This window comes from Citrobacter sp. R-1.5.2, from assembly GCF_035064245.1.
Lineage (GTDB): Bacteria > Pseudomonadota > Gammaproteobacteria > Enterobacterales > Enterobacteriaceae > Citrobacter.
Genome location: NZ_JASEYC010000021.1, coordinates 1 through 57,002, shown reverse-complemented (window position 1 = coordinate 57,002; position 57,002 = coordinate 1). Strand labels below are relative to the sequence as shown.

Below are 57,002 nucleotides of genomic sequence, written 5' to 3'. Positions count from 1 at the left end.
GTGCTGAATTCAGTGCACAGACAGTAGGGGACTTCTCCTTTAATCAGAATGGCAAAGGGTTACGTGAGGATCAGATTCTATTTTTTTGCCTCGAAAACGGATAAACCCAGGTTTTGGCGCTTTAACCGAAAAATCAGCAGAACGGTAAATGATAGGCTGTCATGGATAACCATTTTGAGGCAAAAATGAACGTTTCAACTGACAGCAGCAACATATCGATAGCAGAACTCAAAGAAGAATTTATACCCGGTCTTCTGCTTAATGCTGGGGCAATAAGCCATTACGGCGACTCGGCTTTATCTTCGAAGGCTATGGATAAGTATTCAAATCTTCTGGAGAAAGACGCAGTTACCGCTTTATCAGGAGCCTTGAACCGTATCGTAAGTGCCTTAGCGGAGGCAGATCCACGTTCTATCAGTAGCAATCCATCCTGGTTTTCCCGCTTTACGGGCAAACACCTTGAAAAGCGCGTTCGTTACCAACACGCACGTGAGAAGGTGGAAAATCTTATTAATGAGGGGAACGGATATCTGACACATGTGAATGAGACGCTACTGGCTTTAGAAGAGCTGCTTGAAACATATGTGTCAGAAATCAAACGCCTTAAAATTTTTATCCAGGCAGGCCATGAGTTCCTTAGGGATTCTACCGAAGAAAAAAATAGTGACGATCTAAGCCTTGTCTTCGATAAACCGAGGGAAAGATTTGCCAGACGTTTAGCTAACCTGGCAACACTGCTTGCGTCTCATGAAATGGCCGCCATGCAGATGGAAATCACTCGCGGGACTTGTATAGATATTGCTGACCGCTTTAACGAAACTATAAAAGTCCTGGTTCCAGTATGGCGGCAACACACACTTTCGCTGTTATCAGTAAATAACACTGACCCTACGATTGTTAGAAAAGCTAATCAGGCCCACGAGGCTCTTCTAAAAAGCCTGCGACAAAATTTAGAGGGATTCCAAAAATGATTAATAATTTGACCACCAAAACTGAGGTTGTTGCTTTTACTTTGACTTCCGCTGAACTGGAAAAGTTCGGGCTGAATGAGCAAGATGAACAAGAGATTAAAGCCGTCGCGGAATGCATTAATGCCGATGATCCAGGAACAGTTTATCGTTTTGGCCGGGCAATGGGGGAAAACACTGCTAATTATGCGGATAGCCTGCTTGAGCAAATTCGCAATAAAGATTTAGACGAAGCCGGGAGCAAATTAACTGAAATTATCAACCTTGCAAGAAATGTAAACATCTCGAACTTAACTGAAAGTCGTTCAAATCTGCCAGTTATTGGCCCTTTGTTGGATAAAATCCGCACCCGTGGGAAGAATTTCGCCGCACAGTTTGAATCAACTCGTGAACAAATCGATGCTCTGGTTTCAGAGGTTTCAGTTACACAGAATAGCCTCGGTTCTAATAATATTTCGCTCCAGCAAATGTTTGATGAAGTCGTTAAAGAACACCACTTAACAGGTGTACATATTGCTGCCGGTAAATTAAGGCTGGGAGAATTACAATTAAAAGCAGAAAATCTCAGAGCTAATGTTGGTAACAATCCTGCTAAGTTCCAGGAAGTATCTGATCTGGATACGCTAATTGCTAATTTAGAAAAACGTATTGGCGATTTAGTTGTTTCTCAGCAGTCTGCTATGCAAGTATTGCCAATGGTACGGATTATACAGGCAAATAACCAAAGTCTTATCGACAAGTTTCATAGCGTCAAAGAGGTTACTGTCCCTAATTTCAAGCGTCAGTTTCTGTTAGCCATTTCTCTAAATGGACAGCGTAACGCTGTAAATCTTGCCAATGATATCGATAATGCCAACAATGAGTTACTCCGTAGTAATGCAAAATTACTGCATCGCAATGCAGTAGAAACTATGAAAGCAAACCAACGGCTGGTTATTGATATAAGCACCCTTAAAGAGGTGCAGGATACGCTTATCCAGACGGTTGGCGATGTTGTTAAAATCCAGAGAGAAGGGGCTATTAAGCTCAGGGAAACAGAAAAACAGGTTCTTGCCATGCGTGAGAATTTGCGCACCCGACTGACACAAAAAGGGGTAGATCATGGTGCGTAACCTTAAGAGTAGTGACGATTTTTCCCGTGAACTGTCATTTCTTTTTCACCGGTCTATAAAGATTAGAAATTCAGGTTTCGCGATATTTGGTGCGGGCCTGCTGATAATGATTTTTGGTCTTTGCTTGTGGTTGCTGTCATTACACCTCTCACCTTCAGTTCTGGACTTTGATATTGATGTGCCCTTGTCATTCTTCAATTCATCTGAAGGTGAAGATAAGTTAGTGGTTTCGGATTTTGGCGATGCATTTGGAGGCTTCCTAACTACATATTCTAAGTTGCTATTAGGGATTATGGGGCTATTAGTAGTTTCTTCAACTGCCTTTAAAATTTTAAAGGGGGAGGAAATAGGTGAGATATTCCCGATGCTTCTAATTGCTGGCGCTTTTCTTATCGGCTTGTCAGTTTTTACATCTGCTTTAGGTTCGGAAGAGACTGATGCCACTTCAGCTTCGACTGTAAAGGTTATCAAGAAATATGTAAAACATGAAAAATACGATAAACTTGTCGCATATTTAAATGATAGTAATTGGCCCTCAGGCGAAGAGGTATCTGTAAACTATTTAAAGGCGCAACTACATATAAAACTCGGCAAGCCAGATGTGAAGTTAACACAGAATGTTGTTAGGGCGTATATGTCTGGTGTATTACAGTCAAATATTCCCGTGAAAGTTCGTTATGCATTGGAAAAGACAGCTTTAGATAAATCCGTCTCACCACTTGCGATTCGTTATGAGCAAAAACGTATGTCTAAATCACATACCTTTTCAAAAGCGTCGGTTAATTGTCTTAAAGTAGGTAGTCCCGTCGCATTCGTTGGCGTTTTGTTCGCTCTTCTTGGTATAAAAATCAGGCGGCGAGTCAGATTCTTAGAATCAAATTGAATGAAAGCCCGGTACGCTGGGCTTTTTTATTCAGTAACTTTTATCAAATATGTAGTAATTTACCGGAATCTGCTTCTCCAGCTTGTTAGCTGAAAAGCTTACTCAAGTATAATAATCTACTTCTGATTATGTTTTTTATGGTTTTATTTTTACACAACTTATTAAGGATACATGATGTGTAACTTTACTCCTGTTCAAATTATTGCTGATTATATACTGAGGTTTCTTAAAAATAATACTGATGCCAAGCTTTATGAGGCAATGCAGCGTCTTGAAAAGAAAATTGGTCAGTTTGTCGCTGATGGGGTTGATGAACATCAATTACGCTCTTCATTAAGCAAAGTCTGTCGATCTCGTTCCAGGGCGGCTCTTAAAGAGGAGTGTGAACAACTCATTCCATAAAAAGAACATCATACGGGAAAGTTACTTTAACGGTGAATGGCTCGCTTCTGGCGGTTTAAGTTGACGGCCATTCCTACCATAGCCATCATAAAGTATGATTAGCATTCGAGTGTGGCACTACTAATTTTAATGGGCTACGCATTCAGTCTCCACCTCTCTAACTATAAAGGTTCTTTTCATGTCCAATAGCTTCGATAAGCCGCAAACGCTCCCGGTACATAATTCTGATGCCGAACCCTTTTTTCCGAAAAACCTTGGTCCATTTATCGAGCAGGTATCCGGAAGGGATCTGGCAATGCTCACAGAATCAGAGAAGGAAAAACTTGCGCACCTGATCAGAACTGGGCGTAAATATGGAGTTTCTGTCGCTATCGTTCCTGATACAGATTCTGCTGAGCTTCATGAATTACTGTCTAATGCCGATTCCATTGAAAGGCAGTTTTCCATCTATGAACGCATCCAGACGAAGATTGCGTTCACGCGGTGTCAGGAAGCATAAACAAAGTGAGAAATACAACTACGTGGTATGACGTAGAACATATTGAAATCACCACAGGCGAGCGAGGCGGCAGGATATGGGTGCTGAAGCTCTCCTGTGGCCATACAGTATTTCGCCGAATACCTCCTATACGTCTTCATAACCTCACAGCTTTTTCTCTGCGGGAGCCCCCAGAAAAATGTCGGTGCTCTCTTTGCAATTCAAGTCCATAATAAAGCCTTTTTAAAGGCCACAAACTGCATATCACTGGATAAATCATCCTCTACAGCGTTCATTCTTAAACGCAAAATTTATATTTCATTCATTCTATTTTAAAAGCGTTATAAAAGACGGAATCCTATTTAGTCTGTTTGATGCTTAAATCATCTTCAGTGCCTTTTATCTTTTACCCAGCGACTTTAACATTAACCTGAGCAGAAAACTTGTTTTCAAACTAAGTTCGAAAACTTTCTGCTCAGGTTATTAGCCGGGTAAGCCACTTTGTTATATTTGTTTCATGTTAACAGAGGAGGCGATATGCAAATTGAAAAGGTGATGTCATTACTTGAAGTGCTTTCAAGCTGGCTTGAAGATAACATCAATATGGATTCTGAAATTATCTTTGATAATGACGAAGATAATACCAACTCAGAAATTCTGTATCCTGCTGTAGAAAAGGCTAATGCCGTTTTGCGCAAAATGGCATCTTTATCTTCAGATTCTGTTCATGCAATTCGACAGCGCTTGCAGCTTGCCGTAGAAGGCAAAGCTGAATTGTCCCTCAAGGATGTGGGAGAGCTTCTGCTGGCAACAAAGTATCTGATGTTGTCCACTGAAGAGGGAGAGTAAGCCTGTGACCACTCTCGTATTTGAAATGGCAGATATCAATAAACTGATCGAAGAAATTCGCACCGCAAAAACGTTTTCGGTCACCCCAGATCAGATCTATGACCCGGCATGCTATCCGGGGGGAGCCCTCCTTAACGCTGAGGGACAGACTGAAGAAGAGGCGCGTAAAGCTGGTAGGGTTTTCTTTCCCTCATCCTCAAAAATTGCCAGCACACATCTGGTGCCAAAAGTGCTTCTCGCGCACAGTCATGGTGTATACCTGATCACTAATGCTGAGCTTGAGGGCTCTCCCGCATCCCGCGATACTGTGGCTTACGCCCAGGGGATGAATCCAAAACTGGATGAGGACTGGGATTACGCTTGTGATGCCGCTTTGGGTGGGTCTGATTGTAGCTATACCATTCCCGTTGAGTGGCTGGAGTTAGCGGTAGAGCAGGGTTTTCAGGAGTTTCGACTTCGAATGAGTGAAACCAATATCAAACTTGTCAGCAAATAGTATGTCCTTGCTGTATCCAGTCAAACATTGTCCGCCAGTCGAGCTGCTGGCGGATTGTTTTATATAAGGCCGGGAAGGTATGTCAGGTTTAAGCAGTTCCGCCCAGAAGCTTACAAGGGCGCAGATTTACGTGTTAAGACGGATGGCATCCGGCACGATCTATGATATCTCTGGCAATTTCAGACGGGCCAGAGAACGGCGTACGTTTATGGGGAATCCTGATGATGTGACGTGCAGGAGCTCTCCGGTCCTGTTCCGGCTGGGCCTCGTGGAGTTATGCCAGCCAGTAAGGCATCTGGAGCCAGGTTTATACTATCGGCTCAAGTTGAGCTCCTCAGGGCATGAAGCTCTTAAGGCGAACGCACACCTCTAACATTTGAGATAGTTCGTTCGCAGCCAGGAAAGTAACTTTCATCTCAAGTGTGACCCTTACTACCTCATTTATGAGTAAAACCCCCCTCTGATATGTCGAAAATGCTCATTTATACGAAAATAGTTTCTCTTCAGGTGTGATGTAATTACTGAGAATTCTCCCTGAATGGAAGGCAACCGATGAAAATGTTTTTTACCCCTTATGTTCGTATCGTTTTCTATTTTTGCGCATTGATTTTTATTGTTTACAGTTTCAGTGATTTTTTCCAGGGCGTCCCTGACAGCACCTTCTTCAGTGCGGTCATCACGCTACTTGTTATCGGAACCATTGTTGCCCGGCATCTGGATCGCAAAAAATCTCTCAAATATACTTCACAGATTTAAGTTTCCACTCAGGCCACTCTCGGGTGGCTTTTATAATTTAATAAGGACCGGTTCATGCATAACCACGAAATTCAGACCATTGCTATATTTAGTGCCCAGTATAAAAACATCGAAGATGCTGAAAATGCAGGTGCTTTATATTCAGTAGATATTGAATATCCGATGACACTAAATGATTTATCGCGGCTTTGCGACTCTATTGCCGAAGCAGTAGGTGTGCCTGGCGGCGTCAAATACCAGTTCGTGTCCCAGCCGGAAGCGCATGAAACCAGCTTCTGATAACCAGTAACCAAACTGCCTAAAAGCAGGTGCAAAGCCATGAAACAAACAAAGTCTTCTATGTCACGTATTGTGCAGCTGTACGACGGGAGCCGATACGGAAACTGCGAGCAGGCTGATAACGAAGGAGAGCTTTTTACGGTGGTGTTGAATAAGCCTTCGCAGATCGATGACATCCGTAAAATCGTAGACACAACCGCCGAAGTACTTGGCAAAGCTTTGCCAGTACTCCTCTTTTAAAGCTTACATCCGTGAAGGATAATTACGGTCTTACTACTTTCAGTTTTTCATTCCAGTGCCGTCCATTTTAATTTATCGATTTTAAGCGGTCGGCGCTATTTCATTGTTTCTTTTCCGACTGTAATTCCTTATATATAGGAATATTTCAAAGAATTTATCTCAGGTTATTTGTGGCGTGGTGCCAGTTGTTATAATGATTCCACATAATCTGGAGAGTCAATCATGATCACATCTCTAATGAATTTCCGCGATTTAACCGGAGAGGCAGTCATCCAGGCGCGGCAATGCGTTATTAATGCTGAGATCGAAGCGGCCCGGGAAAAGGTAATTCATGCTCGTTCGTTATTCAAAGCGGGTATACATAATGTTGTAAACGGTAGTTCTGGCATTAAGGCTGCGGCAGCACATTTTCTGGTGATAAAACGTTTACAGACTGACACTCGGTATCTGGACGCGGTTATCACTGATAACCTTTGCATGTTTTCTCCTGAGGGTTATCTGTATCTGTTTATGCAACAACGTTATTTCCTATAAAACAATGGGTTAGGTAAGTATCTTTCCATTAAAAACATTAAAAAGGTGACTTGATGAAACCATTTGGACTTGCCGGAAAACCCCGGCCCGAACCTTGCGGCTGCTGCTGGTATACCCGTGAGGACTGCCCTTACGTCAGCGCAAAACAGATCTATCGCCGCAGGCAGCGCAAGGCAGAACGCCAGCGTCAGCGCAGCACCATTGTGATGGCCGTTTCTGAATTTCGCTGACCTCTTCTGGAAATATCATTTTTTCTCCAGAAGAATTTTAAAATAAAGGGAAATCTTTTCACGGGTATCTGATGTTTATTGTTTATGGTAAATTGCGCCACATTAATTGTTTGTGGCGCAGTTCGTGATGGCTTAAGGATATAATATGAAAATCAGCCAGCTGGAATCCGGGATGCAGGTTTGGTCTGTAACCCGTACCAAAATGGGAAATACCACCATTTCAACGGTCATTGTCCACCCCGTTGTCATTATTGAAATTCATGATAACCATGTGATTGCTCGCTGGAACGGCAATGCACCACGTCGGTTTGGAGAAACGGCTATCAGGGGCTGGAAGAAGGAGAAGCCACTGCTTGTCCGTGAGCCTTTCGGAAATGTTCGTCTGGCCACCCGGGCTGAAAAAACCGCTATGCAGGAAAAAGAGTAATACCCCCTTTTAGCACCCACAATTTCACCGTCCATCTGCCTTTAACCTTGCCTGTTATTAACGGAATCCTTTCTGACTGGGCGGATCCCACGCATAACCTGAACTGTTGGCTAACCGTCTTACAGCCAAATTCCCTCCTTTATCTGGCAGGAGTGCGTCCGTGAGCTCTGTATGATCTACGTGTTTGTTAAGTAGAGCACATAACAGGAGTGGGGTATGACTGAATTAAATAAAAGCCCGTCCGGTTTTTCCGGAGCTGATGTCAGTAAAGAACAGGCTGCCATAAGGGCACTTGTAGAAAGAGTAGTGACCAACTATCGCAGCCGGACAGCACCTGATCGGGTTCAAAAGGCTTCGGTAGCGTTTAATGGGGGATTAATCCTGACCCTGATGCTGGCCTTGACGCTATTGGGCTACCTTGTGGCGGAATTGCTCAGGGGGTATGTTGCGGATAGTTCACCCTATGTGCCCGGTCTAAGTTATTCGCAATTTTCGATGCTTATGGTCGTTGAGCTGTGTCTATGCTTTCTTGCATGGTTTTTGGTTGTCACAGGGGACTATCCCCGGCCGTGGATATTTCAGGTAGTCCCGATGGAGCAGTACTGGTTCTTTGACGAAGTGGATGACGACGATCTTGCCCGGCTTTCCTGTAACCCTTACATCAAGCGCTGGCTACTTGATGAAATGTCCGGTATTCATCGACTGACCTACACGAGGCTGCATGATCGACTGGAGCGCATCTGTAATATTGCATCCCATCTCGAATACAGCCGTATTCAGGCACATAAGATTTCCCTAATCAACGGAAGCAGTGCCTCCTGATCCTACCATTGCATCCGGAAATTAAACGGGCAGGAACTGCACTGTATGTTCCGACCCAGCAGCTGCCCGTTACCCTTTTCTTTAGTATAAAATGACTTTCGCCGACAACCGGAAGTGAATCATGTCAAATAAATGAAAAATCAGTAATTTATGTAGGCGGGGTGTTTGGCTGATCAGGGCAGGGTGGTATAATAACGCTGGTGCTGGAGGCTTTTGCCCCAGCCAGCGGTAACACTGTTTGACTGTGGTAAAAGCAGAAAGCCCCGAGTAATTTTTCAATTAACCCGAGGCCCCTGTATGCTAGTCACATTCAGAGTAGCCTCTTGCCTGCTTAAATGCAAGGAGAAGAAGGCCATGAAAATGCCGAACCAACCCATTGTTTTGTGCATATTAATAGTTTGTTTAACGCTGTTGATATTCACCTGGCTCACACGAAACTCGCTTTGCGAGTTGCGGATGAAAGACGGAACAAGGGAGGTATCTGCTATCCTGGCCTACGAATCCGGTAAGTAGCTGACAAAGAGGGGGGCAACCCCCTCTTTTCGGGGTGTGGATTAGTATGCCATCGGCACCTTTTGAAAGGGTTTCTCCAGTCGGGGAAACCCTTTTTTCCTCCCGTCTTGTGGCATATAGCCTTTTGTATAAATCAAGAACCAGACCCAAAGAGTCCCACTTCACGCAAACCGTTCAAAAGCCTTAGCGTAATCCAGTCGGGAAAAATTTCACCGGTGCTCGTCCGGGCACGTACCGGAAACAATGGACTTCTCACTGGTCGGTAGCTCATAGAACGTAGCCATTGCGGTCAGTCCTTATTCTGTACCCAGTAGAGTTTTATGGCCGTCTGGCAAATCGTTCAAACATTGTCATTTCTGTTCTCGCTGCATCCGGTCAAATGATACGGTGAATTCAGCTCATGGGCATTCGCATCGCAGTCTACGAAGGCACCAGAAGTTTGAGGATGTTACGCAAAGAACAGTTATCAGGTTTGCTGGTGGGCGTAATGCCTACCTCTACTTTACTTCATAGGGATTCTTCTGCGGGGAAGCAAGAATTGACTCAACGTTGTCCGGTCGTACCAGATTTGTCGCGGAAAGCGCCTTTTTGTGAGGGGGGCCGCAGCGCTAAACCTTTTCCTGGAACGACATGAAGGACAGCAGAGCGTCCGCCCTGGAGGACAGCTCAATACAGTCTCCACGCTGCGGTTCTATCTCTTCGTCAATGGTTTCATTGTACCAAATACGCAGCCGCCATCCCTTCGCAGGGAAAGCGCTCTGCATCGCCAGGACCATCCCCTCCGGCGACAGCAGTTCTCGACAGAGGTAGCAGGCCCCGATCCGGGTTGAATCCCGCAGCCACATTACGGGATACTCTTTAACCAGTTGGTCATACACGCATTCTGCCATATGAAAGTAATTTTCGTCAGCCCTGCAAAAATCACACATTCGATTTCCTTAAATGGTGTTCATCGAGATAATTCAGAAAGTTGATTCGCCAAACTACGGGGCATTTCTTTAATGGCGGAGCTTTACATCACTATTTCTGTCATTTTCAAATCCGCCGGATACAGCAATAATTGCACCGAACAGCGGTTTGAACTGCAATGCATCCGTAGGGTATGCGACAATAATAAGGCTCTTCCCGTACTCTTAAAAATGGAAGAGTTTAAAACCCATACTGCTGGGATGAGCGAAGCACGGTACATTATGCCAGCGTATAAGGGCCGTCATAACTTGTTTTTTTCTAGAACACGGCGAAGTTTTCTTACCTGGGAAGCTGTGGAAAGCGTACCGGTTCGGGGATGGCATGCGCTTGCCTTTTCACCTGGTTTGAGTACATAGGCTAATGCCAGCTCGTTCAGAGCCGCCTCAGCTTTCAACAGGGCCTCAATGGCCGTGTTCAGGTATACAGTTCGGCTCTCATGGTTCATCAGGATTTTCCTCACAAGGGTAAAAATGACAGGCGATACCTGCCGTTTACCCTTTGTCTCCGTTAAGAATGGCATCACGGCAGGCTTCCCAGATTACCTGGGCATTAGCATCACACTCCACGAACCCGCCGCACTGATCGTATATCACCTGGTATACCTCAGGGGGAATCTTCCCAGGCGCAACCGGAGTTGAGCGTTTGCCTTTATGAATCTCATCTGCGGTATCACAGACAGCGTCGAGATGCCGCGACATCCACTCAGATAATTTCAGACCCTCTCGATTTGCCTGTTTTACATAGCGAACCTTTCTGGAAACCGTAGATCGCATCTGAATCTGTGTCACAGCTGGCACATCTTCTTTCATGGCATTCTGTAATGCAGCTTTGGGCTTTTTCATGTTCATGGTTGCTTTAAATTATTCTGGAGTTCGTCTGATATAAATGCTGACGTGATCTGTCAGCGTCGCTTAAATAGTTTATCGCCTTCCGCCAGTTCGCCGTTGAGCTGTTCAATCACGCTCCAGATGAGCCGATCATCCGGCGTTGAGCCTGCACACTCTTTCACGACCGCCACGGGTCTAAATTCTTCAGGGTCTGCCTGCCCGGAGGTGAAGAGCCTGCTCTCAATCCAGTGGGCCCCCTCTGTGCAGCAGTGGCAACTGGTTTCAGGTGGTTCATCCAGACCGTCCACTCCACAGGCTGAGCAGGTGAACAGTTTGCGAGACCCACCAGCCAGTGGCGTATCGCAAGCTGCTGGAAGTGCGCCAGCATTGCGCCAGTACAGCACATGATTTGAATCGTAGCAGTGTCCATGAAGCAGAAGCGAAACGCCGCAACTGCGAGTTTCAATGGCTTTGCCTGTGCCAAGGTATTGCCCGATCTCGTCCCATACGTCCACTAAGGTGTCAGGCAGCGGACGCGTAACAGGGAACTTAGCGCAGTCGTCCGGGGTGCCTTTAATGCAGCAGAGGGCCGAATACGCAAGCTCCTGCATTTCGTAGGAGTACTGACCACATACCACGCGTTCCAGTTTGTCGATTAGTTGTTCTTTATTCATCATACTCAGCCTTATTAAACAAATTCATTACGCCACTGGCACCATCTGGCCGGAGCAGACTGCGGCCCGGTAGTAGAGCCGCAGGGGGTGTCGCTGGACTAACAGGTGCTCAGTGAGTCCCGCACTTCCTCATGACTGGTCATTTTCAGAAGAAGCTTTCCAGGGCAGCGTGGTTCCGCCTGTGAACGGGTGACGTCTTCGTTGATTGCCTGGATATGAGCAGATTCAACGGTCCGACGCTGTACGACATGGTTGCTCAGGTTGAATTCGCACTGGAGCCTTCTGGCATCAGAATCCGCGTTCATTGCAATACGTTCATCAAAGCGGCGGTTCATTCGCAGAGCCTCTTCGTGAGCTGCATCAACAAGGGTGCGTCTGGTGACATAGTCGTTACCAGCAAAAAACGATAGCTGAGCGTGTTCCGAAGAGTAGTCGGAGCTTCCCTTACAACGGGCAATCGCGGCTTCAGAGTGCAGGATTAATGAACTCAACCGTGAACAGACGTCATTGATGGTGCCGGTTTTCAGACAGTCGTGGATAAGTGTCCAGGCGGAAATGCTCAGCGGGCGGCTGGTGATCACATAGGGATTGTAATGATCAACCGTTACGATAGTACGCAGTGAATGAAGCGATTCGGACTGCGTACGTAAGTCACGGCGAACAGTACATGCCACCGAGGCAACATCTTTACATTCTTTGTCGGACATCGAGTCCAGTACGCGGATCTCCACCTCTGCCGCCTTTGAGGCGATATGCGCACTAATCTCACCCTTAAGACGTTTGTAGTCAGCCTTGAAGCTTCCCACGCTGTCAATATCGATCCAGTAACCACAGCTGTAACCAGCATTACCAAACTCGTCATCTTTCTCATAGTTCGGACAGCCGTCATTGCTCCAGCCAGCTTTTTCCAGCAGCTCGTCAATAGCGACCAGCTCAGCCATTGGTGCATGTTCGATAATGAAATAATGGACACGGCCCCAGGCATATGCGCGTGAACGGCCATCAACAGAAGTATCAGAAGTCGTCTGACGGGAAAGTTTCATGAGGTACTCCAGTTCTGCCCGGTACCGCCGGGGCGGTGGTGCGAAAGCCGCACCATGAATGACACTATGATCCTCCTAACTTCTATTGTCAATACAATTGAAGTGGCGTTGTATTTATTCATTATTTGGACCCGGCTCGTACGGAACGACCGTCGGGACTTGCCAATTATTCTGCGGTGAGCAGGGGGAAGGGAACATCCCACCGCTTGTTTCAAGATGTACAGCCAAGGAGGGCGCAGAATGCCTGACAGAATCATCGTGCAGCGGTAGCGAAAGACCTGACAAACGGGAAAAGTATCCTTTTATTCCAAAGCCAACCTCAGCTTTTAATGTCGCCAGTACGTTTCTTAAACATGCCAAATCGGTCTCTTATACGGCCGGATGGGCCCGATGAAAACGATAAAATGAGAAACAGAACCCGACACATCGCTGCTCTCTGGGAAAGCCGGTCAGCAGATGGAGCGCCAGGAACTAAATCCGCTGGTTTTAATAATGATTGAGGAGAACAAGATGAAAGATAACAAGACACGTCCTGTAGACTCGTATGCTCATGCTGATTTCATGGAGTCCGTCTTCAGCAACCTCAGGGCTTTCTGTGATGCGGAATGCCAGCGGCTAACTGCCGGTTATCCCCCAACTGTCAAACCAGAACAGCAAAGCACTGACGGCCAGCTGTCGGCGGCATAAATCATTACCTGCCAGTTCGTTCAAATTTCCGCTTCCTTAAGCCCGGGCCAAAAGCCCGGCTCAATCCAAAAACTGAACGTACCGGTTTACCTCTATATCTCCTCAATCCCCTGCGACTTACAAGAGACCCGCACCGGTTTAGCCATTCCTGTCCTGCCACTCTCTCATCACTGGCCCAGACAACCGGAAAAGTAACTTTTCTCTCCGACTCACCTTCTGAACCAGCTATTTTGCTTAAACGTAAAAACGGCCCACTGTTGTGAAGATTTAAAACGGACGGATCGAGTAGTATTGTCTCAGGAATTTTTTTTAAGAAAAGTTACTTTTTCTTCTGTGCAACCTATTAGAAAAAATGTCGAACCTGGTATTGTTGTGTTGTAGCGCAGTTAAACAACCAACCAAAAGAGAGAACAAAAATGTCCGCAATCGAAACTGAAGTAAAAAACAACAGCAACGAAATCAGCCTTCGTGGTTACCTGGAACGCACTGGTAACGGTGCCCGTAAAGGTAACGGCCTTATCATTGACCCTTCGGTTGTTGTAGAGCAGGAAGGCTTTAACACCCGCACGGCCGGTATGGGCGAGCTCTACTATTCAATGCCTCACGTTGTGGAACACCTGAACAGCCTGGCCGATGCCTACATGGAAGACCCGTTCAGCGTGACGCCTATCGTTGTTCAGATGGTTAATGGCGTACCTGTACTGCGTCAGGGGGCTTGCCGTATCCGTTCCATCGCTATTGCAAACCGCCAGCTGGAAGCAGAAGGGCGTGAACGCATTACTCGTATTCGCTGCGAAGAGTTTCGCGGTAGCGCTTCAAAAGCAGAACTCTTCACCCTGACCGGCAACTCCAACCTGGCGCTGTCTGTCGTAGCTGAAGCGCTTTCAATTAAGCGTCTTGTTGAAGATAAAGAAGAGCCTAAGACCTTTGCGGAACTGGCAAAAAAACGTGGTAAATCAGAGCAGCATCTTCGCCAGATGGTTCGCGTACTGGACCTGCCTTCTGAACTACAGACCATGCTTGTGAGCGATCAGGTGAGCATGTACGTTGCGCTGGACGAGTATATGTACAGCGGTGAGGATGCGGTAGATAACATCAACAAGGCGATCTCCATCTATGGTAAAGCGACGAAAAACACGCTGAAATTCGTCAAAGCTGCCAAGGTAGAAGAGCGCATGGCAGATCCGCAGACTCCGGAAAACTCCGGTGATGAGCAACCGGCAGGTAATGCTACCGTTAACACCCCGGTACCGGATCAACTGAATGATGAAAGCAATACAGAGACGCTGGTTACGCCACCGGTACAGGAACCAGCTCCGGCTCCAAAGGACAGCGCTCCTAAACAGAACCCGGCAGGTAAAGCACCATCCATGTCCAGCGTTCTGAACAAAAAGACCGTGACCGTCATTGCCGACACCGCGATCCCGATTTTTGAACGTATTGCTGAAGAAGCCAAGCTTAAAGAAGGTGAATCTGTCAGCACTGATACTTACACGCTTGTTCTGACCAATGATGAAATGAACGATATCATCAATGCTCATGCTGACCTGAAAGAGTACCTGCGTAAGCATGCTGAGAAGATGAATAAGGGACAGGCATGATTTTCTGACCGACCCCTCCATCCGGACGGGTCGGTAACTTTTTCAGGACAAGGGGAAACAGGGCAATGAAGAAGGCTTTTATCAACGTAGACAAGACTAACCCACTGCCAGTCCTGACGGATTCGGTGACCCGGGTAAGTATTCAGTGCACGGCAAATGAAGTGGCACACTGAATTTGGCCACCTGAACAGAGGTGATATGCTCACCTCAGAACAACACAGGTGCTCCAATGAAAAAAAGAAATTTCAGCGCAGAGTTTAAACGCGAATCCGCTCAACTGGTTGTTGACCAGAACTACACGGTGGCAGATGCCGCCAAAGCTATGGATGTTGGCCTTTCCACAATGACAAGATGGGTCAAACAACTGCGTGATGAGCGTCAGGGCAAAACACCAAAAGCCTCTCCGATAACACCAGAACAAATCGAAATACGTGAGCTGAGGAAAAAGCTACAACGCATTGAAATGGAGAATGAAATATTAAAAAAGGCTACCGCGCTCTTGATGTCAGACTCCCTGAACAGTTCTCGATAATCGGGAAACTCAGAGCGCATTATCCTGTGGTCACACTCTGCCATGTGTTCGGGGTTCATCGCAGCAGCTACAGATACTGGAAAAACCGTCCTGAAAAACCAGACGGCAGACGGGCTGTATTACGCAGTCAGGTACTTGAGCTACATGGCATCAGCCACGGTTCGGCCGGAGCAAGAAGCATCGCCACAATGGCAACCCGGAGAGGCTACCAGATGGGACGCTGGCTTGCTGGCAGGCTCATGAAAGAGCTGGGGCTGGTCAGCTGTCAGCAGCCGACTCACCGGTATAAACGTGGTGGTCATGAACATGTTGCTATCCCTAACTACCTTGAACGGCAGTTCGCCGTGACCGAGCCAAATCAGGTGTGGTGCGGTGATGTGACCTATATCTGGACGGGTAAGCGCTGGGCGTACCTCGCCGTTGTTCTCGACCTGTTCGCAAGAAAACCAGTGGGCTGGGCCATGTCGTTCTCGCCGGACAGCAGGCTCACCATGAAAGCGCTGGAAATGGCATGGGAAACCCGTGGTAAGCCCGGCGGGGTGATGTTCCACAGCGATCAGGGCAGTCATTATACGAGCAGGCAGTTCCGGCAGTTATTGTGGCGATACCAGATCAGGCAGAGTATGAGCCGGCGCGGAAATTGCTGGGATAACAGCCCAATGGAACGCTTCTTCAGAAGTCTGAAGAACGAATGGATACCGGTGGTGGGTTACGTAAGCTTCAGCGAGGCAGCTCACGCCATAACGGATTATATCGTTGGATATTACAGCGCACTAAGACCGCACGAATATAACGGTGGGTTACCCCCAAACGAATCGGAAAATCGATACTGGAAAAACTCTAACTCGGTGGCCAGTTTTTGTTGACCACTTCAAAAAGATGAAAACGGGGCAGGGATCGAAGTGAACATCCTCGACCTGATTCAGGATCATGATACGGATGAAGTGAAAGTGCAGTTTGGGAGCTCGCCTGTTCAGGCTCTGGCGATGCTCCGCCGGGTTATGACAGCACTGGAAAAGCAGGCAAATGCAGAACTGCAACAGAATTCCTGCTCGCGTATGCAGTAAACGGTAAAAGCAGAATGTTCCCTACTGGATAAACCCGGTGGACCTCACGGAGAGCAAGTCACCGAATGGTTCACTGTTAAGTGATATACATCCGGATTTATAAGGTTTTGCAGCATCCGAATAGGCAATAAATAGAATTATTTTGATTTATCTCAGCAAGGAAATGGAAAGCTACCAGATTTTAGGATAGCGAAATGCCTGTATCGCTACTCTGCTGAATTAGAAATGATTTTAAACGCAATGCATAATGATAGAATAGCAATGCCTTTAATTATTTGTCACGTCTGAATTATATGTAGACTTACGGAGAGGATATGGTAATTACTTATTCATTATCGGAAACGTTTAATATGTTTTTACGCGAGATTATTGCATCTGGACTTGCAGTTTTTTGCGCATGGTGCGTTTTGTGTCTTTTCTCTGATCAGGAACGAGGTAAAGAGGTTCCTGTTTCTATGAAAAAAATAACTTCAAAGTCAGCTTTCTCCTACTTTATCAGTTCTCAAATTGCCGCTTTTATTATCTCCTTGTTGGGTTCAATCTTAAGCACGAAATGGGACAACATCGTCTGGAATGATGAAATAAGACAGTTTTATCTGCATGTAGGATTTGGGCTGGTAGCTTGTGTATTCTGTCTGCTTGTAATCTTGCATGAGAAATTTATCAAAAGAAATTTAAATGTTTATTCTGGTTATTGTGGTTCACTGGCAGTTAGTCTCACAGGAATCTTTGTACTTTGTGCGTTATATCTGACATTTTCATTACCATTTCATTATGAAGAACGTCTACTTAATGATGCATCCTTGGTGGCTTCGGATGGCGTTGAAAATTCAGTCGTTTTTGCAGACGGTCGTTACTGGGTTTTTGAACTGGGCTTACCATATTTCAAACAGTCATTGCTCAAAGAGGTAAGAAGGGGCAGGTACCAGCTAATCTGCACTACAGAAAAAAAACCAACATGCTGGTCTGGCAAAAAACTTCCCGAAAAACCAACCTCTTTGAAAGCTAGTTCATAAAGATTTAAACTGCTCGCTTAAATCCACACTGGTCCAATTTTGAAAATTTATTGTGTTTTTAAAAGAAATTACAGTGTGGGTTATTAGCCAGTAGGTCGGAGTTTTATATAATACCCAAAAACACAGGAGGTATTATGAAAACCAATCTGGCCTATGCATCTAATTGCTCCGATTCTGTCTACTCCTATATTTATCAGGCACTGCAACAACGCTCTGGTGCCGAGAATGAAAGCCTTTATCAGCAGGCCATTTCCAGCTGCTGCACAGATAAACAAAAAAAGAAACTGGCCGGGTATTATGCCGGTCCATGGCAGCTGCTATTCAACGCGTGGTGTAACAATCGCGTCCCTAACACAGCGGTGCTGGCCCTTTTACTCCAGCAGTGCTTATCTCATTTCCAGTGCGAAGAAGTGATCGCAGCCTGGCAGTAACCCTATCAAGCCCCTTCGTATAGCGGAGGGGCAGGAGATATCTCATGTACAGAAACGACAGAAACGTGGATTCCTTCAACCTGGTTAATGCTCTTCAGCCGGTCTTTCGTAACACCGGCTGTGGGATGTTTGAATATGATCGTAAAAAGCAGAATGAAACCGCTGATTCAATCTTACGAGCGTTGGCGTTAAATGCCGATTTCGCGAGGGCCTTAAAACAGTACGTCCGGATTAATTCTGTACGACGGGTTGTTCAGTTCGATGACGGCTCGGTTCGCTATGGTATTCATGCCGAATTTGAAGGGCATAATAAAATTAATTCCTTCCGTATTTTTAAAGATGAAGATACAGACGCATTTGACTCCTATTTTTATTCGGTTTGCGATAATAAAGCTGAGCTGGTGGATTTTAAAATGGACTCTCTCGATATTCAATTGCAGGCAGTTTTTGAAAAGGTGACAGGTATTTTTCTGTCACATTAAATATTCAAATTTTCAATCCTCGGGCTGATAGACAAAAAACGCACTTTAGAATATAGATGAGATGAATATGAAAAACGTAAATATTTTGGATACCGATATTGCGGCCATTAATGCTCTTTCTGGCGTAGAACTGACTGACTTTCTCACTGCCGGGTATCAGGTAAACTGGTTAGGAGAAAGGGAGGTTTCGCTGGTGGGCTTTCCGTGTTTAGCAAGCAACAAGCAGCCGGTAGAAGTTGGTCCCGGCATTTTCATTAATCGCGTGTACAGCAGAGACAGCCAGTCTCTGAGCGGGAAATTGCGCTATGACCTGTCTAATGGTCTGGCAACGAGTGCATTTTCATTTTTCTCCCAGTCAGGCTGGTATGGGGGATTCCGTGTCGTATCTTTCCGTGACAACGGGCCAGCTGCGTTAATCAACATTGGTATTGTCCATGAGAATGTTTTGAATGCATTTTGTGCTGACTTCCCCCGGGCCAATGTGAGCGTAACCCGTTTTCATTGTGGCATGACGCTTGAGCAGATCCGAATGTTCATTTCAGACACTGCTTACGATATGCCGCTTTATAACAACGAGTCTGACTTTCGCAGGCTCGCCAGTTAGCATGGAGGCTGACTTCAGTGCTTACGCCTAAAAGCCGGTGAGCGAGGTGGCGGAACCGGTTGGCTTCGCCCAGTCTTACTTACTTCTCTCAAGGTACTGCGCTGCAAGCGTACGTAAAAAAAGTAAGTAGCTAAATGGCGTGAGCGATTAGTTCTATACGGGAAGAAGTCATAGTATTCTGAAATGATAGTTATCTCATACGGCTTTGTTGAATAAATCGAACTTTTGCTGAGTTGAAGGATCAGATCACGTATCTTCCCGACAACGCAGACCGTTCCGTGGCAAAGCAAAAGTTCAAAATCACCAACTGGCCCACCTACAATAAAGCCCTCATCAACCGTGGCTCCATAACTTTCTGGCTGGATGATGAAGCTATTCAGGCCTGGTATGAGTCAGCAACACCTTCTTCACGAGGCAGACCTCAGCGCTATTCTGACCTTGCCATCACGACTGTGCTGGTCATTAAACGCGTGTTCAGGCTGACCCTGCGCGCTGCGCAGGGCTTTATTGATTCCATTTTTTCTCTGATGAACGTTCCGCTACGCTGCCCGGATTACAGCTGTGTCAGCAGGCGGGCAAAGTCGGTTAATGTCAGTTTCAAAACGCCCACCCGGGGTGAAATCGCGCATCTGGTGATTGATTCCACCGGGCTGAAGGTCTTCGGTGAAGGCGAGTGGAAAGTCAAAAAGCATGGCCAGGAACGCCGCCGTATCTGGCGTAAGCTGCATCTCGCCGTTGACAGTAAAACACATGAAATCATCTGTGCAGACCTGTCGCTGAACAATGTGACGGACTCAGAAGCCTTCCCGGGTCTTATCCGGCAGACTCACAGAAAAATCAGGGCAGCATCGGCAGACGGCGCTTACGACACCCGGCTCTGTCACGATGAACTGCGGCGTAAGAAAATCAGCGCGCTTATCCCGCCCCGAAAAGGCGCGGGTTACTGGCCCGGTGAATATGCAGACCGTAACCGTGCAGTGGCTAATCAGCGAATGACCGGGAGTAATGCGCGGTGGAAATGGACAACAGATTACAACCGTCGCTCGATAGCGGAAACGGCGATGTACCGGGTAAAACAGCTGTTCGGGGGTTCACTGACGCTGCGTGACTACGATGGTCAGGTTGCGGAGGCTATGGCCCTGGTACGAGCGCTGAACAAAATGACGAAAGCAGGTATGCCTGAAAGCGTGCGTATTGCCTGAAAACACAACCCGCTACGGGGGAGACTTACCCGAAATCTGATTTATTCAACAAAGCCATCTCATACGAACGATAGTAATGGAGTTTCTTAATGGGCGTTGATATCTGCTGGCGATTTCAAAGGGAAGAAAAGCCTGGTAAATGGATTAATTTATCAAGCAATTATAAAGGGGACCGATCATATCTCCACTTTGCCTGGCTCGGATTTGATGTAGATCGTGAAAGGGCGAGCACATCAGCAGTTTTTATCCACGCATTACGCGGATTACCTGATGATATACCGTCCGAAGATGATGATTTATTCGGTGAACATTCATACTCATGGCTGACTTCGGAAGAAATTTTGTCAGCCATACCACCCGATAACGCCGGAGAGGTGATCCAGGAATTTGTCGAAGAAGTAAAGCGTCTCCACGTGGAGAACGGCAGCGTCCGTTTCGTCTTTGGATTTGAAGGGTAACCCGTAAGAAAGTAGCTATCTTACCCGGCTAGGTCTCCAATCTCTCAGATGCTCAAAGAGGGCCGGGCATGGTGCCCACACATCCCCTACCATTCCGATTTGATATTCGTCTAATACACCCTTTAAAGAAAACAAGCAGACGGCAATGAGACGTCGGATTAGCGTCAGCAAATATGAGACGTCAGTAGTCGATGTTTGTCCTGCGGAACGTGAATCTGTTTACAAGGGGTAAAGCCGTACCATCCATGAGGGCTCAGAGAGCCGGGGTCTCCTCCAGATCACTGGAAGTTATTGACTCTGGCAGGCCTATCCCTATGACTTTTTCCCGGATGGCAAATTAAGAGCGAACAGGGCCAAATTAGTACTCTTTTCTAAACGGAAATACTGAATCACCCTGATATAACTGGTCTCTCACAAGACAGGAGATCATCAATGGAACGTGTAATATTTTCAGTAATCTTTTTTATGATGCTGGGCGTACCTTTTTACCTTCTTTATAAAATTGCCCGGGACATTTTTGGTACCGCCGGTGCTGGTGAGCCTGCACAATTGCCTCAGGGCAAGCAAAGACGCTCAGGAGGCGCTGGTTCGGGTTCGATCTGGCAAGGACACCATCTACAGGGGAGCAGCCATTTGAACCCCCTCGGAGGTGATTGTAATGGTGAAAATAGCATAGCTGGTGGTTGTGATGGTGGCGGTGGAGGAGGTGACGGAGGTGGTGGTGGTGACTGATAGCCTGCAACTTTAACTATCAGGATGAAACCCATGTCCAGCAACCGGAAAAAGAATTCATTTCAACCGAAAAGCCCTGCCTTAAAGTGAAGCGTATTAAACGTGAAGGATGCTGAATTAGAGGGTATCGGTTTTATACTGAAGCGTAACTGGAAGAAGGATCTGAAATTAACTATTACGGAAAAGTAACTTTCTGACTCACCACGTACGCCCCTCGGTTATGCCATACAGTTTGATACGAAAACAGATCAGTAAGTAGATTGCTATACGCCGGAGAGAAGTCTATTTTTCATGCACCGAACCTGTTTGGCCTGCAATGGAAGCAGGTATAATAATCACATACAAAGGAGGGCATTATGAATACATTTTTATACGTGCTTTTGGCCTGGATTGTTGTGCTTTTTATCGCCAACAAACTGCTCGCAAGACGTAAGCCCAATACGGTTAAAATCCTGGTACAGCGCAACGGGAAAGCCGCAGAGGTTGATGCTGTAGTGGTTCAGGGTTCAAAGAGAGCTAACAACAGTTCTGTTGCGGACAGCGACGCGGTAGATAGTTATTTTGAAATGAATCCTTACTCCCGCGAAAACCAGGCGAATGGTTGGGCTATGCTGGCCAGAGACGATGACCAGCTTAAATAATCAGTTGAGTGTGATGTGTAAAGCAGCTTAAAACTCTAAATGGACGAACAGGGGAGGTGACAAAGATGACAACCAATACAACAACGACCACCTACCGCTCAGAAGAAATCGTGCCGTTCAGACGGCCCAAAGGGGATCTGGATAGTCGGTATATGCCTCAGGTGTATGCAATGGTGCGGAACTGGGCAAGTAACCCTGCTCAATATGGTGAGGGTGTACTGGCCTCCTACCGCCAACCGGCAGTAAACCTTGCCTACCAGGTAAAAGGAACTCGTGTTGTTTTAATTCTGGTACCAGTAGAGTGCGAGCCACCTGGAGTGATAATGACGGAAACAGTCCTGTGGCCGTCACTATCACTTGTAGAAGTCTTGCAGACCTTGCAGGAGGCCTGGCAAAATATTCCGGCGTTAAACCCCTGACGACTTCTGTCAATATCACCGGCTAGTGATTTACCTCTCTGCTGGTGGTCAGCCCGCCTAAGTTCAAATTATCTCTTTCTAAATTAGCCCGGATAAAAATCGGTCCCTCTAAAATAGCCTGCCCTGAGTAGGCTACGTCATACAAAGCGTTGGCCAGTCACCAGCTGGCTGGTGGCCATAATGCTCCACAGGATAAACCGTATCAGAACTACGCAAAGAAAAAGCCCCAACAATTTACCGATGGGGCCTTTTGCAGACATTTTACAGCCTTACCAATGATAGAGCGCTAAGGCTTCTGCTTAGTGAACAGACTTGCCCACAGATAATGGATAAAGTTGAGCAGAATGTATGTTACTCGTTGCTCGAATTTCATCGGGGCTTTGTACTTTGTCGTTATGTTATGAATATGAGTAAGGTCCGTATAGAGCCCTGGCGACTTCCTTGTTGACTTCAACACCGAACAGATGTGCTGAACAGACTCCGGTGTGAACAACCGTAGCCCTCGTCGTTGTTTGACTTTATGGATAAAATCGTCCATCCCCATACATAACCATTCCGGCTTGATGCCATCAAACTTACAACGTCCGTTTATGATGACGACATTGATACATTCCAGTTCTCTAGCCTTAAGAGCAGACTGAATAGCCCTGATGTGCCCCTGGTTTTGCTTAAACGGGTTCTGCAACTTGAGGGTTCGGGACTGAGTCCATTTCCGCCAGTGGCTTTCCTCCAGAGTACCGTAGAGCTTGCCTACGTAGTTTTTCTGCTCTATGACGTATATACCATGTGGGGCTACGAGAATGTGATCAACCTGCGTAGTGCTATGAGCCGACAACTGAAAGGTGAGATCACTAAGTAGCCCCTGAGCTTCTTCAGGAAGCCCAGATTCAATTGCCTTTGCAGTCCGCCGTTCCGCTATGGCAGAGGTCATAAATCCCAACAGACACAGCAACACGACGAAAATAAGGATAATGAAAGCTACCCCCGTAATGCTCCACAGCAGATTGAAAGCATCCATGTTACCTCACAGAGGGGTAGCTGGTGGCATTAACAGATTCTACTAAGCGGGTAGTGGTACCGGTAAGGCTCTCAATATTTGAAGACAGGCTCATCAGCATGCCGAGTGCAGAACGGAGATTACGATGAGGCTCATTGTAGTTTTTGAACGTGTCAGTGGAGTACATTTTTGAAAGACGTGTACGGATCTCTACTGACGTAAGATCTCCATCCACCAGGCCGTACTTAACTGCCTGAGGTGTTGGCCATACACGGCCTGAATAGAGAGAAACAGCATCGGCATCATGACGCGAGAGAAGCTTTTTACCCCGTCCAAGTTCAACATCAGTTATAAATTTTTCATGCATCGTGTTCAGGATCTCCTTCTGCATGAACTCCCTCGTTGAATCGGACAATGGGTGGAAGGGGTCAAGAGCATCTTTGAACTCACCGGCCGTAAGGGGCTCATTCTTGACGCCTACTGTGCTCATGATCTCTGACAGATTCCAGTGGTCCATACGCACACCGATAGAACCGATCAGGGCATTACTGTCGGCATAAATTGCATCAGCGGGCGATACCGCGTAATAGCATGCGGATGCGCATATGCCTTTCACACTAACGATGATTGGTTTATATGAGTCTGCGATATCAGAGAAAAAACGACCGGTACCGCTGGAGAGTACTTCGAGGGAGTTTTGCTTCGACCGTGCTTCATCGCCACGTTCTGTGCTCCCGGTTTTGTTACTCTTGTCAGCGGCTACAGATGAAAGAGAGCCACCGGCATCTGATACGCGTTCAATCTGTGGCTGGTGGTTTTTAAGCGCGTTTATCTGGCGGTAAATAATGATGGCGTCAGAGGGACCACCACCACCTGACTCTGCCTCGATAATAACTGCTTTGGCATGGGGATTATTGTAAGCTTTGGCAAGAGCTGTTGCGATCACTGTTCCATCGCCCGTTTCCGAGCCGGTACCCATCTCGCCAGAAATCCGTATTACAGCTATATGGTCTTTCTTCCCTTCAGCGTCCTGCCATTGTTCGTAAAGATTGTAGAAAGAAAACCCTACAGCGGTCATGGCAATTAGCGACATAGCAACTTTTGCCGTGGTATGAATGCGAAACATCTTATAAAAACGGTCAGCGTTATCATTGAGCGATTCTTTGATATTTGTAGGGGACTTCCTTTTTTTACTGCTTAACATCTGACCACCTTTACATGAGTTTTTGAAAGTTAGACCACAAGCGATTCAATGCAATTCCCAGTATCAATAAAGCGACTGGTGGGAAAAGTTGAGCGATATTGTTAAATAGTGACATATTTGGCATGACCAGGTAGACCATCGTTAAAGCACTGATCACCCAAAATGCTCGAAACCAAATACGATAAAACTGAACTGTAACCTTACCAAATACGTACCTCTTCAATTTCCACTGGTACATTCCATCTGCTAGCATGGCAAATAGATAGGGCAGAAAAACGATTAGCCACCCCAGGATTAAGTTCCACCGGAAAATGGACTGATAAAGTAAGAGGGGTATGTTTTTGGCCATAGTGTAATTAATAGAGGTAAATTTTTCAGCAACAATGTTAATACCTCTGGCTGGTTTTTTGGTGTCAGGGATCAGAATAGTATTCAGATAGTCAATTAACTTATAGTCATGTACCAACCAATTTAAAGTCGCTTCACTATTTGCAATGACAGACTTCCAACGGTCATTTGATATGATGGACCGGCTTGCATTAACCTCCTGAGTAATCTGATATTTGAGCTCCTCAGTATTCTGGAAAGCCAAGCTGTAACCAAAATAAATGACCATGCCAAAAAAAAGCATTGTTCTGAGCACTGCTGCCCTGCTTGTATTATCCGCAGCCATTGCTTTCCCTCCATTCACGAAAAAGAGCTAGCCTCTGATCGTGATTGCAATAGTTGTTACGCCACATCGTCGGGATACCCAGGAGCCAGTGGTACTGTTTAGGTATGATTTGGTCGATGAGGCTTAACTCCGCCAGTTCTTTATGCTCTGCGCTTTTCCACTCGATCTGTCCCACATCAGGAACAAATACAGCGGTCCTTGCTTTTGCGGCCTGGCGGGAAAATTCTATAAAGTTGATGCCCCACGGCGTCCAGTATCTGTACTGCTCGTTTAGGCCGATGTTAAACACCGGCAGAGAAAGAGTTGAGTCGGCAAAAGCCGAAATCACATTTTTGCAGACTCTTGGACTATCTATTTTTTCCTGTTCGGTTTTGAGATGAGTCAGCAGTGCACGGTCAATAATGCTGTTAAAGGTGTTTGTATAAAGGCCATTAGGGTCAGGAAGCTGATCTATGGCAGTAATGATTTTAAATTTTAACCGAGAAAGAAAGGGAGAGTCCTCAATAGTAACTATATGACTATGTGTTGTTTCTGGATGAATCTGGGGTTTGATGCGCTGTACTTGTTTAAAAGAGACACTACCTGGCAAATTAATGAATGCGCCCACCGTGCGTGTTAAATCGACGAAATAAGGCAAAAGATAACAACCAAGCATACGGGCATTCTTTTTTACAAGATCACACCGTACGTCATTGTTATCGAAAGAAATACGGAAACTAACGAATTTACGTTCAGGACCTTCGCTGGTGGTCAGTGATTGAATCCATTCATGGCATGATCCTTGTGGTACCGACCAGTAGCTGGTTTCACGGTCCCCAAAGGGATCAGTCGTGATCAACTCTCCCTTTAAAAGGAAAAGCTCAGACAGGGTATTTGCCATGGAGAATAGGGAATCGATATCGTTGCTCTGACAAAATTTTCCCAAATGATGAAACGCGTTTTTTTCTATCATAGTTAGCCGATCTCGAACTTCCTGAGAATCTGCGTACTTTAAACCCAAAGACTGAAAGCGCCTTTTTACGAGCGAGCGACATTTGCTGACTTTTAGTGCAGAGCTTAAAATTTGCTGGCGCGTCAGGACAATTTTTTCATCCATCAATGCAACTTCCTTAGAAATTTATTAAGATTTTTGATATCGAGATTTTGACGCAAAGTAACTTTTCCGGCCTTCTTGAAAAGCATTTCCGACAGAGTTGTGTTTGGCTTCATTTGTTTCTCAGCAACAGCAATAGGGATTTGGCCTACAACCTTCCTGCCATCTTGAAGCCTGGCAACTATGTGAAACATAGGGACCTGACCCAAGAGATCCTTTGGAATACTCTCTTCTAAAGTTGTCTGCTTTCTTTCTGAGATTGAACCTGAGAAGTTATTATGCGGCAAAGATGTTTCTGAACCGGTCGTATAAGTGACCATATTTGTGCTTATCGCACTCTTACCAAAGTTCTCTACAACAAGCGTCTGAGTAGGAGTATCGTTGACTCGCAAGCTTATATAATTGTTGCAGAGCCCCGTAATTCGATTGGCAGTTTCAACACTTGCCGCAGCAATAAAGTCGGAGATGGTTTGGGTGCAAATAAACAGTGCAATTTTCGCTGCACGACCCTGCGCCAGAAGGTTAATCATAGGGTTGTTAATGGCTGAGTGTGCCTCATCAACAAAAATACTTATCCTGGAATTAGCTGACATATCACCATCTTGAGCGTTGTAGCGACTACCGGCACAGGAGGTCAGATCTGACATTATTAATTGAGAAATAGCAGCTGCTGTATCGGGGTTTGAAAGGCCATCAAGCGAAATGTATAGCACCCCGCCAGTGCTGAACATCCCTTCGCTTGTTACAATTTCTCTTGATGATACTGAGTTCGGGTTAGGAGATAAAAGCTCATTTAAAGGTTTTTCAATGAGCATATCGAAAACAGGCATAATACCTGCGGTCATTTTAGCCATATGCTCTGGGTCGGACATTGAGTAATCAATAAGCTGGGAAACAGTATCTAACCAGTCTATTTGTTCGGACCCCTCGTAATTCATGAAATGAGCCGTAAACCATTCAGCGAGACGCTTGAAACGTACCGGCAAGGTATCGTTAGCGACGTACTTAACTTTTTCGGTCCAGACATCGTAACCATAATATCTCGCGTAACATGACTCCATTACCTTGACTGTAAGATTCACAATAGACATGTGGCTTTTCATGTTCTTGTGAATCAGATAAATAGAAGGCTTTTTCTCTATGTAAGAAAGCCCGGAAATCACATTGGAAACGAGAGCCTTGGCATACTGAACGAATGGGTTAACCTCACCGGGAACTGTCACCAAGCTCAAAAGACGAGATGTTAGGTCAGAAACATTAGTATAGGTGTTGCAGACATCAATACAGACCGAAGATGCTGGCTGGCCAGGATGAAATTTATAGAAAGGAAGACCGAGGGTCTTAGCCTCTTCCATTAGAGATTCTCGCCACTCTGCATCGTTCTTTGGATCTATGACAACAACAACATGACCAAGATGAAGCATGCTAATGCTTAGTAAACGCTGTAGCACCGTTTTCCCGGTACCCACGTTTCCGGTTATCAGAGTATGACCAAACCAATTGTCTTCAGTTACAAATATGGGTTCCCTACGTTCCACAGCAAAAATTGCATTGCTGCCGCCCATCTTACGAGCCATTGCGTCAAAATGTCTCTTAATTGGGTTGAAGACGAATGGCAACTCGATCTCACGTTTATCACTGGAGAGGTTAGCTATTTGATATGCCCGATCCGCATGTTCCGGACCCCACTCAAACCCATCACAAAAATAGGACTTTCGCTCGGGTATATCCTTATTTTTATTTTGATAATCCTGAACCAGTTGACGATACTTTCGCTCATTGGAGAAAAAGTTACTTTTGTTAATTACACGCAGTGAATCAAGACTAACGAACATGAAATGTCGCTTGAATACACGCCAATGAGCCATCAAAAATGGCGCTGCTGTTTTGCAACGATAAAGGCACAGCAAAAAAAGCAATATTGAGGTGAACAGAACTATTGGGGCGATGTCCAGTCCGTCTGAAGAAAGTCCCATATAAAGCATAGAAACCGAACAAATCAAAAGTATTGAGGCACTACGATACTCAAGAATAGGCCGATAAAAATTCTCTTGTGCATGGAGGTTAGTCCTCTTCGAATCTGACATTATAGGTTCCCAGCCTCTTTCAGGTTATTGATAATTCGTTCAATGTCCACTTTCGCCCGGTCTGATGCGGCCAGCAAAGTAGGCATGTTAAATGCATGGCATTTTGTATTGATCACAGCACCAGAATTAACGAGGTACTGAGGAAGCTTATTGAAAAGATCTTGAGCCTCTAACTGCGACCCAAATTTTTCCACGCAAGATTGGGTCAGATAGAGAGTATTAGGAGTACTTACCATAAATCTGTTTTTGCGCTTTCTTTTAAACGCCACCTCCATTTTGGACAGAATTTGATGCAGTACTAACGCAATTTCTACAAATTCAAGCTCTGTAACGTCACCTTCGCTTATAAGCGAGAATTCACCATTTTGGTCTGATTCAGTAGATGCAAAGACTTTACTGTTCAGATTGTGACCAGAAACAGGTGATGCTGGTTTTTGTACTTCTGCTTTGTCCGATGATTTATTCCGGTTGCGCTTGGGATTTTGTTTTTCTACCGGTGCTGTTGGGGCGAACAGTCTGGCCAGTGCTGGCGAAAGATGATGCCCCTTAGCGTCTGTGGGCGCATGCTCTCCATTTGATTCTTCAAGTACAGGAGGTAAGGCGGGCTCTTCACTTGCCATCACACTGGTTGCGGCTGCTTCGGTCTGGGAATACACAACTTCAGCTGGTGGTGGGCAGTTACCCTCAGTATCTGGTTCTGAGTTTTCTTGTCCTACAGAAACATCCATAGAGCGTTCATTCGTACCCTGGGGATCAGCGTTCTGTTCTCGGTTAAGTTCTGGTAATTCTGACGGCTCGGAGAGAAGCTTTTCATTATGGACCGAAGAGCTTGTTGCACAACTACCGACTTCTGGCCGAGAAACACTAAGCTGTGAGAAATCGGTATAATCAATGATCTCATGCTCTTCATCTTCTTTCTCAAAAAGATGTTGATAATGTTCATATTCCACAGCCTCAGTTTTCAGCGGACCAGTCGCGGATGCACTATCGGTTCCATGATATTCCACGTCGCCAGAATGTTCTTCGACTGCATTTACACGTGGGGGAGGCAGCTCAAGCGTTTGCTTTGGACGTGGGGCAGAGTTTTCAACAGAAGACTCATCATTAATCACTAATGCCTGATACATAGAAGTATTGAAAAGTGACTTTAAAGTTGTTGGCCTTCTTGGCTCATGATAGGTGAGCTGGAACCCGGCGCAGTTATCGCCGAGCTGGACTAAACGCAGATCGTCAATGTCCCTTACTATCCACATTCCATCGAGAGAGCCTTCTCTGAATGTCAGTTGGAAATAGGGCTCTTCACTGAATGCTTTTTCATCTAATCCCGGCAGCAATGCCATAGTGGTATCTATGTTGAGGTAGGGGACAGCATCAACACACACTATATAGTCATTGGAAAGTGGAGCGCTTAAAAGGAGTTCATGAAGTTGGTTGACCAGGACATGGGATTCCGTGTCCTTTGCCGATTCATCTTCACTTTCTTCTATATCAGGAATGACAGGATCAGCTGCTTCCTCACCCTCAGATTTAACTATCTGCGTGTCATTATCAATTTCATTATCACTTTCGGCTTTCTTCTCAAAATCGTCGGATGAGCCTTCATTTTTCTTAGAATGTATATCAACATCAATAGAGGCAGAGGAGCGGCCTAAATCATTAACCTTAAGAACAGCCGTCTCAACAGTATCAGTAATTTTAGTTATAACGTCCCGACCGGGCACTGGTCTTCTGTATTCAGTAACTGTTTTTTGCTCGTCAATGTAAATAAAGTCTTTATTGGCATTAACGCTAAAAAGACCCGGCACTGAGTCAGGGATTTTATAGGAATCAAAGATTAAACCAATCCACCTTAGCTTAAGAAGGTTATAGAATTCTAGTTTCCCTATCCCATTTCTAAAGATGTTTGATATTTCGTTTTCCGAATAGATACCCGGAATGAAGTAGTGAACGACACGCTCATCATCATAGGGCTCGACGTAACCACGTTGAACTAGGGATTCTACCAATACGGTCTTACCAGCCTCTCCCTGAGGGAAGTTATATTTATGTAATTCGAAATCATTGAGAACAAAATCAAGGAATGCGTTCTCGTTAAGGTATACCTCACCATTTACGATAATGATGTGCATAGGCTTAGCATTGTAATTGTTGATATTGATACTGGTAAAGTTGTGCTTGATGGTACTAATGGCCCTTGCTGCTGCATCATTAGAACGCAGACCCATGATAGGGTCACGTAAAACATTAAGGTCTGTACCAGTAGAATAGAAATCAGCGGTCCTCACGCATTTAGACAAAAAGTCATTCCCATCAGTATAAACGTTTAGGGCGGTGATCATTTTTGAATAAACACGTTCTTTATTTACCCGATCCAAAAATGCAAGACATACCGGGTTTAGGATTCGCTCAAGGAAAACGCTGGACCAGATATTATGTTGATTATGAATACGCTTTCGCCAGTGGATTTCGTATTCAACCACGTCATTTTCACGTGCCCAGTCAAGAAGACTTTGTGAGCTTGGCGTCCAAATGATCGGACTAGCTAAATTCAGGCTTACAATGTCGAGATCGTAAACCTTTCCGGCATCATGGACTAAACCACAGATAAACGCAGCATAGAGATATACTTTTCTACGGACTACTTCTTCATCTTGATATCCGATTGGTCTCAGTTCTGAGTGATGCGCATTTTTTAAAGAGAGTATGGCCACTTCCAGGCTGTGAGAAAGTAACCCACCAATACCATTATGATGATGATTTTCGGAAGCTGGCAAAAGATGTATCCAGCGAACATATTCAACCAAGGGCTTTAAAACTAAATTAGTAAATGTATATGCATCGTCCCTGATGTCGCTATCGCTGATAGCTAACATCATTGAAATTGAGTGCAGCTTTTCCCGATACAGAGACAGGATTGACTGTTCATTAAATGTCTGTATGCCCGTCGGACGAGTTGGATACTCGATGAATTTCAGGACTTCTGGATTTGGATGATCAGGAACAGTGTACTTCTGATCTCCTAGAATCTGCGCAAAAGGAGAGAGGCTTGATATATCCTCAATCATTACAGAGGTTGCATCATTCTCCTGAGATGAGAATATCCCCAAAATCCGTTTAATACATAAATACAGCGCCCTGAAATTCATCATCATACCTTATCGACGTTTGCCTGACAGTTCGGCTGCAATGTATGCCTGCACACTTTTATATTGCATTACTTTGGTGATGAACTCTGCTGGACTGTATGGCCCATCCTTACGGCGAGAAACATTCAGAGTCTTTTTCACATTCTCAACATATAAATTAATACTCTTTATAATGTTGTGAGACATAACCGGATAGTCGCTTACAGCCAGTAAACCCAATGAGTTGTACTCATACATTGTGTTCATGAGCTGGTTCATCTCGAAGATGTACTTGTAAAACCTCATGGTGTTGTGGTTATTGAAGTTGAGTTGTACTGGTTCAAAACTGAAAGGTACAAACTGAGTTGATGACATGAATGAGTCATTCTTGTCGAACTCAATTGACTTAATATAAGCAACAAGATTTTCTTTCATCTTATTGTTTTCTTCATGCAGCTCGTTGAACCAATCCTGAATAGCCTGAACAAGGTCAGGATGTTTAACTGCATCAACCGTTTTAAAGAGAGAGGAAATAGCGATACTCACATCATCAAAACCTCTGATGACTGCTCCATTTCTGGCAGTTAAAAACCGGTTAAAGTCTGGGGTGCCGGGGTTAATAATAACTTTGGCCATACCCTGGTGCTCTGGTCTACGTTGAGTAGAAGTTTGAGCGTTTACGCCTTGCTTTTTATTTGAACCTTTTACCATTACATCTTTTGGTTCAATGTTAATACGCTCATTGTCCGTGATAATTGCGTCGTTCATTGTGCCACCTTAGTTTTTGAGTATTGACGGATTTTTCGTCCAAGTTCGATATATGCTGAATGATAGAGCTCAAGCATTTCTCTGTAAGGCTCCAGCAATGCTTCCGTTTCAGAAATCATTTCGTATTCCCAGCTGGCATGGTTTACAAAACAGTTCTTAGAATATTTTCCACTTTTCATTGGTTGCACCCGTTTTGACATGTGGCTAGGCGCTCTTGTTTTATAAGGGCTGAACTGATGCCAAGTGATCGTTACTTTTCTGGCATTACCAATTAGCTCAACTTTTGGTGCGTAAGAACCCAGGTACTCCCTCTTTGGAACTTTGCTATGTCGGGTAAGGTTAATCTCTTGGTGGTTTCGTTCCTTCCACTTGATCCAGTATTTTGTAATGAGATCTTCAGCCTCAACACGCAAACCTTCAATCTGAGCACGTAAATTTTTACGTGTTAGCTCTATAGAACTTATAAGATTTGAATTACTCATGACGCCTCCTGATGTGAAATTACTATACCGGAGGAAATTTCCGTTTTTTTTCACGAACAGAAGATTTTTGAATGCTCTTTGATGAGGGAATTGAACAGATGTAATGCACTCGCTGTTTCCCCCATTCGGGAGGGGCCTTCAGAAACAGTAACAGCGAGTTTAGCCTCACTTCCATCGCTACCCCCTAAAGTTACTTTTGACAGAATGACCATTGTGGATTATTGCTTTTGATAATGTGCATTGCTCTATTAAAGTTATACATATATCTAGTGCCACTTTTCCAAAAAAAATGACCCTATGGAACTTTGTCCATAGTGACACTTTTATAAAAAGTGACCCTATGACGACATTACATAGGGTCACTTTTCAAACATAAGTGACCCTATGTGAGGCATTCATAGGGTCACTTTTCTTTGTTTAGTGATCCTATGTAAGCATGAGGTTGATGAAAAGTAAAAATGTCAGTTTATGACGGTCAGTGAAAGACGTCGTTATTCTAATCCAACGTTGGGAGGGGCTGGATTTAGGTTTTTTTTTAATCGCTTCACATTTCGTTAGCATGCGCAGGAATTTTTGATAAAATTCTGGTTAGTTTGGTTAAAAAGTGTTACAAGTAAGCGGTGTGGTTGAAGGGATAGATTTAAGGCTTATTCAAGCCTTAAGAAAATACTAAAAGTTACTTTTCACCCTACCGAACACCTAACAAAAAATCCATGTTGAAGATTTGAACAATTGTAATGGCGCAAGGACAATCAGCACATGTCAGAATCTGATAATTTAACTCGTAGCTTACTCGGTAAACTTTTCCGCACTGAGATTTCGCTTATTCGTAGTTACCGTGCATTTTTAATGTTATTGCCTGTGCATGGATCTTCTGCATATCAAACTGGGACTCCTCTTCTCCAGCGTCGCCTATTTGGGAAAGGATTTAGTACAGCCGCTGATTTAGCTTTTGAAGTGGAAACACGTCCAGGTAGTTTTTTGGTTCCGCGTACACTCGGAAAGGAAATTACATGGGAGAGGTTTTTTTCTGCGGTCTTGGACGGTGATTCCAATGTAATTCGTGAATATGATACAAATGATATTGACTATGGTATTTACGATGCCGGTGAAAAAGTGACTTTTCTGAATGGTACAGTGGATATCTATAATCCCAAGAAGATTCATGAGTTGCGTTCTAAATGTGTTGATATACAGAATGACTACTTTATGCAGGTGTTCTTTATCTCAATGCTCGCACCAGAGTTTGTAAGTATTTTCTTTGGTTTAAAACCAACTACAGCTGATGCTATTAAAGACATTGGTTATTCATCGTTAAAAACAATTAACGATGTCGTTCTTTTCCCACGTACAATTGCTTTCTCACAAGGGCATATTGAAGAGAGTGTTTCACTTAAAACGAAAGTTTTTGCCTGGGCTTATGAATTGTCTGCTGACATCCGGTTAGGAAAAGTTAGTGATGATTTGATGGAACTATTACGTTATGACACTATGTTCACCAGTCACCGTCAGGATGTGTTCAACACTTTAACAAATAAAGTTATGTTAAAGGATTATTGATATGGCAAAGGTCGATCAAACAAAAGCTAATGCTCTATTGCGAGCAGCAAGAACTATGTCGCTTGGGGCAAATAAAAATACAATACGAATTTTGTACGGTAATCATGTTGCTGAAAATATCGATTTTGAGCCTGGTGCAAAAACAAAACTCAAAAAAGGTATCCGGGGCTGGAGCAAACGCACAGATAACCGCCGAGCCTTTTCTGCTGTTATTGATGTCGCAGTTAACTATTTTGGTTTTGATCCAATAAATCCGGAAGCGAGTTTTCGGCAAATTGACTTCAACCGAATAATGAGTGTCCTTCATAATCTGGGATACTTTGTATGCGCACCGGAAGTTAATAAAATAATAGAAATCCTTACTTCTATGAAAGAAATTGAAGAACTAGGTGCCTGCGAAAAATGTAAACGCCCATACATTGTGCCAGTGACAAATGATGCTCATTGTCCACGTTGCAGATTATCTTCAACTGCTTCAGCCATAGAGAGGTATTCTCAAGAAGAATTAGATTAAATTTAAAAAAGATATCGCGAAACTTGCCTTGTCTGAATCTAAATATTGACTTAAGTCAAATTCTGTTGTTTGCTTTACAATCAAATATTAGTTACAACTTAAATATCAACTCTTGACAAGTAAAGATATAATTTGATTTTTCTTTATTCAGTTTTTCTTCGTTCCAAAAATGTGCACCTTTTTTTCTGTTGAAAACGTAAAACTACTTAGGTTCTCAAAACCTTCTATGCATGACGACTTCTTAATCGCTTTCAATTAATATATTTTATATTCTTGTCTAAGTTCGCTTCTTTGATCCTTAGCTATTCCTTTTTTGAAATATAGAAACAGCATTACTTGTGATGATTTTTTTCAGCTCTAAATACACCTGTTTTCAAAGCAATATTTGCTTTTAGATATTCGATAAAACCATGTTTTTGTTACACCGGATTTTTGACAACGTGCAAGATGGATGATCTTTCCATCACCGAGACTATCTTCTTAGTCAGCACTCCTTTTCCGTCCTTTTCAACATAAAAACGACCATGCTATACGAGCTCTAACCTTTTTTTTGTATGCCATCATAACCGCATCAGAAAAGGAGAACGGTCTATGACTCGTATTGCATTAGCGCCTTCAAAGATGGTTTTGCTTATGTCTTTGGTAATTACTGGTGCCCACGCCAGCCCTGAGCAACCCCTAATAAAAGATACGCCCTTTGTATCTGGCCAGGCTTATAAGAAGGGTTTCTTCTGGTATGACGATCCTGCTAAAAAAAGCGAAGCTGAAGAAGAAGAGGTTTTGCCACCAACCGGTGCTGCTAGCTCGCCTTCAAAAGAGGAAATGGTAGATTTAAATTCAAAATGGCTAAAAGAGAATATGCCTCGACTGTTAACGCAGGCAATGGATAACCCTACCGCAGAAAATCTATCACGTTATTACACGGCGCAAAGGTTAATGCTGGATATCAGTACGCGTTTTTCTGACAAATCAAAAGATTATTTTCTTAAAAACCCGATGATGTCTGAAAAACGCAGGCAACCAGTGGAAAAGGTGGCACTGGATGCTCACCGCACTGTTGTTGAAAAAAATCAGCAAACGGTAATGAAAGATATCTTTACTAAGTCAGGTTTATTTTTCTTTTTCCAGAGTACTTGCCAGTTTTGCCACGAAGAAAGCCAAATACTTCAATTTATGCAGAACTATTATTCGGTAGATATTCTTCCAATCAGTATGGATGGAAGGCCATTGCATAATGGCCTTTTTCAGGATTTTAACATCCCCAACGCACAAATTATTGATCAATTTAAAATTCGAGAGGTACCTACAATTTTCCTGGTTTCAAAGGATGGGACATCAGCTCAGCGCATTAGTGAAGGCATGATCTCCGCTGATGAATTAAAGAACACTATTATACTTGCCGCGAAGGGCATGAATCTGATCGATGACGCTTCGTTCCAGTCAACTCTAGATATTAAAAGGCAATATACCATCGGCGATGATGGCGTTATTACCGTTAATAAATCCGAAATGGAATCAGACCCATTCCTACTTCAAAAAATAATGGACCAAAAACTCGAAGGCTATGACATGCCTACGGCCGATCCGGTCAATTATCTCAATGCTGGCGGCAGTTTTGGAGGCACTTATGCGCAGTAATGCCGTTTTCAACTTCAAAAAGTTACTTTTGTCTCTTTCTGTTTGTGCTGCAATTTTAGCCCCGACTGCAAATGCAGACAACGCAATGCGTAACATTTTCAATGGCATGATGACGTCTACCAGCCCGGCCACCTTTTCCACAGCAACCCGTACAGGCATAGTTGGCGGGTCAATGTCTTACCGAACAACAAACGTTAATACCAACCTTGTTTCCATGTCGTTTCCAAAAGCTTCTGTCGGTTGTAACGGTATTGACGTTTTTCTTGGGTCCTTCAGCATGATCAACGGGGACCAGCTTGTGCAGGTGGCCCGTGGTATTGCCCAGGGTGCGGCTATCTATGCTTTTAACGTTGCTGTTTCAGCTATTTGTGCTGACTGTGCTGCAACGATTAATGACATCCAAAACAAACTGCAAGCGCTAAATAAATTTGCGAAAGATTCATGCAATGCAACTTACTCTTTCCTTTCTGAAAACGTGGGTACGCCAAGCCAGTTCGCTAACTCAGTTAGCTCTGGACCAGCCTCAATTCTGGGATCGATTAATGGTCTTATTCCTGATTTTGGCTCATCGATGACAAAGTCACCTGAAGCTGTCACTTCTCAGGTTAAAGCAAAGGATCCCGAAGAGTTCGCTGAAAAATTCAGTGGTAACCTCTTCTATATGTCGTTCATGGATATTGATAAGGGAACGATGAACATCGGAGGGGTAACGGAGTTATCCGGTTATAAACTGGCAGAACAACTTATGTCTCTCGTAGGTACTGTCATTATCAACTGGGATAGCAAAGGCGAAAAAGCGGGAATGGAAGTCCGCCCGTCTACCATGACTGTCACGGATTACATCATGGGGCCACCAGCTGGCGGATCAATTAAAATGCTCAAGTGTTCTCCGGCACCAGATCCATCATCCCCACGAAAGGCTCAGTGCCTTGTCATGTCAGAAGTTAATGACGGTGGTTTTAAGGGATTGAAGGATACCATTTCTGATCTTCTTTTAAACGTACAGAAAAAAATCATCAACGACGTTCGTGTTTCAGATGATGAATTACGCATTATCTCCTATATCGGCATCCCGACCATTATCGACTCTTTGCAAACATTCGAAGCACCGGAAGGGTACGCATACATTCAGGACATCAGCACTATTGCTGCGACGAGCCTCGTAATCAACATGTTGCGCCAGGTTGAGGCCAAAATTTCAACCATGAGCATACCGAGTGAGTCGCTGTCGGGTAAAAGGGATGATCTCAACCGATTAACAGACAATCTCTCAAAACAGGTTAAAGCCGCCTATGAGCTATCGCACAGCCAGGTCGGTACCAGCTCGGACGTCATTTCAACCTGGGATAACCGTCGCCTGCAACGGAAGGCTTTCACTGAAAGTATTCGTGGCACACGTAACTGAGGTCTGACATGGATTACAACATATATACCCTGGGTGATATTGATTTTGTCTGGTCGGCTTTTACCGGTATTGCCCTGATCTTTTCTCAATATACTGGTGTAAAAGAGTTCCTGACCACGGCCGCCGTTGTAGCAGGTGTGAGCCTATTCTATAAAACGTGGCTATGGCTTCAGGCTCCGACCAAAAATGAATTACCGTTTTTCTCCTGGTTTTTGGGGTTGATCCTTTTCATGATGGCAATGGTTCGAGTGGATGTAACTATTGAATCTGTAAAGTCGGGAGAGGTCAGAAACGTCGACGGAATTCCAATTTTTATTGCTGCGATGGCAACCGTCACCACTAACTTAAGCCAGGGTTTGCTGAAGGATTATAAAACAGCGTTTGATCCGCTTTCTCCGGTGGACCTGTCTGCAACAACTCTGGACGATGACATCACCCTCGGTCCGATGATCCGATTCGTGAAGTTTTTGCAATGGGGCGGCGATAGCCAGGGCTACTGTTCCGCATTTCCTGAACCGGCCAGCGGGCTAGGGCCAATGAACGTATGTGCTACCGTTCAGTCTCTTGCATACAACTGCCTGAAGGCTACCCAAAACTCAAGCGCAAATATTGCCGGTAAAGAAACTATTTTTAACGATATTTTCTCAGCTAATCTGGCAGATAGCATGGACCGGATTAATCAGGCGATGAAAGGCGCACTGAAGAATGCCTCTGCCAGTATTGTTGGCGCTAACGGTTCAAAATCTGGTACGTGTGATGAGGTCTGGTCAACTGTGAAACAGGTTACCAGTACAGCTGAAGCTCGCCAGACTATTTCCCTTATAGGACAGACAAACGGCATCCTTACTCCAGACGAAGCAAATGGTGCACCTACCGGCGCAAGCTTTACTGATGTTATGGCGTCAGCAAATGGTATGTACGGTAAGGCTATTGGTTCGTATGACGCCACCCTGAACCTGTTCATTATGAATGAGCTCAGAAATGGCGCAAGCAAATATAAGACCCCACTCGGTCTGGCTTCCGATATGCAGTTGTTTGAGGCTTCTCTGAAGCGAACCAACACAATGGCTTCACAGGGCCAGTTGTGGTTACAACTGTCGGGAGCAGCAATCGCATTCCTTGAAATGTTTGCTTATATGGTTGCTCCATTTGCTTTGCTTATGCTGCTGGCGTTAGGTGGTAATGGTGTTGCCGCTGCGGCGAAATATTTGCAACTTATCCTCTTCGTGAATATGTGGCCGCTTACGGCAGTAATGGTCAACGCGTATGTGAAGAAAGTCGCGACGGCCGACTTGGATACCTGGAGCACCCTCAACAGCCAGAATAATGCCGTCACGTGGATGGGACTCCCAGGGCTTGCGGAAACATACAGTTCATACCTGTCTGTTGCTTCCGCCCTCTATGCTCTGATTCCGGTACTCACATTATTCCTGATGACACAGTCGATTCACCCGATGATGAATGCGGTTAAGGGAGTGACCCCCGATGCGCCGGTGGATACTGGTCATGTAACGCCCAAAGTATGGGATGGCCCTAACAGCGGTAAATCTTCATTTGGTGACGTGACACGAACCGCCTTAACCAGTACCGGTCAGGGATACAGCGATGGCGGCGCAGTTGATTCAAGTAATTTCCGTCTTGGAATGTGGAATGCTGGTTCAAGTATCGCTAACAGCCAGGGACAAGGATCAGCTGTAACCTCATCAGTTATGAGTGCGGCAAGTAATTCATTCCAGGCTGGTTACAGTCAGATGAGCGAAATTGGAAGGTCAGGACAGTCGAGCCAGCAGTTCTCAACCAACCTGCAAACAATGAAGCAGATCTCGGATAAGATTGGTGCCTCTGTAGCAGAAGGTATTGCAACGAAACATGGGGTGAGTGCGTCTCAGATGGCCAGCATTGCTTCAAATGTTATTCTCAACGCTGGGCTTAATGGAGGTGTTGGAACTGGCAATGGAGCCGGGCTGAAAGCGGCTGTAGCAGGGCAATTGAGTAGCGGTGCATCTAAGACCAATACAGGCAGTGACTCGCTTTCAAATGACCTTTCAAAAGCAATCACGAATCAGCTTAGCCAGGATTCTGCGTTAACTGACCAGTTCAGTAAAGCGGCGTCTCAGGTAAGCAGCGATCAGATATCCAATACTAATGCGTTTAAAGAAGCATCGTCGAAAATGAACCAGGCGACACAGACGATGGCGCAAAATATTTCTACATCGGTTTCGACTAACGCAAGCTCCAATAGTGGAATGAGCCTTGATTCTAAACAAAGCATTAACCTGGACAGGTTCTCCGATTCTATTCGCAACAAAAACTTCAGTGATGATGATGTAAGGAATTTTGCTCGTAAGAATGGGCTGGATGAGAATGCGTTTATGGAGAAATTCAACTCCTATAACGATACCTTCAAGGCCAGTAATCAGCTTGGATCGCAGCTTCAACGTACTGACGCGCTTGTGGCTGCAACCCGAGATTTCAGTGAGCAAAAAATTGCGATTGATACCGCCCGGGGAGAGACGGCCGAAAGTAATAAACAGGATCTCCGTGAAACCTCCAGCCTGCTTAAAAGTCTGGTTTCCGACTTCGGTGGTAATGCACAGCAGCTGCTACCTATCACCAATCAGCTCGACAGAATTTCAGGTGACGGGTCAGGAATTAATACTATCACTCAGGCACAGGATAGAACTCCTGACAGCGTAAATACGTCTGGCGTGATGAGTGCGTCACGCGTAGGGGAACTGGGTGGAAGTGTAGATTCGCAGGCTAAACTCGGTCTTTCCTCCAACGCTCAGGACGCGACACAGCATGTCCCTGGAAAAAGTGAAGCTGGCTTTACTCCGTATAACCTTGATAACGCGGGCAAAGGCGATATTCAGGGAATACATAACAACAACGTGGGCCGCACTTATTCTGATGAAGAAAGGAATGTGCTTAATTCTCTCGAAAAGAATGGACCTGTACTGAATAATCAGGGTGTAGAGAAAGTCGTCAATTCGGGTCAGGATGTCAGAAATGCAGAAGGCACATTTAACGATCTGGAAAAGGTTGGAGGTCGGGTGGTTGGTGATGGAATGGATCAACGAGCCACTGCTTTGAACAGTATGTATCAGAGCGGGCAAGTTCGTGGCTTATCTAATAACACTGATAACTACTTTAGTCGTGTTGCCAACAACCCGAACTTAAGCCGGGACGATAAGCGAGCTGAATTGGCACAGCAAGCTGTCTTTACCTATGGTGCCAGCACCATGGCTACCGGTGCCGAAAGAGAGCAGCTCAAAGCGGATACCCAGAAGATCCTTAATGAACTGGGTAACTATAACGTTAACTGGAGTATGAATGACGTTAAGAGCATCCATAGCAGTTTCAACACTCATAACAGAGCTGATGGTTCACTTGAGTCAGTCGTACGGGCAAACCTGGGAGAAGGTGGGTCGGGCGGTGGTCTCGTTGGTAACCGCACTCAGACCGTCACAGATCGCTTGGTTGGGGAAAAGATAGAGGCCAACACTGAGCGGGGCGCGATTTCTGGTGCGCTACTCGGGGGCCAGCAATTTGTTTCGGATACGCTAACCAGCGTTGGGGCGAAACCGGTAAATGAGATGCTTACGGGAGCGGGCATCCTTCAAACCCAGACATCGATAGCAAATGATGCCTCTAACCCTGCAAATATGCCTGATTCTCTCCAGGGTAAAGTCCTTAATCACATGCAGATGTCTGATGGCGTCGCAGCTGTAAGTGACCGGTATCAGAGTATTAGCAGCGACGGCGTTTCGACTTATGCGAATGCAGCGCAGAACTCTGAAAGGGCTATCCGGCAGCAATTGACGGATGACCCACGCTTTGGGCCTCAGAAAGCAGATGAATTCATTCAGTACATGAAGTCAGAGCTGAGCAACACAAATGAGCCTTACCAGTCACGTGTCGATAAAGCGGATCAGTGGCTTAATGAAAATAAAAAATAAGGGAGGTTGAATATAACCTCCTGAAATGACTATCAATAGATTGTAAATTACTGCTAAACAATTAAGGCCGCAAAGTATGTGTTTGCGGCCTTTTTTTCAGAAGTACCGCTCTTGCGGAACATTCAACTGACGGTTTGAATCAGTGAAGACAAAAATCTATCAAACTCTGTATGAGATTCAATAACATAATCAGTAGATGCTTTGTCTCTTATCTGAAAGCAGTCGTCTGCAAAACTATAAGCGAAAAGTGACATGCCATCTTCTCCGATTAACACCTTATCAGTGAGATTTGGGTCAACGTAGATTTCATTGTCTCGTGCTTCAAAGTTGCGTATGTAAATATTTGACCACAATAGATTTTCGTTCTCTGCCTGAACAAGGTTATAAAACGTAAGTCCGTTGTACTCAAAACCATCCATAGCATTAAACACTTGGGCATAATCAAGCCTGGTTTTAATGAGTTTCTGTATATCTATATAGGCGCTCTTTTTGTGATCTGCCCACTCCACTGGAGGCGGATTGCAGATTAAGTCTTTCAAGACTTCCGGGGCTACCGGGCTGGCTAAAGGGTAGTGATCTGCAACCATCAACCTCTTTAAGCTGCTGAGTAGTTGAGTTAAATCTTTCATGAGCGCCTCTTACTTTCCTACCGGGTAGATAACACCGTTCGGCGATGGCCATAGAACTTTGGTGCTTGAATTATACGGTAGATCCTTCGTAATGATGGATTGTGCTTTCGACAGTGCTGAATGGTATGGTGAATTCTGAATAAGTACCAGGTTGTCTATAGCGTTTGTGCCACCATCATCAAGAGGGATCTTGTGGTGAACCTGCCACCCAGAGGGGACCTTGCCTGTTGCAAGTTTCATCAAATCGTTAGGTTCAAACGTAGCCAGGGCATCTGGGTGGTCTGAAAGTGATTTAAGGAAGTTAGGGCGTACAGTATTGTTGAATTGTCCACGGAGAGCTAAATATTCAGCTCTGTCTCGGCGCATGTAGTTCAATTCGCTAACATTCATATCATCGAGCAAAACGTGTGCTTTTTTGTACTTGCCGAGATAACTTGTCAATTCATCCGCAGACCTTGGATTTCGGATAACCAGAAGTGAAGCCGCTGCAACCAGCATACCTGAAGTTGTTTCGTTCAATACCTGGTCATAGCCTTCAACAGCTTCGCCGCCAAGTTGTTCAGCCGTATGTCGAAATCCCTCCACATTTCCATTATAAAGCCCGCCAGCTGCGAGAAGACGACCAGCCGCTTTGGAATTAATGGTTTTTGTTGATTGGGCGTGCTGTGCTGGTGTCGTTGATCGAACGTAATACCCCGGGCGTTTCAACTGACGAGAGATGATATCGCGCAGACGGGTAAAGAGGGACAGGGGCAGGTCATTGCGTAGGTTGCCATTTGATATAACCCCCGGCCCGGCATTGCCGGTTATGTCTTTTCTAAGCAGAACGATCTTACCGTATCTGATGTCGTCAAGCGTATCGCGGTAAGCGAGCCAGGGGCGTTGATGGTGGAACTGGTGATACCGGCTGACAAACTGTGTATATCCCTGCGGTAAATTCCATTCCTGAATAATCCGGTTTGGCAGGGCGGTATCTTCGAGGTCATGTACCGCCGTGGCCGGATGTATGATGTGGGGAATATCCTCAAGGTATATGTCATCCAGTGACTTAGCCTGACAGTGATGCAGCATAATGTCCCTTTCTTGTCGAATTCATATGAGACATTATTGCGTATGGTATAAAACAATCAATCCTAAAGTGGATGGGCGTACGAGATCAGCAGTGACAGGGTAAAAGGAAAGTTACTTTGTTCATCAGCGTCCCATGAGCTGATGGTACCTTGCGTTAAGAGCTGCAAGGTCAGATTCGGTGAGGCCCGTGTAATAATCGGTTTTGTGCAAATGCGGATAACCGGCCGGAAATAATGATTCGTCGTCATCAAGGCAGATAAATGCTTTAACTCGATGTGAAAAGACAAAGTCCTCACACTCGGCAGCCCGCACACCAGTCTGTCCGTGTTTTAAATATACCGAACCGGTTGCACCTATGATTTTGTCTCTATAAGGCACCCGGAACAGAGATTTCAGATAACTTGTATTAGCGCACTCACGCCATGAGCTGGAGATAACAATCACCATGGCAGGGCAGTTATCCAGCAATTTCTCTAACAGTGGCATTCGCTCAAAGGTTTCATTTTTACACCTGTGGCAAACCCCATCGAAATCTAAGAAAAGCACGACATGCGAATCAGGGAGAGGGGCCCATAAACCAGCTGTTGTTTCTTCATGAACACATACTTCTTCATGATGAGGGTTTTTCTGGATCAAGAAAGAAGAGAGAATCTTAAATAAATTTCTTGCAGAAGAAGACAATATATTACTCCTGAGTCAGTGTGAAATATTTGTGGTGGTTTACCCAAGCCACTCGATGATCTTCTGTAATATCGGGTTGTATTTATTTAACAACAGGAGTCGGGTTTTGCTCCGGGACATTTTTAGCTATATGGCCATTGTATCGAGGAGGTTGCTGGGTCCATTGATAAAGCTCACCCATCCCGTTACGCTGCTGGATCCGGCGATTGTACTTTACCATGAAGTTAAATATGTACTTTGCACGTACCTTTGGGGTTTTGCTGTTGTAATCTGCAATCCCTTCAAACACATTGCCCTTGCGATCAACAATTTTTCTATAGAGCCACCATGTTCCAACCCAGAAACTTGCGCAAGCATCGTAAGCCAGAACCCGCCACGTTACCGTCGGGAAATGCTTTTTTATTTCAGGTAGATTGGATGAGTTGATCTGCATTGGGCCAATATCATAAGTGCCGTTAGTATTCCTGCTGAAAGTACCAACCTTACCGCCTTCATTGTCAAACAACGTAAAAACCAGTTCAGCATCAATTCCGAAGTAGCGGGCGGCATCCGTAATGCACTGAGTGTAAATCTCATCAGGAACGGGAATAGGTTTCACATCATCTGCTGGTGGTGTAAACACAACGATTTCTCCACTGAATCTACGTTTTATCTATTCTCCCATATATCTATCGACTTTCTTTCGGCTTTACCCGTTGATTTAAGCGTTTAAGCAAAATTCTGGAATTTTGGGGCGTGATAATATTAGTGCTCGATTTAAGGAGCGGAAATGAAAAAAATTATTAAGGCATCGGTATTACTTCTTTCATTAAGTACCGCCTTCACGATGAATGCCGAGCCGGTTAATACAATGGTACTGCCAGATGCAGCCCGGGATAAGCTCAAAGCCATTGGGCTTTCAATCGAGCACGTCGAACCCTCGCCAGTAAAAGATATTTTTACGGTGATTTCCAGGGAGGGGGTAAGTTACGTGAGCAAAGACGGAGATTACATTTTTACCGGAAGCTTATTCCACGTGAAAGGTAAAGATGTGGTAAACACCACTGAGCAGGCCATTTTAATGGGCGTCCGGGAATTCGCATCCAAAACAAAATCCATCGACTACAAATCACCAAACGAAAAATACCGGCTTGCTATCTTTACCGATATAACCTGTGGATACTGCCAAAAACTGCATCATGATCTGAAGTCTTATCTTGATGCCGGTATTTCGATTAAGTTTCTTGCATTCCCACGTGCAGGACTGAACTCGGTAGTAGCCGGGAACATGGCCAAAATCTGGTGTTCAGCAAAGCCAAACGAAGCTCTGGATGCAGCGATGAATCCGGTTTCAACTATCCCGGAAGGACGTCCTGATGAGGCTTGCTTAAACATTATCAAATCGCATTTCCAGGTGGCCTCAACAATCCCGCTGCAAGGTACTCCTACCATGGTGACACTAAGCGGCAAACCGCAGTTATTTACGGGGTGGCTGAGCCCGGAAAACCTGGTGACCCAAATGGGCGCTGCGCAAAAGTAACTTTTCCGACTGTAAGAGGTGTGTATGAAATCTACTTTACTGAGTACGTTAATGCTGGTTGCTGTAGGTGTACAGCCCGTTTTCGCTGCACAATGTCAGTACGGAGCCTGTGGAACGGAAAACGATCCCGGAATCGGATTTCTGATGTCATCGGTACAAATGGATAAAGGTGAACATCTAAAGGAACTCTCTGGTGTTGCGACCACAGGTGACACCATCTCTAAAAAGATGGAAAGCTACCTGGGAAATAAAAAGCTCAAGGTAAACACCGACAGTACCCGCAAGGGGCCGGGTAATACCACCATCAGGCCTACAGATGAGCTCGCCCCAACGAGGCAACTAAAAGTTATCCGGCCCGAACTGGTAAAAAATCCCGATTCGCAGCTCGTGGTAGCTTTCAATGAGCGCCTGGCCTGATTTATTGACTGAGAGCGTCCAGAAGGAAAAAAGATGTCGATACTCAGTAGCTTCGTCATCAGAGCAACGGGGATACCTGACAAAAAGTATCTCCGGGATCCCGTAATAAAACGTTGTTATAAACGTCTGAGTCGTAGGGTGCCTGCTCTAATGACGGGGTGGCTTCTGTGCATTCTGGGTTCAGGGTATGTCAGTATGGCACTGGAACAGCCTGATAGCACTGTATTACTCAGTCTGCTGCTGTTGTATGTTATGTCAGGCATTTTACTGATGCAGTTCCAGTATATGTATTCAGAGCGAAGCATAGGCTACAAGTTCTACCTGGAAGTGCTTATGAATGCAGCTGCCAGTACTCAACATAAAGAACAGTTACAGTATCTGTTCATTAATAAGCCCAATTCCATCACGATGGGCGATCTTTACCGACTTTATGATTTTAATGGGGGAGGGCGATAGCCACGTTAATGTGCGTGTCCAAAAGTCACTTTTGAACATTCTCTTCCCGCCGTCTGCTTTCAGTTCCAGGGGATCACTGCAACATAATTTCCGGAACGCAGCGGCGCATCAAATTTATCAGTAAAGGCGTCGATCATTGCTGAATAAGCAATGCTGTCTGACGGCACAGGTGCATTGCTTTGCATACTCACTTTCAGAACCTGCTTTGCTCCTTTCGCTGACGGGTATACCTCGACATCCAGCTGTCGCATATAGTGCATCTGCGACATCGTCTCAGTGCCTATTACCCCATCGACTGGCTTGTAGTCATAGTCAGTATGCAATTCGCCATGCTTGTCAGTTCTCGTTGTCTTTTTATCTACAACGTAGCCTGTCACCCCAGTAAGAAGCTGCTCGCTATACTGCATGTTCTCCTGTGAGCTGCTGATTCGGAACCTGAGCACATAATCTGGCTGGTGAGTGGAAATAATGACTCCTTTTTTTGCTAATCCATCAGCAAAACGGCCTGAAAACATTCTGGACTGAATACTTTCGTCCGGAGGGACTATCTGAAACCTTTTATTTGTAACAGGACGAGGCATTAGATCGTACGCATCTACCTGGTTTGCGAAATGATATCCGCATCCACTCAAAAGCATTGCGGTTGTGAGTATAAAGCCCTGCCTAATCATCCTTTAATCTCCAAAAAGCATTGTTTCACGAATAATTCCGATTTACCGGGCCAGTATAATCCATCGCAGGTTAATAACTAACAGGCTGAAAAGCATAAAGGTAGCTATGTCTAAAGAATTTTATTTAAAACCGATGGCCACGATTTTAATTTCTGCGGTTATTGCTACCGCTGCCTCGGCGTTAATCACGGCAACTTATTTTAAACCGAAGGTGCTCAGTGAGGAAGAAATTGGCAAAATTGCCGCTACTTACCTGGTAAAAAATCCCCATTATTTAGTGGAAGCAGGTAAGGCGCTGGAAAATCAGAACGTGAGTGCCTCAGTGGAACGAATAATTCCATATGCGCCAGCTCTGCTGGATACCAAGGAGACGCCAAACATCGGCCCTGATGACGCCGACGTCGCGGTAATCGAGTTCTTCGACTATCAGTGTATTTACTGCATGCGGGTTACACCTGTTGTTGAATCGGTAATGAATCAGAGCAAAGATGTAAAATTCTTCTTTAAAGAATTCCCGATTTTTGCCGGTTCAAAACCTGTATCTGCCATGGGGGCCGCTACGGGTCTGCACGTCTATCAGAATTTCGGTGCTGAAGCCTATCGTAAGTACCACAACAACCTGATGGCTGTGGCTCATACCTTCATGACCTCTCAACGCAAATTCGAACTCACTGACTTTAATACTGTGGTGGAAAAGTCAGGGTTTAACAGCACGTTTTCTGACAGGGAAAAAAACCGGTATGAAAACGTGATCTCCGGCAATATGCAGCTGGGCGAAGCGCTCGGGATCACCGGCACACCCGGTTTCATCATTATGAATATGAAAAAGCCGAATGCGGCGACTACCACATTTATCCCCGGGGCTATGGACGCAGCAACTTTGCAGGGCGCAATCGAAAAAGCTCGCGGGGCCTAAAGTTACTTTCACATTTGATGAGTACGGCCATGCCGGTCATGGCCGCTACGCTTTTACAACGAGTAATTCATCCCAGCGGGTCGTATATCTCGGTGATAGCATGGCCTGCTTCATACGAAAATCCTGTTGAATGCCTTCCCCCAGTAAAAACAGAGCTCCGCGCTTTTCTTTATTGAACCGGTCCATAACTTTCATCAGTGCCTGACTGCCAGGCCTGGCCGGGCGAGTATCAAACAGGCTGAGTTGCTCTGTGCCGTCAGTCATAGCGGAGAGCATTACCCCTGCTTTCGCATACGCTATCCCGGGTCTGTAAATGCGGTTCAGGATGGTCATGGCTGCATCAACCAGATCGCGGGTGTCCTGTGTAGCGGTAAGCGGCTCGATACCACAATTGCTGTAGCGGTTTTCACCTTGCGCATAATTGCTACTCTGAATGAAGACTGTGATTTGACGGGTCCACGAGCCATCCTTGCGCAGCTGCTCTGCCGCCCGGGCGGTAAAAAATGAAACTGCCTCATGTAGCTTGCCTATCTCATTAAGGCGCTGACCAAAACTTCTGGAAACGATAATCTGTTGCCTGACAGGAGGAGACTCGTGCAGCCGGAAACATGGTTCGCCATGCAGTTCCCGCCAGGTACGCTCGATTTCAACGCCAAAGCTTTTACGTAAAAAGCGAACGTCGCTATTATAAAAATCACCGGCAGTGATGATCCCGAAAGCCGACAGGCGTTCACTAATCTTTCGACCAATACCCCATATTTCTCTGGTACTGATCAGGCTCAGGAGCTTCCTGATCCTGGCCTGATCAGTCAAAACTACAACCCCGCCTGTAGCTGCCCATCGTTTGCTCGCATAGGTGCATAATTTAGCGAGGGTTTTGGTGCTTGAACAACCCACACCACAGGTAAGGGACAGATTATGAAGAAGTGTACTTCTGATCAACCGGCCGTAATCTTCATAATCTATTATCTTGTTCATGTTTTTCAATAACATGAAATTTTCATCTATGCTATATCGACTCGATTGAGGCGCGAAGCTTTCCAGCGTTTCATGGAAGCGATTTGAGTAGTCTTCATACAAAGTAAAGTTAGAGCTCCGGACTTCGATCCGGTGTTGCTGAATCAAATCCCTGCACTTAAAAATTGGGGTCCCACGCTTAATACCAACGCTTTTAGCCAGTTTATTCATTGCAATGACGGACGAATCGTTATTGCTGGCTATGATGAGCGGCTTTTTTGACAGCTTGGGATCCATCGCACACTCAAATGCCGCATAGGCTCCGTTAATATCAACGTGCATGTACATGGCTGAACTGATTCAGTGCAAAGGTGACGACGCCCCATATCTCAAGGGATTCAGGATTTACACGTATCGGCTTATAGGCTGGATTAGAAGGCATCAAAAGCAGCTCAGGATACGTGTGTAAGATCTTTACCGTAAACTCTCCATCCACCAGCGCAACGACGATAGAGCCGTGTCGTGCTGTTAAAGACCGATCCACAACCAGTATTGCTCCATCATTGATACCGGCATTGATCATACTGAGGCCCGCCGCCCTGACAAAGAAGGTTGAGGGGCGGTTGCGGACTACATATTCATGCAAATTTAATTCATTATCTTCATGCCCGGCGCACGGACTCATCACTCCACAGCTTAGTAAATCACTGAAAAAAGGTGCCATTTCGTAAGGCTTGTTGCTAATGTGCTCAAGGATAACAGACATAGCTACACTCGAATTCTTGTACTGTATGTATAAACAGTATTGCGAGTTGAAGAGAAAAGATCAAATCTCTCCGGTAACGCTATCAAGCCTGACGAAAAATTAAGCTTTATCATAAACATCAAAAACCATCTTTTACCGATAATGGCGAGCTGGCCTACGAAGAAGGTATACAAGCTAGGATGAAAGGATTCTGATGCTCCTCCCACCAAATTTTTTATCTCCTGAAGACCAGGCTGAGTACGATGCTTATATGGCAAGGTTCAGCGAGGTAAATCACTATTATGAGCATTGCACTGTCCCCGTGATTGACTGGTTTTTTAAACAAGCAACCGAGGCGCTGCATCATGGTCTATGGTTACCGGCCTGTACGAGCTTTCTGAATGGGATCGAAACATCACTCAGGGTTACGCTGAAGTTGAAATCAACTGTTAACGTTCAGCAGTCAGTTCCTGTACTGGTGGACTTAGATGGTACGTCAGTAATGAGTAACGCTTTAATGCGAAAGGCTAAGCAGGAAGGGATGCCGATAGAATTACTGTCATTTCCAGCCGAGAAGAATATGTTGGCAAAGATAGACGCTGGTAAAAAACCTGAAGCAGATATCGTCAGGCTTAGAAATAGTCTATGCCATGGCAACATTCTGGAGTTCATTATGAGTGTTAAAGTCGGTTCTCCAGATCCCATACGAATTTTTACTCCTGGTAACTGCTGTGGTTTAGCGCTTTTACTTTCGGCCTTATCGAAGAAATGGACGGTAGGCTTGCATCAATACTGGATCGACAACAATCTGACGTCCTGCTGAAACCTCATAAATCATGCCTACTAAAGTCACGTGCAAAAAAACGTTGTAGCATGATATGTTTAAAGTCAAAACAGTGGGTTCTATGTTTTGACGGCAAACATGATATAACTAATACTTCATAAGTAGATATCAATAGTCATAATGGAGTGAACTATGAAATTAAAAAATATTCTGCTGTGTGCGATGATGTCAGTCGCTTTTGGCTCCTCTGCTAATACTACACATAAAGTTGAAAACGAACCTATCCCAAACATTATTCTTGATGGTAAGGTTGATGATATTTGTAAAGATGCAAGCATCCGAACTGAACTTAATCATGATAAAGCAAAGGAACTGGTAACCACCAACCTGAAGCAGGCATTACCATTAAATACGGTACCGGATAAGTTGGATGAAGTTGCAGAAGCCTTTGTAAACCGCGACAAAGGCGCTTCAGAAACAGCAGACCATTGCCTTGTTAATGTACGTAATAAATACTGGGAAATGTATCCCTCTGAAGATAAGTAGCATTTATTATTAAAGGCTTCACTTAAGAAGCCTTTTTTAACCCTTTGCGAAACCTGCTTTAAAAGCAATGCGCTATTCATATCTAAGAATCTATTTAATTAATGAATAATAGTGGACGGATTCATTTCTAGTGAATGCCGAAGTTGGTGTTTTTTGAGTTATTAGACGGTAAGTGCAATCTGGTATGATTCACCTAACATACGAATCTGGAAGGAAAGGTATATGGGTGACCTGGTCAGCAAAAATAACATTGACCGTTTAGAGCGATTTCATTCTTTGCTGGCGGGTCAGTACTGGACGTCCACTGACAGCATCCCTGAAGAGGGTATTGTGGCAGGGGATACGCTGCTCATTACGTCTTTGCGTTACGTTGAAGATAAGCTGCACACAGTGATTCTACGCGCCCATCCCCGCGTTTACGGTCAGACTGTAGCTATTGTCACTGAAGACAGCAGCGGCAACCGTAGGGAACGTGGCAAAGAAATGCGAGAGCATCGCTTCCTGGTTAAGGATTTTCTGTCCAGTTTTGTATTTGAACCCGACCATAAGGTAATCCGGGATGCTGAACTCAGACAAGCTCAGGAAGAAGTGAATAGCCTACAGGCATCGCTTACAGCCCTCGTGAGCGATGCTCAGGGGCTCCGTGACCTTGCGATTGAGCAATTAGGTACAGATGACCGTGAAAACCCTGTGACGGGCCTTAGCGTTGCGTTAGTGCCCCCACAAGAGCAGCAGGCGGTAACCTCACTGGCGATTGGATCAGTTCAAAATGCTCTGTCCTCTGGTATTTCAGATACCCGCATTGAACAAATCAGAGAAGCGGCCTTAAAAGAAGGGCAGATCAGCACAGCCATCAGCAAAATCATCACACAACGAACGCAGGCAATCGCTAATGCCAGCAAAAGAATGCTGCCCTATTTCGAGGAAGTTGCAGCGGCAAGTCTGGCCACTACAGAAGAAGCCATGGAATATGTGAAGAAAATCCACGATGGCGTTGGCAGTCTGGAACTGTATACCGGCAAAGACGTTGAGGTAGTGAATATCGTGAAGGGTGAATCCGCTCCATCACACCTCCCGCTCCAGGTCGTTCAGGCAAAGCTGATGGTGGATGAAGAGCTGGCCGTATGGTGCGATCTCGATAGCTGGTTCGACTTCTCTGATATGGAAAAATTTCATGAAACTTTACGAACCAGCCCCGGGCTGGTGGAGCAGATTTTTCCGTCCGAACGTTCCATCGTATGTATGGCCACAACACGACGTTATATCGATTACCGCGATCCCTGGGAAAATCATGTCCGCAATGACAGGAACCGGGTTGTATTCCTTCTGGTCCGGGACGGTCAAAATATTCATCAGGTTTACTCTTCGGTAGAAAGCCATCTTGGGGCTTCGCAGCTATTCCCTTCCGCCAGCGAACAGGAAGCACATTTCCAGGGGATTGATGGCAGCACCATAAAGTTTGAGGACGTCAGTTATACCGACCGACTGAAGCAGCATGATCTTATGGCACTTCACTACCGTCGTTTCCTGATCCTTATCTGCGGCCTCGATCACCGGCTCAAACTATTTGGTGATTTCTATGATACCAATACCCCTTACAGTTTTCTGAGCCTTGAGTTCCAGGAACGGTACTTCCAATTTCTGCACGACAAAGACGGTTCTGGCCTTTTGGGTATGGCTGAGACACGGCCGTCTCTGCAAAGTTATCTTGAACAGGCAAACTCATGCCTTCAGTCCGGATCCCGGGTAATGTGCAACTGGGATTCGTTGATGAACCCAGTGACAGCACCAGGAGCAGTTCAGGAAGACAACAGCTACTCTGGCTATAAATGGCTTGGGAGAACCCATAAAAACTATGAGCCGGTTATTGCATTCCGTCAGGGAGACGATATCTGTGTCAACGCAACAGTAAACAGATACTCAACGGATCGAGATTTCAATTGTAAGGTGAATTTGTCTTTATTTAAGGAGTCCAGCAGGAATGATGCTGAACTGGGTTTCCTGTGCATGGATACCATTAAAGCGGAGGAGCTCGAATGGTACATTCACAGACGTAAATTCAGGTCTAATCACCTGTTTTACATTCGCTTCTTCAAGATGGCTTTAAATTATATTCGTGCCGAGCGTGAGGCAGAAGAACCTTACCGGCAGATGCTGAGCCAGGCTCTGGCCGATGGAAATATTGGCCAGCCTAATCTGAGATCAGAGTTGATAGATCGATGCATTGTAGCCTGGCGAGCTGATAACAGGGGGGCGACGCTGGAAGCTGCCATGAGTACAGAGAAGGGCTCCAAAGAGCTCCTGAACCAGCTCTATATGCTCGCTGATGTGGGGCTCAAACATCTTCCCGGGGTTCGTAATTTTATTAGCAGCAAAGGCTATGAGCTGGTCAGGTTATCGGTAAATGCTTCAGGGAAACTTGTTGCATATGCCGCACCAGCAAATTTTGAATGCGACAACCGGATGGAAGGGCATGCCTGGGTTCATCGAATGGTACTTGCTACATCCCGAAATGTCTTAAACGTCACTCATCAACGTTTTGCGAAAATGAAACACTTCTTACCAGCTGAAAACACCCTGTTCGAAGATGAACAGCTGGTGGCCACATGGTCGGGCAAAAAGACTGCTTTCAAAAGCTTCGAAGAGAAGCAGCGTTATTTTGATACATGCTCCCGTGGCGCTCAGGCTCTTAAGCAGTTTTTAAAGCTGAACGATCCGGTGATTTACACCAATCTGCTTGGCCAGTGGATTGAGGCCTATGAAAGTATCAATGAAACCAGTGAGTACGTACAGCAAGTAAGCCTAATGGCTCCTGTTGCGGTCAAGAGCGAAAAAGGTAAAGCCAGCCTCATCTATATTGGCACTAAAGACCTGGCCGACTGGTTTTATCAGAAAGCGCCGACACCCGAGTTGCAGGCGCTGTTCCTTGAGGAATACCTGTCCAAATTTGAAAATAAAGAGGTCAATAAAGAAAAGCTACTTTCACGCAGAAATACCGCTCTGTCTCTCAGTTTTTACACCATGGACAACGGGGAAGTACCAGATGAAATCCTCGTCACCAAATCAGTTGATAATGCCAGACGGTGGTATTCAGGAATGTTCACAAGCATGCCAACGATGTTAAATGACCAGTGGTCCTGCCATGTTGCGCATTTTTCCCGTAACGGAAAACTCTATTTGACGCCTGATCTGGTCACTGATGAAGGGGAACCTGGTTTTGATGAAATACTCGGGTATCCGCGCCCGGAGGGGCTGGTACCGGTAACCGTGTGTGAGTTTGAAATTGACCACTTTAACCGACGTGGCATTGATGCGAATGGTGATAAGGTGAATATTACACAGTGGGTCGATATTTATCAGGGTGAGCGTGAGGTTACGGAACTGCTGGGGCCTATTTCTGAAGAAGGGGTGAACATCAAAACCTACAGGATGGACACTCTTGAGCAGGCGATGAAAAACATCTCCCGGGGCTCGACGCGCCTCAGACCGTCAACGGAGAATAGCGAGTGGCAACAGCCAGCAGAAGGTGTGAGCCGCTATGTACTTCGGTCATGGTAAAACGCGGGGGCAGGTGCCATCAAAACATCAAACAAAAAGCCATTACAGGCTCAAAGACCCCTTATCGCTCAAATTTGAAAGAGATAAGGCTTTATGATGGCAACGAGGATTATCACCCATCTCGCCGGAGTAACTGGCATAAAAATTGTTTAATCTTTATGCCAGCGCTTCGGCATTTGCTGGCAAGGAGACAGTGTTGAAAGACCATATCGTACCCCCACGAAAAACTAGCGCGAGTTTATCTTATCAACTCAAACGTATTGGGCGCATGCTCCTTCTTTTACTGAGCTTGGCTTTTATAGTTTACGGATTCGTACTGGCTTTCCATCCGCCGCTAACAACCTGGCTACTTCAACCCGGTGGACACTTTGCCCCAGATGACCGATTCATACTGGTTAGTGTTAAGGTTCAGTTTACAACCGGAATAATGGGGCTAATTGTTTGGCGCTTATGGTAAAAGTGGCAAGCAATGATGGGAGAAGGATAACGTTGCTCAGCTCAATCCGGTTTACTGATTGCTTAAATAGAAGGCAGTCATGCCTACATCAGAAAGGAGAAGCATAGATGGTAGAAGCACGTTATCAAGGCAAGCCTGTTAGCAGTCTTCCTGAAGAAGCTTTTGCTGAAGGGTTATCGCGATCCGGTTTAAGCCCCGTTCTGCTACTGGCATCCCCGACCACAGTACCCGTTACCACGGATGAGCGCTGGTGGCTCGCAAAGGAAAACGTGTCAGGACATTACGGCAGGATTTTTTATGCTGCGGTGCGGGAGTTGGTCATAAGGTCGGATATCATCTCAGTAGTGAGAAGTATTGCAGATGAGAATTTCACGTCCGAACATATGGGGTACTTCGAGCGACTTACCTCTGATGAAAAAGAAGTCGTGTTTAGTGATTACCTGCGCACTCTCGCTGAAGGCGGTCTTACCTGCACTGAGAAGAATCTCGTCAAACTGACGCAAGATTTATACCCGATTGATGCAACTCCTGACAACATTAGAAAGCTATCCACGGACAGGGATGCACTGAACGAACTACACATCGATGGTATGGTACTTTTTATTACCGGCCCTGCGCTTTGATTATGGAGATAATACATGCGGTGTTATCCCTGTTAAGGGTTAAGGTAACATTCTTCTAGAATTACAGAAAAATAGAGGTCTAACATGATAGTAAATAAAAACAGGTTTATGCATAAAAACGGGAAAAGGTTTAAGTCCATCGGAAGGTATTTAAGATTTTGGCAAGCAGTAGCGTCCTCTGGTTTACCCATGGACATGGTAATACGGGAAAAACCATATCAACTTATGGTCGCTTTGATTGCTTTATATACGGCCATCCCTGTTGTTACAATAGTAATTTTATCTGGTCAGCAATCGCATAAGTTGGAACTAATTGCTGTGCATTTCAGTACAATTATCACGATGGTGTTTGTTTTGCGTCGAAAGATGGGGAAACGTTGGCTGGATTTATTTGAAGAAAAATTAGCCATTTATAAACCTAATGATAAACTCGCGCTTAGCGAATTACACGAAAGCATACGTGAGAAAAATGGGCTAGACTTGCAGGATTTACAAGATTGGTACTGGAAAGAGAAGATGACATATGAGTATCACAAAGAACGTAAAACAACTATAAGCTATCAAAAATTCAAGTAGCGTTTTAAAATGACAGGGGAGGGCTATTGTGATTTATTAAGTCGGCAAGGTTATTAGGTAGGGGTGTTCAATATGATAAATTCTTCGAGTGAGGTTATTTCAAGAGTTGTTCTGGGCCTTTGAGATAGCTAATTATCATTACAGACTTTATCGAAAGGTATGAATTATGAACATTACCGACAAAGAACTTAGCTCAAATACAGTGAGACAGTATGGATGGAACTTAGGAGAGTTCAATCACTCAACGCCTTTTACATCTCATTTTATTTATATCACCGACTATCATAAAGATAATACATGGATGATTTCACTTTCGCAGGAGGATTTTAATACAACCAAAATTTTAACATCGTTAAGTCTAGGGAAGGTGCGAACAAGTTCCTGATATGAGATCATCATATTCATCCGGAGCGCATCCCAGAGGGACATCATGAGCCATTAACTCACCTTCGCCGATAGTGAATTCAGCACTAAGCGCCGTCAGACCCGAAAAGAGATTTTCCTCTCCCGCATGGAG

Annotated in this window: 62 protein-coding genes and 2 pseudogenes; 44 read left to right on the top strand and 20 right to left on the bottom strand. The window is 45.1% G+C overall.

Going from position 1 to position 57,002, the window contains the following annotated elements; genetic code table 11:
- Positions 1-161 precede the first annotated feature (161 nt).
- The 16 genes and pseudogenes from QMN38_RS24000 to QMN38_RS23925 all read left to right on the top strand — a co-directional run bounded on the left by QMN38_RS24000 (position 162) and on the right by QMN38_RS23925 (position 8,989).
- Positions 162-971 (top strand): toxic anion resistance protein, encoded by an 810-nt coding sequence (locus QMN38_RS24000; protein WP_000368643.1) that lies wholly within the window; start codon positions 162-164, stop codon positions 969-971.
- On the top strand, positions 968-2,080 hold the full coding sequence (locus tag QMN38_RS23995) for a toxic anion resistance protein (protein WP_000609386.1): 1,113 nt from the start codon (positions 968-970) through the stop codon (positions 2,078-2,080). Before QMN38_RS24000 ends, QMN38_RS23995 begins: the two co-directional genes overlap by 4 nt.
- Positions 2,070-2,963: a hypothetical protein gene (locus QMN38_RS23990; RefSeq protein WP_000252081.1), complete on the top strand. Its 894-nt coding sequence runs from the start codon at positions 2,070-2,072 to the stop codon at positions 2,961-2,963. Before QMN38_RS23995 ends, QMN38_RS23990 begins: the two co-directional genes overlap by 11 nt.
- A 174-nt stretch (positions 2,964-3,137) precedes the next feature.
- On the top strand, positions 3,138-3,365 hold the full coding sequence (locus QMN38_RS23985) for a hypothetical protein (RefSeq protein ID WP_000336109.1): 228 nt from the start codon (positions 3,138-3,140) through the stop codon (positions 3,363-3,365).
- A 178-nt stretch (positions 3,366-3,543) separates the two neighbouring features.
- Positions 3,544-3,864 carry a hypothetical protein gene (locus QMN38_RS23980; RefSeq protein WP_000071366.1) on the top strand — a complete coding sequence of 107 codons (321 nt, stop codon included), beginning with the start codon at positions 3,544-3,546 and terminating at the stop codon, positions 3,862-3,864.
- 516 nt (positions 3,865-4,380) lie between these two features.
- Complete coding sequence (locus QMN38_RS23975) at positions 4,381-4,692, top strand: DUF957 domain-containing protein (protein WP_001165367.1); 312 nt, start codon at positions 4,381-4,383, stop codon at positions 4,690-4,692.
- Positions 4,693-4,696: 4 nt separating this feature from the next.
- Positions 4,697-5,188 carry a DUF3085 domain-containing protein gene (locus QMN38_RS23970; protein ID WP_001371932.1) on the top strand — a complete coding sequence of 164 codons (492 nt, stop codon included), beginning with the start codon at positions 4,697-4,699 and terminating at the stop codon, positions 5,186-5,188.
- 552 nt (positions 5,189-5,740) lie between these two features.
- Entirely contained in the window at positions 5,741-5,944 is a 204-nt protein-coding gene (locus tag QMN38_RS23965; protein ID WP_000781547.1) for a hypothetical protein, read from the top strand.
- Between the two features lie 54 nt (positions 5,945-5,998).
- Positions 5,999-6,223, top strand: a complete 225-nt coding sequence (locus QMN38_RS23960; RefSeq protein ID WP_000551490.1) for a hypothetical protein — start codon at positions 5,999-6,001, stop codon at positions 6,221-6,223.
- A gap of 39 nt (positions 6,224-6,262) precedes the next feature.
- Entirely contained in the window at positions 6,263-6,463 is a 201-nt protein-coding gene (locus QMN38_RS23955) for a hypothetical protein (protein ID WP_000814953.1), read from the top strand.
- 222 nt (positions 6,464-6,685) lie between these two features.
- Positions 6,686-6,997, top strand: a complete 312-nt coding sequence (locus QMN38_RS23950; RefSeq protein WP_000633161.1) for a hypothetical protein — start codon at positions 6,686-6,688, stop codon at positions 6,995-6,997.
- Between the two features lie 53 nt (positions 6,998-7,050).
- Positions 7,051-7,227: a hypothetical protein gene (locus QMN38_RS23945; RefSeq protein ID WP_000802040.1), complete on the top strand. Its 177-nt coding sequence runs from the start codon at positions 7,051-7,053 to the stop codon at positions 7,225-7,227.
- A 145-nt stretch (positions 7,228-7,372) separates the two neighbouring features.
- Entirely contained in the window at positions 7,373-7,654 is a 282-nt protein-coding gene (locus QMN38_RS23940) for a hypothetical protein (RefSeq protein WP_000703842.1), read from the top strand.
- 216 nt (positions 7,655-7,870) lie between these two features.
- On the top strand, positions 7,871-8,476 hold the full coding sequence (locus QMN38_RS23935; RefSeq protein WP_000137794.1) for a hypothetical protein: 606 nt from the start codon (positions 7,871-7,873) through the stop codon (positions 8,474-8,476).
- A 335-nt stretch (positions 8,477-8,811) separates the two neighbouring features.
- Positions 8,812-8,922 (top strand): annotated as a pseudogene (locus QMN38_RS23930) (DUF5431 family protein); the annotation flags it as partial.
- A complete protein-coding gene (locus QMN38_RS23925) occupies positions 8,870-8,989 on the top strand; it encodes a type I toxin-antitoxin system Hok family toxin (protein WP_223152483.1) in 120 nt (39 codons plus the stop codon). The pseudogene QMN38_RS23930 and the gene QMN38_RS23925, both read left to right, overlap by 53 nt.
- A 608-nt stretch (positions 8,990-9,597) precedes the next feature.
- On the opposite strand, the gene QMN38_RS23920 is transcribed toward QMN38_RS23925, so the two are convergent.
- The 5 genes from QMN38_RS23920 to QMN38_RS23900 all read right to left on the bottom strand — a co-directional run bounded on the left by QMN38_RS23920 (position 9,598) and on the right by QMN38_RS23900 (position 12,502).
- The gene (locus tag QMN38_RS23920) at positions 9,598-9,918 is read right to left on the bottom strand and encodes a hypothetical protein (protein ID WP_000332796.1); all 321 of its coding nucleotides are present in this window, start codon (positions 9,916-9,918) and stop codon (positions 9,598-9,600) included.
- 281 nt (positions 9,919-10,199) lie between these two features.
- Positions 10,200-10,403, bottom strand: a complete 204-nt coding sequence (locus QMN38_RS23915) for a hypothetical protein (RefSeq protein WP_001015183.1) — start codon at positions 10,401-10,403, stop codon at positions 10,200-10,202.
- A 46-nt stretch (positions 10,404-10,449) separates the two neighbouring features.
- Positions 10,450-10,800, bottom strand: coding sequence for a hypothetical protein (locus tag QMN38_RS23910; protein WP_000743059.1), 351 nt, complete (start codon positions 10,798-10,800; stop codon positions 10,450-10,452).
- A 59-nt stretch (positions 10,801-10,859) separates the two neighbouring features.
- Complete coding sequence (locus QMN38_RS23905) at positions 10,860-11,459, bottom strand: hypothetical protein (protein ID WP_001031420.1); 600 nt, start codon at positions 11,457-11,459, stop codon at positions 10,860-10,862.
- Positions 11,460-11,557: 98 nt separating this feature from the next.
- Complete coding sequence (locus tag QMN38_RS23900; protein WP_000778029.1) at positions 11,558-12,502, bottom strand: DUF5417 domain-containing protein; 945 nt, start codon at positions 12,500-12,502, stop codon at positions 11,558-11,560.
- A 510-nt stretch (positions 12,503-13,012) separates the two neighbouring features.
- Here QMN38_RS23900 and QMN38_RS23895 point away from each other — a divergent pair.
- From QMN38_RS23895 to QMN38_RS23835, 13 genes are all read left to right on the top strand, one after another.
- Positions 13,013-13,189, top strand: coding sequence for a hypothetical protein (locus tag QMN38_RS23895; protein WP_001371930.1), 177 nt, complete (start codon positions 13,013-13,015; stop codon positions 13,187-13,189).
- 416 nt (positions 13,190-13,605) lie between these two features.
- A complete protein-coding gene (locus QMN38_RS23890; protein ID WP_001272971.1) occupies positions 13,606-14,790 on the top strand; it encodes a hypothetical protein in 1,185 nt (394 codons plus the stop codon).
- 229 nt (positions 14,791-15,019) lie between these two features.
- A protein-coding gene (locus QMN38_RS23885) for an IS3-like element IS911 family transposase (RefSeq protein WP_094461488.1) occupies positions 15,020-16,188 on the top strand; the annotation gives its coding sequence in 2 pieces (ribosomal slippage) (positions 15,020-15,269 and positions 15,269-16,188; 1,170 coding nt in all).
- 36 nt (positions 16,189-16,224) lie between these two features.
- Positions 16,225-16,389, top strand: coding sequence for a hypothetical protein (locus QMN38_RS23880; protein WP_228737264.1), 165 nt, complete (start codon positions 16,225-16,227; stop codon positions 16,387-16,389).
- A gap of 314 nt (positions 16,390-16,703) precedes the next feature.
- Entirely contained in the window at positions 16,704-17,405 is a 702-nt protein-coding gene (locus tag QMN38_RS23875; RefSeq protein WP_000237191.1) for a hypothetical protein, read from the top strand.
- Between the two features lie 134 nt (positions 17,406-17,539).
- Entirely contained in the window at positions 17,540-17,836 is a 297-nt protein-coding gene (locus QMN38_RS23870; RefSeq protein ID WP_000856246.1) for a hypothetical protein, read from the top strand.
- Between the two features lie 44 nt (positions 17,837-17,880).
- Positions 17,881-18,318 carry a hypothetical protein gene (locus QMN38_RS23865; RefSeq protein WP_000286108.1) on the top strand — a complete coding sequence of 146 codons (438 nt, stop codon included), beginning with the start codon at positions 17,881-17,883 and terminating at the stop codon, positions 18,316-18,318.
- A gap of 67 nt (positions 18,319-18,385) precedes the next feature.
- Positions 18,386-18,922, top strand: a complete 537-nt coding sequence (locus QMN38_RS23860; protein ID WP_000800251.1) for a hypothetical protein — start codon at positions 18,386-18,388, stop codon at positions 18,920-18,922.
- A gap of 233 nt (positions 18,923-19,155) precedes the next feature.
- Complete coding sequence (locus QMN38_RS23855; RefSeq protein ID WP_013815099.1) at positions 19,156-20,124, top strand: IS5-like element IS903B family transposase; 969 nt, start codon at positions 19,156-19,158, stop codon at positions 20,122-20,124.
- An 89-nt stretch (positions 20,125-20,213) separates the two neighbouring features.
- Positions 20,214-20,582: a hypothetical protein gene (locus QMN38_RS23850; RefSeq protein WP_000537761.1), complete on the top strand. Its 369-nt coding sequence runs from the start codon at positions 20,214-20,216 to the stop codon at positions 20,580-20,582.
- Positions 20,583-21,014: 432 nt separating this feature from the next.
- The gene (locus QMN38_RS23845) at positions 21,015-21,314 is read left to right on the top strand and encodes a hypothetical protein (RefSeq protein WP_000442693.1); all 300 of its coding nucleotides are present in this window, start codon (positions 21,015-21,017) and stop codon (positions 21,312-21,314) included.
- A 356-nt stretch (positions 21,315-21,670) separates the two neighbouring features.
- The gene (locus QMN38_RS23840; RefSeq protein ID WP_001091367.1) at positions 21,671-21,955 is read left to right on the top strand and encodes a hypothetical protein; all 285 of its coding nucleotides are present in this window, start codon (positions 21,671-21,673) and stop codon (positions 21,953-21,955) included.
- Between the two features lie 65 nt (positions 21,956-22,020).
- The gene (locus QMN38_RS23835; RefSeq protein ID WP_000210769.1) at positions 22,021-22,374 is read left to right on the top strand and encodes a hypothetical protein; all 354 of its coding nucleotides are present in this window, start codon (positions 22,021-22,023) and stop codon (positions 22,372-22,374) included.
- A gap of 286 nt (positions 22,375-22,660) precedes the next feature.
- On the opposite strand, the gene QMN38_RS23830 is transcribed toward QMN38_RS23835, so the two are convergent.
- From QMN38_RS23830 to mobI, 8 genes are read right to left on the bottom strand one after another with little or no spacing between them, the layout of a single operon-like run.
- Entirely contained in the window at positions 22,661-23,392 is a 732-nt protein-coding gene (locus QMN38_RS23830) for a nuclease-related domain-containing protein (protein ID WP_000338612.1), read from the bottom strand.
- A gap of 1 nt (position 23,393) precedes the next feature.
- Entirely contained in the window at positions 23,394-24,575 is a 1,182-nt protein-coding gene (locus tag QMN38_RS23825; protein ID WP_000952985.1) for a S49 family peptidase, read from the bottom strand.
- A 10-nt stretch (positions 24,576-24,585) separates the two neighbouring features.
- A complete protein-coding gene (locus tag QMN38_RS23820) occupies positions 24,586-25,248 on the bottom strand; it encodes an IncC plasmid conjugative DNA transfer DtrJ family protein (RefSeq protein ID WP_000718549.1) in 663 nt (220 codons plus the stop codon).
- Entirely contained in the window at positions 25,235-26,344 is a 1,110-nt protein-coding gene (locus tag QMN38_RS23815; RefSeq protein WP_000343600.1) for a hypothetical protein, read from the bottom strand. The genes QMN38_RS23820 and QMN38_RS23815 overlap by 14 nt, the downstream gene beginning before the upstream one ends.
- Positions 26,344-28,428: a conjugative transfer system coupling protein TraD gene (gene traD, locus QMN38_RS23810; protein WP_001284073.1), complete on the bottom strand. Its 2,085-nt coding sequence runs from the start codon at positions 28,426-28,428 to the stop codon at positions 26,344-26,346. Before traD ends, QMN38_RS23815 begins: the two co-directional genes overlap by 1 nt.
- Positions 28,428-31,574, bottom strand: coding sequence for a MobH family relaxase (mobH, locus tag QMN38_RS23805; RefSeq protein ID WP_001011152.1), 3,147 nt, complete (start codon positions 31,572-31,574; stop codon positions 28,428-28,430). Before mobH ends, traD begins: the two co-directional genes overlap by 1 nt.
- A 9-nt stretch (positions 31,575-31,583) precedes the next feature.
- Entirely contained in the window at positions 31,584-32,321 is a 738-nt protein-coding gene (locus tag QMN38_RS23800; RefSeq protein WP_000995978.1) for a hypothetical protein, read from the bottom strand.
- Entirely contained in the window at positions 32,318-32,803 is a 486-nt protein-coding gene (gene mobI, locus QMN38_RS23795; RefSeq protein WP_000071885.1) for a conjugative transfer protein MobI(A/C), read from the bottom strand. The genes QMN38_RS23800 and mobI overlap by 4 nt, the downstream gene beginning before the upstream one ends.
- A 759-nt stretch (positions 32,804-33,562) precedes the next feature.
- Here mobI and QMN38_RS23790 point away from each other — a divergent pair.
- The 5 genes from QMN38_RS23790 (at position 33,563) to QMN38_RS23770 (ending at position 41,879) form a co-directional block, all read left to right on the top strand.
- Positions 33,563-34,363 (top strand): hypothetical protein, encoded by an 801-nt coding sequence (locus QMN38_RS23790; RefSeq protein ID WP_000004208.1) that lies wholly within the window; start codon positions 33,563-33,565, stop codon positions 34,361-34,363.
- A gap of 1 nt (position 34,364) precedes the next feature.
- Positions 34,365-34,877 carry a hypothetical protein gene (locus tag QMN38_RS23785; protein ID WP_001140952.1) on the top strand — a complete coding sequence of 171 codons (513 nt, stop codon included), beginning with the start codon at positions 34,365-34,367 and terminating at the stop codon, positions 34,875-34,877.
- Between the two features lie 591 nt (positions 34,878-35,468).
- On the top strand, positions 35,469-36,515 hold the full coding sequence (locus QMN38_RS23780; protein WP_000196727.1) for a thioredoxin family protein: 1,047 nt from the start codon (positions 35,469-35,471) through the stop codon (positions 36,513-36,515).
- Entirely contained in the window at positions 36,505-37,920 is a 1,416-nt protein-coding gene (trhH, locus tag QMN38_RS23775; RefSeq protein ID WP_001257292.1) for an IncHI-type conjugal transfer protein TrhH, read from the top strand. Before QMN38_RS23780 ends, trhH begins: the two co-directional genes overlap by 11 nt.
- Before the next feature lie 8 nt (positions 37,921-37,928).
- Positions 37,929-41,879, top strand: a complete 3,951-nt coding sequence (locus tag QMN38_RS23770) for a conjugal transfer protein TraG N-terminal domain-containing protein (protein ID WP_000386160.1) — start codon at positions 37,929-37,931, stop codon at positions 41,877-41,879.
- A gap of 122 nt (positions 41,880-42,001) precedes the next feature.
- On the opposite strand, the gene QMN38_RS23765 is transcribed toward QMN38_RS23770, so the two are convergent.
- The 4 genes from QMN38_RS23765 to QMN38_RS23750 all read right to left on the bottom strand — a co-directional run bounded on the left by QMN38_RS23765 (position 42,002) and on the right by QMN38_RS23750 (position 44,882).
- On the bottom strand, positions 42,002-42,508 hold the full coding sequence (locus tag QMN38_RS23765) for a YrhA family protein (RefSeq protein ID WP_000654195.1): 507 nt from the start codon (positions 42,506-42,508) through the stop codon (positions 42,002-42,004).
- A gap of 9 nt (positions 42,509-42,517) precedes the next feature.
- Positions 42,518-43,579, bottom strand: coding sequence for an HNH endonuclease signature motif containing protein (locus QMN38_RS23760; RefSeq protein ID WP_000902297.1), 1,062 nt, complete (start codon positions 43,577-43,579; stop codon positions 42,518-42,520).
- A 123-nt stretch (positions 43,580-43,702) separates the two neighbouring features.
- Entirely contained in the window at positions 43,703-44,260 is a 558-nt protein-coding gene (locus QMN38_RS23755; RefSeq protein WP_001371950.1) for an HAD domain-containing protein, read from the bottom strand.
- Positions 44,261-44,342: 82 nt separating this feature from the next.
- Positions 44,343-44,882 carry a lytic transglycosylase domain-containing protein gene (locus tag QMN38_RS23750; RefSeq protein WP_000494968.1) on the bottom strand — a complete coding sequence of 180 codons (540 nt, stop codon included), beginning with the start codon at positions 44,880-44,882 and terminating at the stop codon, positions 44,343-44,345.
- A gap of 147 nt (positions 44,883-45,029) precedes the next feature.
- On the opposite strand from QMN38_RS23750, the gene QMN38_RS23745 reads away from it, so the two are divergent.
- The 3 genes from QMN38_RS23745 to QMN38_RS23735 all read left to right on the top strand — a co-directional run bounded on the left by QMN38_RS23745 (position 45,030) and on the right by QMN38_RS23735 (position 46,652).
- On the top strand, positions 45,030-45,779 hold the full coding sequence (locus QMN38_RS23745; protein ID WP_000720274.1) for a thioredoxin fold domain-containing protein: 750 nt from the start codon (positions 45,030-45,032) through the stop codon (positions 45,777-45,779).
- Between the two features lie 24 nt (positions 45,780-45,803).
- Positions 45,804-46,196, top strand: a complete 393-nt coding sequence (locus tag QMN38_RS23740) for a hypothetical protein (RefSeq protein WP_000843243.1) — start codon at positions 45,804-45,806, stop codon at positions 46,194-46,196.
- A 195-nt stretch (positions 46,197-46,391) separates the two neighbouring features.
- A complete protein-coding gene (locus tag QMN38_RS23735) occupies positions 46,392-46,652 on the top strand; it encodes a hypothetical protein (protein ID WP_001439466.1) in 261 nt (86 codons plus the stop codon).
- A 59-nt stretch (positions 46,653-46,711) separates the two neighbouring features.
- Here QMN38_RS23735 and QMN38_RS23730 read toward each other — a convergent pair whose 3' ends face one another.
- The gene (locus QMN38_RS23730) at positions 46,712-47,167 is read right to left on the bottom strand and encodes a hypothetical protein (protein WP_223230168.1); all 456 of its coding nucleotides are present in this window, start codon (positions 47,165-47,167) and stop codon (positions 46,712-46,714) included.
- 262 nt (positions 47,168-47,429) lie between these two features.
- On the opposite strand from QMN38_RS23730, the gene QMN38_RS23725 reads away from it, so the two are divergent.
- Positions 47,430-48,239, top strand: coding sequence for a DsbA family protein (locus QMN38_RS23725; RefSeq protein WP_000031378.1), 810 nt, complete (start codon positions 47,430-47,432; stop codon positions 48,237-48,239).
- A 45-nt stretch (positions 48,240-48,284) separates the two neighbouring features.
- Here the strand turns inward: QMN38_RS23725 and umuC are convergent, their stop codons facing one another.
- Both umuC and umuD read right to left on the bottom strand, forming a co-directional pair.
- Positions 48,285-49,538, bottom strand: coding sequence for a translesion error-prone DNA polymerase V subunit UmuC (gene umuC / locus QMN38_RS23720; protein ID WP_001371894.1), 1,254 nt, complete (start codon positions 49,536-49,538; stop codon positions 48,285-48,287).
- Complete coding sequence (gene umuD / locus QMN38_RS23715) at positions 49,528-49,962, bottom strand: translesion error-prone DNA polymerase V autoproteolytic subunit (RefSeq protein WP_000111290.1); 435 nt, start codon at positions 49,960-49,962, stop codon at positions 49,528-49,530. The genes umuC and umuD overlap by 11 nt, the downstream gene beginning before the upstream one ends.
- Positions 49,963-50,155: 193 nt before the next feature.
- Between umuD and QMN38_RS23710 the strand changes: the two genes are divergently transcribed.
- The 6 genes and pseudogenes from QMN38_RS23710 to QMN38_RS23685 form a co-directional block, all read left to right on the top strand.
- On the top strand, positions 50,156-50,764 hold the full coding sequence (locus QMN38_RS23710) for a hypothetical protein (protein ID WP_000926374.1): 609 nt from the start codon (positions 50,156-50,158) through the stop codon (positions 50,762-50,764).
- A gap of 153 nt (positions 50,765-50,917) precedes the next feature.
- Positions 50,918-51,271, top strand: a complete 354-nt coding sequence (locus QMN38_RS23705; RefSeq protein WP_000769182.1) for a hypothetical protein — start codon at positions 50,918-50,920, stop codon at positions 51,269-51,271.
- A gap of 222 nt (positions 51,272-51,493) precedes the next feature.
- Positions 51,494-54,829 (top strand): hypothetical protein, encoded by a 3,336-nt coding sequence (locus QMN38_RS23700; protein WP_000502666.1) that lies wholly within the window; start codon positions 51,494-51,496, stop codon positions 54,827-54,829.
- A gap of 564 nt (positions 54,830-55,393) precedes the next feature.
- Positions 55,394-55,909 (top strand): hypothetical protein, encoded by a 516-nt coding sequence (locus QMN38_RS23695; RefSeq protein ID WP_000228894.1) that lies wholly within the window; start codon positions 55,394-55,396, stop codon positions 55,907-55,909.
- An 84-nt stretch (positions 55,910-55,993) separates the two neighbouring features.
- Entirely contained in the window at positions 55,994-56,485 is a 492-nt protein-coding gene (locus QMN38_RS23690; protein WP_000636790.1) for a hypothetical protein, read from the top strand.
- Positions 56,486-56,927: 442 nt separating this feature from the next.
- Positions 56,928-57,002: pseudogene (locus QMN38_RS23685) on the top strand (hypothetical protein); the annotation flags it as partial.

Excerpts from the sequence above, each read along its gene's own strand:
- QMN38_RS23995 (WP_000609386.1), top strand. The coding sequence starts at position 968 with ATGATTAATAATTTGACCACCAAAACTGAGGTTGTTGCTTTTACTTTG.
- trhH (WP_001257292.1), top strand. The coding sequence starts at position 36,505 with ATGCGCAGTAATGCCGTTTTCAACTTCAAAAAGTTACTTTTGTCTCTT.
- QMN38_RS23790 (WP_000004208.1), top strand. The coding sequence starts at position 33,563 with ATGTCAGAATCTGATAATTTAACTCGTAGCTTACTCGGTAAACTTTTC.
- QMN38_RS23840 (WP_001091367.1), top strand. The coding sequence starts at position 21,671 with ATGAATACATTTTTATACGTGCTTTTGGCCTGGATTGTTGTGCTTTTT.
- QMN38_RS23785 (WP_001140952.1), top strand. The coding sequence starts at position 34,365 with ATGGCAAAGGTCGATCAAACAAAAGCTAATGCTCTATTGCGAGCAGCA.
- QMN38_RS23830 (WP_000338612.1), bottom strand. The coding sequence starts at position 23,392 with ATGGATGCTTTCAATCTGCTGTGGAGCATTACGGGGGTAGCTTTCATT.
- QMN38_RS23985 (WP_000336109.1), top strand. The coding sequence starts at position 3,138 with ATGTGTAACTTTACTCCTGTTCAAATTATTGCTGATTATATACTGAGG.
- QMN38_RS23700 (WP_000502666.1), top strand. The coding sequence starts at position 51,494 with ATGGGTGACCTGGTCAGCAAAAATAACATTGACCGTTTAGAGCGATTT.
- QMN38_RS23915 (WP_001015183.1), bottom strand. The coding sequence starts at position 10,403 with ATGAACCATGAGAGCCGAACTGTATACCTGAACACGGCCATTGAGGCC.
- QMN38_RS23835 (WP_000210769.1), top strand. The coding sequence starts at position 22,021 with ATGACAACCAATACAACAACGACCACCTACCGCTCAGAAGAAATCGTG.
- umuD (WP_000111290.1), bottom strand. The coding sequence starts at position 49,962 with ATGTCTGTTATCCTTGAGCACATTAGCAACAAGCCTTACGAAATGGCA.
- mobH (WP_001011152.1), bottom strand. The coding sequence starts at position 31,574 with ATGAATTTCAGGGCGCTGTATTTATGTATTAAACGGATTTTGGGGATA.
- QMN38_RS23935 (WP_000137794.1), top strand. The coding sequence starts at position 7,871 with ATGACTGAATTAAATAAAAGCCCGTCCGGTTTTTCCGGAGCTGATGTC.
- QMN38_RS23940 (WP_000703842.1), top strand. The coding sequence starts at position 7,373 with ATGAAAATCAGCCAGCTGGAATCCGGGATGCAGGTTTGGTCTGTAACC.
- QMN38_RS23815 (WP_000343600.1), bottom strand. The coding sequence starts at position 26,344 with ATGGATGAAAAAATTGTCCTGACGCGCCAGCAAATTTTAAGCTCTGCA.
- umuC (WP_001371894.1), bottom strand. The coding sequence starts at position 49,538 with ATGCACGTTGATATTAACGGAGCCTATGCGGCATTTGAGTGTGCGATG.
- QMN38_RS23710 (WP_000926374.1), top strand. The coding sequence starts at position 50,156 with ATGCTCCTCCCACCAAATTTTTTATCTCCTGAAGACCAGGCTGAGTAC.
- QMN38_RS23780 (WP_000196727.1), top strand. The coding sequence starts at position 35,469 with ATGACTCGTATTGCATTAGCGCCTTCAAAGATGGTTTTGCTTATGTCT.
- QMN38_RS23695 (WP_000228894.1), top strand. The coding sequence starts at position 55,394 with ATGGTAGAAGCACGTTATCAAGGCAAGCCTGTTAGCAGTCTTCCTGAA.
- QMN38_RS23860 (WP_000800251.1), top strand. The coding sequence starts at position 18,386 with ATGAAAAACGTAAATATTTTGGATACCGATATTGCGGCCATTAATGCT.
- QMN38_RS23980 (WP_000071366.1), top strand. The coding sequence starts at position 3,544 with ATGTCCAATAGCTTCGATAAGCCGCAAACGCTCCCGGTACATAATTCT.
- QMN38_RS23845 (WP_000442693.1), top strand. The coding sequence starts at position 21,015 with ATGGAACGTGTAATATTTTCAGTAATCTTTTTTATGATGCTGGGCGTA.
- QMN38_RS23725 (WP_000031378.1), top strand. The coding sequence starts at position 47,430 with ATGTCTAAAGAATTTTATTTAAAACCGATGGCCACGATTTTAATTTCT.
- QMN38_RS23960 (WP_000551490.1), top strand. The coding sequence starts at position 5,999 with ATGCATAACCACGAAATTCAGACCATTGCTATATTTAGTGCCCAGTAT.
- QMN38_RS23800 (WP_000995978.1), bottom strand. The coding sequence starts at position 32,321 with ATGAACGACGCAATTATCACGGACAATGAGCGTATTAACATTGAACCA.
- QMN38_RS23745 (WP_000720274.1), top strand. The coding sequence starts at position 45,030 with ATGAAAAAAATTATTAAGGCATCGGTATTACTTCTTTCATTAAGTACC.
- QMN38_RS23900 (WP_000778029.1), bottom strand. The coding sequence starts at position 12,502 with ATGAAACTTTCCCGTCAGACGACTTCTGATACTTCTGTTGATGGCCGT.
- QMN38_RS23950 (WP_000633161.1), top strand. The coding sequence starts at position 6,686 with ATGATCACATCTCTAATGAATTTCCGCGATTTAACCGGAGAGGCAGTC.
- QMN38_RS23910 (WP_000743059.1), bottom strand. The coding sequence starts at position 10,800 with ATGAAAAAGCCCAAAGCTGCATTACAGAATGCCATGAAAGAAGATGTG.
- QMN38_RS23740 (WP_000843243.1), top strand. The coding sequence starts at position 45,804 with ATGAAATCTACTTTACTGAGTACGTTAATGCTGGTTGCTGTAGGTGTA.
- QMN38_RS23705 (WP_000769182.1), top strand. The coding sequence starts at position 50,918 with ATGAAATTAAAAAATATTCTGCTGTGTGCGATGATGTCAGTCGCTTTT.
- QMN38_RS23965 (WP_000781547.1), top strand. The coding sequence starts at position 5,741 with ATGAAAATGTTTTTTACCCCTTATGTTCGTATCGTTTTCTATTTTTGC.
- QMN38_RS23850 (WP_000537761.1), top strand. The coding sequence starts at position 20,214 with ATGGGCGTTGATATCTGCTGGCGATTTCAAAGGGAAGAAAAGCCTGGT.
- QMN38_RS23945 (WP_000802040.1), top strand. The coding sequence starts at position 7,051 with ATGAAACCATTTGGACTTGCCGGAAAACCCCGGCCCGAACCTTGCGGC.
- mobI (WP_000071885.1), bottom strand. The coding sequence starts at position 32,803 with ATGAGTAATTCAAATCTTATAAGTTCTATAGAGCTAACACGTAAAAAT.
- QMN38_RS23730 (WP_223230168.1), bottom strand. The coding sequence starts at position 47,167 with ATGTTTTCAGGCCGTTTTGCTGATGGATTAGCAAAAAAAGGAGTCATT.
- QMN38_RS23760 (WP_000902297.1), bottom strand. The coding sequence starts at position 43,579 with ATGCTGCATCACTGTCAGGCTAAGTCACTGGATGACATATACCTTGAG.
- QMN38_RS23875 (WP_000237191.1), top strand. The coding sequence starts at position 16,704 with ATGGTAATTACTTATTCATTATCGGAAACGTTTAATATGTTTTTACGC.
- traD (WP_001284073.1), bottom strand. The coding sequence starts at position 28,428 with ATGTCAGATTCGAAGAGGACTAACCTCCATGCACAAGAGAATTTTTAT.
- QMN38_RS23765 (WP_000654195.1), bottom strand. The coding sequence starts at position 42,508 with ATGAAAGATTTAACTCAACTACTCAGCAGCTTAAAGAGGTTGATGGTT.
- QMN38_RS23905 (WP_001031420.1), bottom strand. The coding sequence starts at position 11,459 with ATGAATAAAGAACAACTAATCGACAAACTGGAACGCGTGGTATGTGGT.
- QMN38_RS23955 (WP_000814953.1), top strand. The coding sequence starts at position 6,263 with ATGAAACAAACAAAGTCTTCTATGTCACGTATTGTGCAGCTGTACGAC.
- QMN38_RS23820 (WP_000718549.1), bottom strand. The coding sequence starts at position 25,248 with ATGGCTGCGGATAATACAAGCAGGGCAGCAGTGCTCAGAACAATGCTT.
- QMN38_RS23920 (WP_000332796.1), bottom strand. The coding sequence starts at position 9,918 with ATGTGTGATTTTTGCAGGGCTGACGAAAATTACTTTCATATGGCAGAA.
- QMN38_RS23690 (WP_000636790.1), top strand. The coding sequence starts at position 55,994 with ATGATAGTAAATAAAAACAGGTTTATGCATAAAAACGGGAAAAGGTTT.
- QMN38_RS23975 (WP_001165367.1), top strand. The coding sequence starts at position 4,381 with ATGCAAATTGAAAAGGTGATGTCATTACTTGAAGTGCTTTCAAGCTGG.
- QMN38_RS23825 (WP_000952985.1), bottom strand. The coding sequence starts at position 24,575 with ATGTTAAGCAGTAAAAAAAGGAAGTCCCCTACAAATATCAAAGAATCG.
- QMN38_RS23770 (WP_000386160.1), top strand. The coding sequence starts at position 37,929 with ATGGATTACAACATATATACCCTGGGTGATATTGATTTTGTCTGGTCG.
- QMN38_RS23895 (WP_001371930.1), top strand. The coding sequence starts at position 13,013 with ATGAAAGATAACAAGACACGTCCTGTAGACTCGTATGCTCATGCTGAT.
- QMN38_RS24000 (WP_000368643.1), top strand. The coding sequence starts at position 162 with ATGGATAACCATTTTGAGGCAAAAATGAACGTTTCAACTGACAGCAGC.
- QMN38_RS23870 (WP_000856246.1), top strand. The coding sequence starts at position 17,540 with ATGAAAACCAATCTGGCCTATGCATCTAATTGCTCCGATTCTGTCTAC.
- QMN38_RS23865 (WP_000286108.1), top strand. The coding sequence starts at position 17,881 with ATGTACAGAAACGACAGAAACGTGGATTCCTTCAACCTGGTTAATGCT.
- QMN38_RS23990 (WP_000252081.1), top strand. The coding sequence starts at position 2,070 with ATGGTGCGTAACCTTAAGAGTAGTGACGATTTTTCCCGTGAACTGTCA.
- QMN38_RS23735 (WP_001439466.1), top strand. The coding sequence starts at position 46,392 with ATGGCACTGGAACAGCCTGATAGCACTGTATTACTCAGTCTGCTGCTG.
- QMN38_RS23890 (WP_001272971.1), top strand. The coding sequence starts at position 13,606 with ATGTCCGCAATCGAAACTGAAGTAAAAAACAACAGCAACGAAATCAGC.